Raw genomic sequence first — 57671 nt, 5'->3', positions numbered from 1 at the left:
CATGGTAGCGCGCTTTGTGATCGTTTCATCATGTGTGTAAACATCCATTAATGGAGCAGGCGCCACTCCATCAAACATGGGGATATTCATTCCTAAAAACTTGCGATACCACTTCTGTGAAACTTCCGAGTCTTCTACTCCTACACCAATGTGCTGGATCCCGTTGATGCGCTTATACATTTACGTCTATTGTTTTCTCTAAAAAAAGGCTAAAATACAATGATTGACTAAAAAGACTGCTTTTTACCCCCGATCATCTTCTCGATTTCCTGAAGTTCGTCCCTTAATCGGGCAGCTTCCATAAAATCAAGATCTTTGGCTGCTGTTTCCATCTTCTTACGAGTATCGTTGGCGAGTTTGTTAAGTTGATCCTTTGACATGTAAGCTACCACAGGATCTGCTGCCACGCTCCTCTCCTCTTCGCCGGTATAGTATTTTTGTGTGCCGCGTTTCTTATCTGAAGAAGATCCTCGCTGCAAGACTGATTCCCGGTTTTTAATAATGGTTTTAGGCGTAATGCCATGTTCTTCATTGTATGCCTGCTGAATACTCCTTCTGCGGTTCGTCTCATCGATGGATCGCTGCATGCTGTCCGTGATCTTATCTGCATACATGATGACCATTCCATTCTCATTTCGTGCTGCCCGACCGATGGTCTGAACCAGCGACCGTTCGTTTCGCAGGAAACCCTCCTTGTCCGCATCAAGAATCGTCACCAGAGAGACCTCCGGCAGGTCCAGTCCTTCTCTGAGAAGATTTACTCCGACCAACACATCAAAAATACCTTCACGCAATTCTCTCAAAATTTCCACCCTGTCGAGGGTGTCTACCTCTGAGTGAATGTATTTAGTCTTGACCCCGGCATTCATTAAATATTTGGTCAGTTCTTCTGCCATGCGTTTGGTCAGCGTAGTGACCAAAACACGCTCATGTCGCTCAGCTCTTAAATGTATTTCTTCCAGCAGGTCATCGATCTGATTGGCACTGGGACGTACATCTATGATCGGGTCAAGAAGGCCAGTAGGCCGGATAAGCTGCTCCACCACTACCCCTTCTGATTTTCTAAGCTCATACTCAGAGGGAGTAGCACTGACGAAAATGACCTGGTTAAGCATTTCTTCAAATTCATTAAATGTCAGCGGACGATTATCGAGTGCTGACGGTAACCTGAACCCATAATCCACGAGGTTTACTTTCCTGCTTCGATCACCGCCCCACATGGCCCGTACCTGGGGCACGGTCACATGGCTCTCATCTATGATCATCAGGTAGTCATCCGGAAAATAATCCAGTAAGCAGAAGGGCCGGGCTCCCGGATTTCTGCGATCAAAATACCTCGAATAATTCTCTACACCTGAACAATAACCAATTTCCCTGATCATCTCAAGGTCAAATTCCGTCCGTTCTTTGAGCCGTTTAGCTTCAAGAAATCGTCTTTCCTCCTCAAAGAACTGAACCTGAGCCACCATATCATCCTGTATTTCAGTAATAGCCACATTCAGCTGATCCTTACCCGTCACGAAAAGGTTTGCCGGAAAGATCGTAACAATACGCTCCTCGGATATCTTTTCTCCAGTTTCAGGGTCTATGCGATGAATCGCCTCTACCTCATCTCCCCAGAAAATAAACCGATATGCAAAGTCCGCATAGGCTACAAACACGTCTACAGTGTCCCCTTTCACCCTGAAGTTTCCTCTTTTAAATTCCGCCTCTGTCCGGCTATAAAGGATATCTACCAGCTTAAAAAGAAATTGATTTCTGGGAAGCTCTTCTCCTTCCTGAACTTTAATGACATTTTTACCAAACTCCTCCGGGTTGCCTATACCGTAGATGCACGATACAGAAGCCACAACGATGACATCTCGCCTTCCTGACAACAAAGCAGATGTAGCGCTGAGGCGGAGTTTTTCTATTTCTTCGTTGATAGAAAGGTCTTTCTCAATATAAAGGTTTGTTGTAGGAATAAAAGCTTCCGGCTGGTAGTAATCATAGTAGGAAATAAAGTACTCTACGGCATTCTCCGGGAAAAAGCTTTTAAACTCACCATATAGCTGTGCCGCCAGTGTTTTATTATGACAGAGCACCAATGTAGGGCGTTCTACCTCCTGTACCACATTGGCCATAGTAAAAGTCTTCCCTGAACCTGTCACACCCAGAAGTACCTGTGCGGGTTCTCCATTCTTAATACCTTCTGAAAGCTGAGCGATGGCCTGTGGCTGATCTCCTGTAGGCACATACTCAGAAGTAATTTTAAAATCCATGAATTAATAGGTCCATATTTCCCAGGCGCGATCGGCCTGCAAATACAGCATTTCCAACCCGTTTTTGGTCCGGGCTCCCCGGCTTCTCCCCTCTCTCATAAATGCTGTCTCCTCCGGGTTGTAAACGAGATCATACAGGTATTGTTCCGGTCTTATTAAGTCATACGGGATGTCTGGTTTTCCGTCAATATCAGGATGCATCCCAAGCGGTGTAGTGTTTACGATCATATCCGCCTGCCCCATATGCGAAGGATCGTTTTTCAAATCATCATAGGTCAGATCAGCTTTTCCTGCCTGCCTGGAAACCAGCTTATAATTGACGCCCAGGTCCAGGAAGGCAGCCTCCACTGCTTTGGAAGCACCGCCAGCACCAAGCACCAAGGCATTCCTGATCATTTGTCTATCCTGAAAATAGTTTTGAACAGACAGCTTAAAGCCATAAAAATCACTGTTGTAGCCCACAAGCTTGCCATTTTCTTTCTTGACCACATTTACTGCTTCTACTTTTTGGGCACTGCTGTCAAGACGATCTAAAAACCGCTGGATGTTTTCCTTATGAGGAACAGTAACGTTTACCCCAATCAGATCAGGGTATCTTTCCCAAATGGGTGGGAAGTCTTTCAGGTATTCAATCTCAAAAAGCTGATACTTGTGATTGTTACTCAACCCAAGTTGCTCAAACTTTTCTTTAAAATAAGTCCGGGAAAAAGAGTGCCCGAGCGGGTACCCAACAAGTCCAAATCTTTTCATTTAAGCAATTTTTCTACCTATCCACTCCAGTGCGATTACTATCACAAAACCGAGCAGGAAAAAAAGTATTGCTAAATATAATTCATTTGGCTGACCTGTAATAGCACTATAGGAAACAGGTGAAAGATTTCTAAAGCGCTCGTCAATGGTTTCCTTCCAGGGCCAGATCTTATTCAATGATCCCAACATGAACCCTGACAAGGTAGCTAAAGTAGCTCCCCTGTACTTCTGCAATAACCAGTGGATTAATTTCGAGAAAGAAATAATCCCAACACCGCACCCGGAAGCAAAAACCAAAATAGTCAGGATATCCAGGGTCTTAACGGCATTCAAAACATACTCATACTTACCCAAAAGCAATAGGATAAATGCTCCGGAAATACCCGGGAGGATCATGGCACAAATAGCCACAGCTCCGGAAATAAAAATGTACAGATATCCAGTAGGTGTATTGGTAGGTGTCAGAGAAGTAATCAGAAATGCAACGGCTATACCAATTAGTAAGAAAACATACGAAACTGGTTTCCTTTCTTTAGGAAGCACATAAAATGCCGACACGAGAATGAGTCCGAAGAAAAATGACCACAGAGGAATAGGCTCATTTTCCATAAGGTAAGTGACCAGCTTTGCTAAAGAAAAAATGCTGACCAAAATCCCAAGAAATACATTTACCAAAAAAGCCCCATTGATCTGTTTCCAAAAGGCCTGTAAGTCGAGCCTAAGGATCAGCTTTAATGCTAAAGCATCGATAGATTTAATTGAATTGATAAGCTCTTCATAAATTCCTGTGATCAATGCAATGGTACCGCCTGAAACCCCCGGGATAACGTCAGCACCTCCCATAGCCATGCCTTTCAGGAATAATCTGATCCTTTTCATCAATCCAATGTAGGGTTTAGGCGCATTCTTAGAAAATAGAACCTACGGTTATTTTAATTTATCCAGAAAATGATCGAAGGTATCCCCTCTCAGACCAAGCCTGATGGTTTCTAATGGGATCACTTCATTTGGCGCAATATTTCCAAGGTTTACATTCGCACCGATCAATTTTATAAACCATACCTGCTGAGCTTTTTGCGGAGCTTCCCAAAGGATCTTCTCTTCGGGTATCTTGGTAAGGATCTCCTCCACAAGTCCCTGTCGTACCTCACCGGAATCCCTGAAGAGGCCTACGTTACCACTCTCACGCGCCTCACCTATCACTTTCCACGCACCTGCATCCAGCTCCGTTTGCATTTGCTCTATCCACTTGTATGGAGGGATGATCTTAGCCACATCTTTAGAACCTACCTCACTCAATACAGTTACCTGCTTGGCCAGGGTATGGATCATCTCACACTTTTTATCATGATCGAGCTCTATGGAACCGTCGGATACCTCTGCATACTCCAGCTCCAGATCATCAAGTACTTTTTGATAATCTTCAAACTGGCCACGGACTATAAAAGCTTCAAACAAAGTTCCTCCCAGATATACCGGGACGTTGGCCGCTTTATATACAGCTAGTTTTTCTTTTAGATTTTTTGTCACATAAGAAGTAGCCCAGCCCAGCTTTACAATATCTATGTAATCGCCTGAAATGCTAAGCATATCTTCTGTCTCTCTTATACTAAGTCCTTTATCCATAACCATGGTAAAACCAGTGGTTCTGGGCTTAGATGTCCTTTCCGGAATCTGATTCAAGTAATAGTTCATAGGGATACTTTACTCACCAAAATTTTCAAGCCCCAAAAATCAAAAATTCTGATGAAAATGACCCAAATATTATGAATTGTTTTTGCGATATTGATCTATGATCTTAAAAAGGGCTTTTTGCGTCTGCAGATTGGGAAAATAGTCAAATAACTGAAGGTGTCCTTCATAATCAAGGATCAAAGCGGTCTCAAGTCGATTGATAGCCATCTTGTATCGCCCATTTTCGATAAGGTATACCACACTCCGGTAATAAAGGTTGGCATCATCAGGTATTTCCGCAAGCCCCTCTTCCACAATGTTTTGGGCCTGATCAAAATCACCCTGCTCATAAAATACATTGGACCAGTCCAGCCAGACCTCCGGATTTTCAGGATCCATTTCACTAGCCTCAGCATAGGCTTCTAATGCGGAAACAATGTTGCCGATCTTAGACTCGGCATCAGCTACAGCTTTCCAGTATAAGCCGTTTTCCACATCCAGTTTGAGGGCTTTATTCAGAAAGTGGATGGCTTCATGCCACTTTTCCTGAAGCGACAGACTGACTCCAAGCCCATACCATGCTTCATGGTATAGCTGATCAAGTTTGGTGGCTTTTTGATAGTGTTTTACTGCCAGGTCATAATGCCCCATTTTCTCATAAGCAGCACCTACATGGCAGTAGGTCTCAGCTGTTGGCCCTTCAATCTCCAGGGTCTTAGTGTAGGCATTCAGGGCTTTATCAAACAGCTCCATGTTCATATAAGTGTTCCCTATATTGAAATGAGCGCTGCTGAAATCATCATCAATAGCAATGGCATACTCGTAAGCATCTATGGCCTCCTCATATTTCTCCAGCTTGTTGTAAACGATCCCCAGGTTGTACCAGGCATATTCCGAATACGGATCCTGATCAATAAACTTCTTATAATACGAAAGACTGCTCTCGAGCTCTCCGGTAAGATCCAGGCAATAAGCCAGCTCATACAAGGCATTTTCATTGAGCATGTTGTACTCAATAGCTTTTTTATAGCTTTCAGCAGCTTCCTCAAACCTGTTCATCCCCTGATAGGCCAGGCCTATGCTATAATAAATTTCGTCTTTCTCCTCCATGTAGTCCAGAGTCTGCTCATAGCATACTATAGCAGCCTCATATTGAGACATTAACGAATGGATTGTGCCTTTCTGAAGGAGAATTTCCGGATCGTTGGGGTGAAATGACAAAGCCTCATCAAGCGTATTCAGTGCATCCAGATGCCTGTCCAGCTTCACCAGCAGGTCCGCTTTTTCCATGACAATGTCCAGAGAAAACGGAAACTGCTCCAGCCCAAACTGACATGCCTTTAGCCCAGCTCCGAATTTTTCATGATTTTGGTAGTAGGAAATGACCTGCAGATAAGTATCCTCATCAAAGTAATAGGTCTCCCGATTCTTAAGGAATGCTTCAAACTTTCGTATCAACTCCCTCTCTTCCTTGCGCTTATACTCTTCTTGCATATAAAAAAGTTAAACTACGTGATTGAAGTTTTAACAATATACTTTAAAATCCCATGCCTTTAACCAACCCATGGCAAAAGTTATCCACATAAAACACGCTAAATCAATTCCGCGTTCAGCAACTCCCGGGGTTTTACTTTTTTGTTTAACGCCCGCTTTAATACATTAGTCTGACGAGCCCTGTGAATATCCGAACCAATAAAATCAACAAGTCCTTTATTCCACAGGTTTTCTGCTACTTTTCTGGATTTATCACCATAAACCCCAACGAAAGAGGTGGCGGTGATCTGGAGCCTCACTCCACTTTCACGTATTTCATGCAGCCAGGAGAGATCATCCTCCAGATATAAATAACGCTCCGGATGCGCCAAAACTGGCGTATAACCAGCTGATTTTAGCTTAAATATGGCTTCATTGAAAATAAGGGGTCTGGAATAGAACGCTGTCTCTACCAGTACGTATTTTCCTCCGAAAGAAAGAATCTCTTTCTCAATGAATTTTAGAAAGTGCTCATCAATAAAATACTCTGCGGCCGCCTCCAGATCTATCGTAAGCTCACTATCTTCAATTTTTTCTCTAAGTACTTCACAGCGTTGCAAAATGTTTTGTGGAGTATTTGGGTAATGATCAGTATAGATATGAGGGGTAGTGATCACCTTCTTATAACCCAGGTCCTGAAAGACCCGCAGGATCTCGATGGCTTCATCATAGGATGTGACCCCATCATCAAGTCCTGGGAGTAGATGACTATGAATGTCTACCTTTTGCCTTAAAGACCTTTTCTCTGAAAACCAACCAAGCATAACCTACCTCAATGGGCCGCAAAGGTATCAGCTTTTTTTAGTTTCTTCGTAATATCCATAACCGTATCCATACCCATAGCCATAGCCGTACCCGTAACCACCCCGTCCACCGGGTTTCAGGGAGTTAAAGATTACGGACAGGTTTTTAAATCGGTTTACGGTTTTCAGCCCTTCGATAGATTTCACAAACGATCTTTTGGAATAATCTGCCCGCACCACGTACAGCTGAATATCCGATTTCTTCATTGATAACACAGCGTCTGTAACGAGCCCTACTGGCGGCGTATCCAAAATAACCACATCGTAATGCTTTTTGAGGTTTTCTAAAACCTTGTCGTACTCTTCATTCAGGATCAGCTCAGAAGGGTTGGGCGGATTTGGACCGGCAGGGATGTAATCAAGGTTTTCTATGGAAGAAGTTCGGATGGTCTCCTTCAGCTTACTCTTCCCTATCAGTAATGTACTCATCCCATTGGGTGATGCATCATCTCCAAAGGCAATGTGGACTTTGGGTTTTCGCATATCCAGGTCAACTATACACACCTTTTGTTTGGAGAAAGCTATGATTGCTCCGAGGTTTACCGCAACAAAGGTCTTCCCTTCTCCTGATACTGTTGAGGTAATAGTTATAAGCTTGGTGTCTTTTTTGCCGTTGATAAAGTCCATATTGGTTCTGATGGTCCTCAGGGATTCACTAACAGCCGATTTTGAACCTGGTTTTACAACCAGCCTGGTTAAGGGTAATTTCTCAGATGAATACTCCGGCACAGTGCCAATGACCGGAACACTGATCAACCGTTCAAGCTCTTTCAGGCTACTTATTTTATTATGAAACAGGTACCGGACCAGTATGAACCCCAGGGATATCACCAAACCAACTGTGATGCCAATTCCATAGATCATCAAAGGTTGAGGCTTGATGGGGGTGGATGGCAGAGATGCAGGAGAAAGGATCACAAAGTTGGTTACTGTACCGGCACGGGTAATTTCAAGCTCCATTTTGGACTGACGGAGAGAAAGCAAAAACTCCTCTTGTAAAGAATAAAAGCGCTTGTTTTTATTATACTCAGTCCCCATGGAAGGCAGTTCAACAAAGCTATTCTCCAGATTAGCTCTTCTGACCTGGATACTACTAAGCTGACTTTCTAAACTTTCGATATAGTTTTCTACAGTTTGCAGCAGGTCACTCTCTATGGCGCTGAGTTGTTTATTTATCTGCCGGATCACATGGGTATTTTCGTTGTAAGAGCCAAGCTTAAGCGACCGTTCCGTGAGGATTTTTTCATATTCATCCACATCTTCTCTGACAGAGGGGGGCATTCGGTTAAATATTGCCGGATTGATCATCAGAGGTTCTTCTGATTTAAGCTGCTCCTTCAGCAACTCTGCATCGGAGAGACGCACCCTTAAATTAAACCTGCTGGAATCCAGGTAGTCCAGTTGCCGAATGGTTTTTGCCAGATCACTCTGAAGATTTACCGTACGGTTTTCAATAGTAAAGGTCTCAAAGTAGGTTTCAAATTCTTCCAGCTTTTGCTCCGTGTCACTTATCTGGGCATTGAGAAAGCTGATCTTCTGCTCTATGGTCTTATTTTTAGCTTCCTTCGTGTATTCCAGGTAAATGGTGTCTATAGCCGTCACCAGGTCTCTGGCTTTATATTTATTATAATCCGCTAATGATATACGGATGGTTTTGGCATTAAAGTTTTCAGGCCGGACTTCTACATTATTTTGAAAATACCTGATCAGAGCATCTCGGCTGTTGACTGTAAAAAAGTACCTTCCCTCCACCAGGGGAAGCGAGAAGTCCTGTGTCTTGTCTATCCTGAAATTGAAATGGCTGGTTTGGATATCCTCCCCATACCTATACGACTGCTGAAATTCCTCATCCCCCCAGGTATACTCCAGGGTAAAAGTGTCATTACCTTCTATTATCAGGTCAATGGGTTTATCGTAAAATGAACCATTTTTAATCAGGTAAGAAACCACAAAAGGATTGTTTCGGTAGCGTTCATCCACGAGGTATCTCCCATAGTAATAATAGGAAACATCCAGGTTAACAGCATCAATGACCTGTGAGAAGAAAAGCTTTGATTTCAATATCTCTATCTCTCCTGAAAGCTCGCTTAAATCTATCGCTTCCATATTTGCAAGACCCAGGGTCTTGGCCTCACTCTGAAAGTCCAGCTTCAAAACGGATTCTGACTCGAAAAGGGGCTTGGTATAACGAACATAAAGGTAGGCCAATGCACAAGTGACAGTCATAAACAAGACACACCACAGCATACTCTTTCTGAGAACAAAAAGAAACTTCTCCGGATCAAAAGAATTGATAAAATCATCCTCCGGACGCTCCATTCGTTTATTTTGCAATTCTTCTGTCACCTCGCTAAGTTCTGGACCACAACAATTAATGTAAGCACGCTCGATGCAAGGCTAAGCACAGGCGAGACATCCCGTAAAGACTCAATCCAAGGTCTTCTCCAGGGCACCACATAGATTATATCGCCAGACTCCACTTCTACTATAGAATTTTTCATTCCGCTTACAGTGGCCAGGTCGATTTGGTAAACTTCGGGATTAGCCAGATCTCCCCTGATTAATTTTATGTTTTGCGCCTTGGCACCCAGGTTTAGTCCTCCGTATAGAGCCAGCACTTCTACCAGGGAGGTGTTTTCATTTTGAATGGGAATAACCTTCCCTCCATTTGCTCCCAGCACTATCACTCTCCGATTTAGTACGATGAGTCTCACGAAGCTTCCTTTGTAATACTCATCGAAACTTTCTTCTAACATCGTTTCTGCCTCGTCTACAGTCAATCCGGTTATTTTTTTCTTTCCTACTACCGGAAACTTCACCGTACCTTCAGTCTGAACTAAGTATTGAAATTGTTTTTTTGCCTGTAAGGCTTGATTATTCAGCCCCTGAGAAAGTTCGAAATTTGGGTCTACAATACGCTCACCATCATTGGTAAAAACGTCCAGTTGGATAATGTCATCCACCTGCAGCCTGTAATTTCTTTCAGCCTGGGAAACAGGAGTGGCTAAATCTGAAGCTGTGAAATTTTCATCCAGGCGAAACATGATGTCCTGCTTATATGCTCTGCAGGATGACAGCAACACAACACCACAAAGTAGTACTCCTAAACGGACAGTAAATGATTTTTTCATAAAGAAATGCGGCTGTTTTGTTGCTCGAAGGTAAATATAAAGGTAAAAATATCGTAGCAGCGCAAATTTAGACTGGTTTTGTAAGTTCTTCGATCTTACGCAAATATTGATCGATGACCAGTTTTTGGTCATAGCGGTTTACAATGCTTTCACGGGCTTTCTCGCCCATCTCTGCCCGCTCCTGGCTGGAAAGGGAAAGATAAAGCCGTAGTTTGCCCGCAAGGTCATTAGGTTTTAGCGGTTTACACAAAAAACCTGTCTCACCGTCCCTTACTACTTGTCTGCATCCGGGCACATCAGTGGCAATAAGCGCTTTACCCATTGCACCGGCCTCAAGCAGGGTTTTTGGCGTCCCTTCCCGGTAAGAGGGCAACACCACGGCATCAGCTTCTCGCAGAAAAACCCTTATATCCTCTACATGATCGTGATATTCGATCAAGCCTTCATCCACCCAGGCTTCCAGCTCAGCCCTTTTTATCGACCTGGAGTGTTGCTCATCTAAACTTCCGACCAACATAAACCTGGCCTTCACGCCATGTCTTTTAGCAATTTTAATTGCATCAATGTAGTCGTATACTCCTTTTTCCACCAGCAACCTGGATACCATCAAAAAAGCAGGTGTCTCATTAAGAGTCGAATTAGCAGGTTGGAAATGATCAGTATCTACTCCTGAGCCCGGAAGTAAACTGGTTTTTGCCCGATCTACAGGCACCTGGTCTAAAAAATCATTTTGATCATCCTCGTTTTGGAAGAAAACCCATGAACTAAAACGGAACGCCATGGAGTAGAGCGATACAGCAAGTGTGCGAACATACCCTTTCCAAAGAAAAACGGTTCCAAGACCGCTGACATTGCAAATTACAGGTATCCTTAAAAGCCCACTCAACAATGATGTATAAATATTTGGTTTGATGGTGTAAGTAAGTATGACATCCGGGCGAGCTCTTCTCAGTACACTCATCAAACGAATCATCAAACCCAAATCTTTCACGGGATTCATACCGCTACCACTCATAGCTACCGGGTAAAAGTGACAACCTTCATCGGTCAGCTTTTGAGAATATTCATCCTCCGGCGCTATAGCACAGACTTCATGCCCCTCACTGAGGAGCTGACGGACCAGTCCCAAACGAAAATTATAGATGTTCCAGCTTGTATTTATGATTATAGCTACTTTCACTTTAGCCAGAGAATAAATGCCTGTAGATTTTGGTTAATTTTGAAACTTAGTACTCACAATATATGTACTGTTATCAATAATAGCGCGAAAAATTATATGATTGAAACCAAAAAAGAGGCAGAATACGGTGTATTGGTGGCGGTGGCCCCAAAATCTCAATCAGATGAAAAAACACAGGAGTACCTTGATGAGTTGGAGTTTCTGGCTCAGACATTGAATATAAATATTCTGAAGAGTTATTCACAAAAGCTGGAGCATCCTGACCCGAGAAGCTTTATCGGTAAGGGAAAGCTTGCAGAAGTGAAAGAATACGTAAAAGCCAGGGATGTAAAAAATGTCATTTTTGATGATGATCTGTCTCCATCACAGCTCCGCAACCTGGAGCGGGAGTTTAAAGTGAAGATCTACGACCGCAGCCTCTTGATACTGGATATTTTTCTCAAGCGAGCAAAAACAAACCAGGCAAAAACCCAGGTGGAGCTGGCCAGGTATGAATACCTTTTGCCAAGGCTAACCCGAATGTGGACTCACCTGGAGCGTCAGCGTGGTGGTACCAGTACACGTGGTGGTGCTGGGGAGAAAGAGATTGAGACCGATAGAAGGAACATCCGCAACCAGATTAACATCCTCCGCAAAAAACTGGACAAGATAGAAACCCAGGCGGCCACAAGGCGGAAATCACGAGATGGAATCGTGCGACTAGCCCTGGTAGGTTACACAAATGCCGGGAAATCTACCCTGATGCGCCTGATTAGTAAAGAAAAAGTATATGCAAAGGATGAGTTGTTTGCAACGGTAGACTCTACCGTTCGGAAAGTCGTTATCGACCAAATCCCTTTTTTACTTTCAGACACTGTCGGTTTTATCAGAAAGCTCCCTCACAGCCTGATCGAGTCCTTTAAATCTACTTTGGAAGAAGTAAAAGAAGCTGATATTCTGCTCCATGTAGTTGATGCATCTAATCCGGCGTATGAAGAGCACATCGAGGTAGTGGAACAAACCCTTGATGAGATCGGCGCTGCGGACATCAGGACGATCAAAATCTTCAATAAAGTGGACAAAGTAGAGGACATTTCTTCATTACATAGTGGGGTTAACGGAAAGTCCTATCCGTCTATCTTTGTTTCGGCAAAAACAAAATATCATATCCAGGAGCTTAGGGATTTAATTGGAAAAGAGGCCAAAAAAGAGCATCTGAAGATCTATCCGCATTACCTGCAACCGGAACAATACTGATTAATCAGCATACTAATTGCCTTGACAGATGTATTTTGCTATTTTTGCGCCTCTCGAAAGAGACTGGCCCCGTAGTTCAATGGATAGAATAGAAGTTTCCTAAACTTTTGATACAGGTTCGATTCCTGTCGGGGCTACTTTAATGTTTATTTTCTATCAAAATCCTAAACTCTAGATCCAGTGTGGACGACTAGTCCGCGTCGGCGGTCCGATTCGATTCCTGGAGAGGCTACTTAATTTCCTTTTTCAAAATCCCTGCCTTCGGAAATACATGCCAAAGTGAGTCTTTCTCATTCCAGTCCACTATCACTATCAATTCAAAAATTTTGCTCCATACGATTAAAAAAATTGGATCAAATGCAAAAAAATCTTAATTTTATCGTAAATGGCATTATTATGATAAAAAATATAATTTTTTCAATTATTATCATAACCTCTGCCGCCTTAACTATTTTCCCTTTTCTGGATCTGTCCAGTGTCAATGATAATAATTATGTAGCCCTGATCAATGCAGGGCTTGGGGTTTTCGGAGTGCTTCTTTTTTTAGGGAGATCTGCGCTCTCGAGGTTTGTTTTCTTGTTGTGGATACTTCTGCAACTTGTAGTTGTCCAGCTGCCTGAAAAATTGATGATCAATTTTCCAGGATTGGATTTCGGTCCGTTAGAGCTAACCGTGATAAGTTTCACCCAATATTTCACGTATTTACTTGAAGGACAAACGGTAAGTTTCAATGGCTACCTGATCCAGTTCAATATAGTACCTCTTGCTTACCTACTGATCTTCCTTATACCAGCTAAAACCACTAAGAAGGTGGGAGTAAAGATCAGAGAAGCAGCTGAAGACACTTTTGAACTAAGACTCTTCCGGTGGAATAAGCTTATGGAACACATTACCCCCCAAAGAGTGAAAGTAGTTCAAAAAGTGGATTTCGGAGATAGCCAAAACTGGCTGCTCGTGACACTATCCAAACCCATCAAATTCAAAAGCGGAAAGGTTATATACAATGCACTGATCAAACCCAAAGACGATAAGAATTTCAGGAAAAATCAACCTGGTCAGCTGGGATACTTCAGGCTTCTGAAAAGCCGAAAGCCTCTGAGGAATGGGCAATTAGACCTGAAAAATACCACCTTCGTTGATTGGGTCTTTGTTAAGTAAATCCCTCTTGTTTAGCCATATATGAAAAAAGCGCCGATCTGGCGCTTTTTTCAATTCATCAACTCTCTTCTATTCTTTGTCTTCCTTCTTTTTCATTTTGAATTCATAGTCCCGGATGTAATTAGCAGGATCTACATGTTTGCCATCTTTCATCACTTCATAGTGAAGGTGTGGAGCAGTGGACCTGCCGGAGCTACCCACTAATGCTATGACATCACCTTTTTTCACTGCCTGTCCTTCTGAGACTTTAAATTCAGAAAGCTGAGCATATCTTGTGACAAAGGTTCCATGCTGAATGACAATCCTTTTGCCATAGCCATTGGGATATGTTTCCACCTCAATAACCTTTCCGTCAGCGGTCGCCAATACCGGCGTTCCCAACGGGGCTGAAAAATCCACCCCAAAATGGTACCTCTCCTTCTTGGAAAAAGGGTCTATTCGTTTGCCGAACCCCGAACTCATCCTGACTCTGGACTCCCTATACTCTACAGGCATAATGGATGGTTCCGGGTCAGGTACTTCCAGATCAGGAATCTCCGGCTCTATCATCACGGTGATTTCTCCTTCAATCCAGCTAAAGTTTCTATTCACTTCCCTGGATGAAAAAGCGAAAACTACTGAAAGAATAACCGGCACGGCAATCAAATAATACCATCCGGATTGTTTTTTATGTGATTTGTTCATCATTACAATTCGTTTTTTAATCATTGAAAAATTGAAATGACTCACCAAACCAGAATATGCAAGCGAACTGAGTTGTGCAAATAGAATCTCCTGGTACTCAACTGGGTCCTGAAGTTCTCTAACCACCGCTTCATCTGCCTGAAATTCGTGGATTTCGATGAGTGCTCTTCGGTACAAATAGATGAAGGGATTGAACCAAAACAGAGCAACATAAAAATCCACCAGCAGCCGATCCAACGAATGGAACTGCCGCACATGTGCACGCTCATGGGCCATGATTTTTTCAAATGCTTCAGTCCCAAATATTTTTTCAGGAATGAAAACATTATTCAGAAAACTGAATGGCTTATCATGAGGTATTACATAGAGATTAACTTCTTGCTTTTTTACATACTTACTTTTCTTTTTTAGCTGATTAAGAATAATCAGGTGAAACAACGACTTAAGAAAAAATACACCTCCCAGCAGACAATAAAAGGGCACTAAAAACTCAAACCATGAAAATTGACTTCCGGATACTTTATTGTCCACATTGATTTTTTTAGCAATCCAATCTGATTCTGAAACCCAATGAAATGAACCCGTGTCATCTACAATTGGTACATCTGCAAAAGATGGAAACTCTAATGAAGGAATAGCCAAAGCCAGCAAAAGTGTACCCAGGAGATACGCCCGATTCCAGGCGTGAGTGGTGCGGTTACGCATCAGTAAATAATATACCGAATAAAAAACCACTAGTATCAGCGACCCTTTCAAAAGGTATACTAATGCATCATTTATCTCCATCCTTCTGCTTATTTATCTGCTCATCTATCATAGACCTGATCTCCTTTAGCTCCTCTACAGAAAGCTCATTGTCCCTGGCAAAGAAGGATGCAAACTGCCTGGTAGAGTTACCAAAAAAACTATTAAGCAGGCCTTTGAAGAACTGTTTAGTGTATTTCTCCTTACTCACCTCAGGAAAGTACTCCCGCACTTTTCCGTGAGTTTTATAATCAATAAAACCTTTTTTCACCAACACATTGACCACCGTAGAAATGGTGGTATATGCTGGCCGTGGTTCAGGATACTGCTCTACAATATCTTTCAGGTAGGCGCTTTTTAGCTCCCACAGGTATTGCATCAGTTGTTCCTCTGCTTTGGTCAATTCCTTCATACAGCAATACTATAACTATAATCATAATTATACAACTATTTTTATAGTAATAAATTCAAAAATGTAATCAATACTTTAGAAATGGAGATTTTTTAAATAAATTTCTAGATGAAAATCTCAAAAGAAGCGGAATTTCAAAGCCTTGTATTCTGTTTCTTGTAAAAAACCCCTTAGATGATGGAATCCCTGATTGACTTTTTTGCGGATGTGCCTACCTGGTTTCGATCTATGATCCTTATCGGAGGCATCGTCTTATTCTGGATAGCAGAGGGTGTTTTACCTCTGTTTAGTTTTCAGTACAGGAAAATCCGGCATGCAGGGCTAAACCTCTTCTTCACCCTGACCACTGCGATTATAGGTTTTGGCCTTGCTAGTGTTCTGTTTATGGCATCAAATTTCGTGGCAGAGAACCAAATAGGGCTTTTATATCTGGTTGACCTCCCTCTATGGGCTCAGGTCATTTTAGGCATTATGCTTCTTGACCTGATCGGAGCTTATTTTATCCACTGGCTGGAGCATAAGATCAAATGGATGTGGAAATTTCACCTGATCCATCACAGCGATACCACGGTGGATGTCACTACCGGGCTGAGACATCATCCGGGTGAAACGGTTTTCAGAATATCTTTTACCATTTTAGCGGTAATGGTTGTGGGAGCTCCCATAGGAATAGTCATGCTTTATCAATCATTTTCGGTGTTGTTTGCGCATATCACCCATGCTAACATCAATTTACCCAGAAGATTTGATAAAGCCTTGTCGTACATTTTTGTGACTCCACACATGCATAAGGTCCATCACCACTACACCCAGCCACTTACTGATACCAACTATGGCAATATCCTTTCTATCTGGGATCGAATCTTTGGTACCTATGCAAGCGTAGAAGATACCAGGACACTAAAGTATGGGATCGATACACATATGAAACCTGAAGAAAACGACAGGCTTGGTAAGCTTTTGAGTATCCCTTTCCAAAAATATCGCCCTCCTGTCGGAAAATTTTCTGATATGGACTTTAAAGAAGAACCGAAAAAAGTTTCTACAAGTTGAAAGTGATTTTTAATTTTTTAATTGCCGTCTCAGCCTCCTTTTACAGTTACAGCCAGGATGTAAAGATCATTTCAGAAAGAGGTGAAAGAAATGAAATTTTGATTTATGCGGAAAATCCTGCAGAATTTGAGCAGAGTGTAAAGCTCGATGTGACCCTAAAAGGCATGAAACCATCGGAGGATCTGCCGATTGTAAAAGTAGTTGCTCCAAAAACCAGGATATACTTCTTAACCATCACTCCCGAACCCAACAAAAGCTATTCATATAAGTACGAATACACCTACATAGCTGGCGATGTTACCGGAACACACGATGATGGGCACATTTACTACCTCCCATACCCTAAAGGGCAAGAATATATAGTAGGTCAGGGCTACAACGAACGTCCGACTCATATGGACCAGTATGCCGTAGACTTCAATATGGATGAAGGAACTAAAATAACCGCCGTCCGGGACGGGGTGGTCACCAGAGTAGTGGATGAGCATAATCGTGGATGTCCCCGGGAGGAGTGCTCCCAGTATAACAACTTTGTTCTTGTAAAACACTCAGATGGTTCTATCGCTGACTATTCTCACATCAAAAAACGCGGATCGTTGGTGAAGGTGGGAGATAAAGTGAAAACAGGCGATCCCATAGCACTAAGTGGATACACTGGGTGGGCCAGCGGACCACACCTCCACTTTGAAATTTATGTCATGAGATTTTCCGGGCAAAATTCAATAAAAGCAGAGTACTATCTGGATAAAAATACCGTAGGAATTCCCAAAAGTGGTCAAAGATATAAGCAGGAATATTAACTCATTTGGACAAAAATCCGTATACTTAAGTGAAATTTGTCCGCATTATGAAAGTAGAAGAACCATTAGCGGCTTACGGTTTACCCAAAAACACCCTTCAGACAGACGTAGCTTTAATTAGAGAAGCAAGGAAAGGTATAAAGACTGCAATGCTTTGGGAATTTCTTAAAACGATCGGGAGCAGCAAAGCTGAGTTTGAAGACTTGCTGCCTTATTCACTAAAGACATTTAGCAGAAAAGAAGTTTTGGACGAAGCTATGGGTGAGCGCATCCTCAATATCATACGGGTTTTCAAAAAGGGAGAAGAAGTTTTTGAAGACATTGACCTCTTCAAAAACTGGCTGAAAAAATACCATCCAATACTGGGCGATCAACCCATCCACTTCCTTAAAACTTCAACCGGCTGTCAGGTCGTAATAGATGAGCTGGGAAGAATAGAGCATGGCATACTGGCGTGATCGTCTACCGAATTTCTAAACGAAAGTATGCCAACGACCTGTCTGGTTACGGATCTTACCTTTATGGTGGACGCTGGTCTGAAAAAGGGCAGCATGCCGTATACACAGCCTGCCACAGGTCTTTAGCCTATCTTGAATTTCTTGTGCACCAGCTGGATCGGGATTCGTATCCAGGGGATATTGTGATCTCCGCTATTGAAATCCGAAAACCATCCTTGCTCAAGGTTATCACCGCAAAGGAATTACCAGAAAACTGGAAATCCCTTGAATACAGTCCCGACACCCAAAAGATTGCTGCCAGTCATTTCAGTAAGAATTGCATGGGTCTGATCGTGCCCTCAGTTATCATTCCTGACGAAACCAATGTAATTCTCAATCCCAGGGCCCTTCAATTTGAAACGCATGTTCAAGTAACCGGCTCAGAGTTTATCCAGCTGGACAGACGGTTTTATGGGCTAGCCTAAAACTCGCAGTTTCCCGGAGTACGAGGGAATGGAATCACATCCCTGATATTACCCATTCCTGTTACAAACTGGATCATCCGCTCAAAGCCTAAACCATACCCACTATGAGGAACAGTCCCAAATTTCCTGGTTTCCAGATACCACCACATTTCATCCACAGGTATGTCCATCTCCTTCATTCGTTGAGTGAGATTATCTAATCGCTCTTCCCTTTGAGAGCCCCCTATGATCTCCCCAATCCCCGGAAATAAGACATCCATTGCTGCCACGGTCTTGCCATCATCATTCTGACGCATGTAGAATGCTTTGATGTCTTTAGGGTAGTTGTAGAGAATAACCGGCTTCTTGAAGTGTTTTTCTACCAGGTACCGCTCATGCTCAGACTGCAGATCTGCTCCCCATTCTTCAATCAGATACTGGAATTTTTTCTTCTGGTTGGGTTTGGAACGCTTCAGTATCTCAATGGCGTCTGTGTAAGTAATCCGCTCAAAGTCATTTTCCAGCACGAACCTAAGCTTTTCTGTGAGGGTCATCTCACTACGCTCATGCTGAGGTTTATTTTTTTCCTCCTCCTGCACCCGTTTCTCAAGGAAGGCCAGATCGTCAGGACAGTGGTCCAGGGCATATTTCACGAGGTATTTAAGCATTTCCTCAGCCAGATCCATGTTGTCTGAAATATCATAAAAAGCCATCTCCGGCTCGATCATCCAAAACTCCGCGAGGTGTCGGGTCGTGTTGGAGTTTTCAGCGCGAAAAGTCGGGCCAAAAGTATAGATCTCGGAAAGGGCAAGAGCCGCCAGCTCCCCTTCCAACTGTCCTGAAACGGTCAGGTTGGCCTCCTTTTCAAAGAAGTCTTTTTTATAATCTACCTGACCATCTTCGGTTTTCGGAATGCTATCCAGGTCAAAGTTTGTGACGTGAAAAGTTTCTCCTGCCCCCTCCGCATCAGAAGCTGTAATGATCGGTGTGTTTAGGTAGACAAATCCTTTCTCATGGAAAAACCGATGCACCGCAAACGCCAGCGCATGCCTTACCCGCATGATAGCGCTAAATGTGTTTGTTCTTGGCCGCAGATGAGCTATTTCACGTAAAAATTCAAGGCTGTGCTTCTTAGGCTGCAGCGGATACTTATCCGGATCAGCCTCACCAAAGACCTCTATCGTCTCAGCTACCAACTCACAGCTTTGTCCTTTCCCCATAGATTCTACCAGCTCCCCGGTCACTGCCAGACTGGCACCGGTGGTTATTCTCCTTAATATACTTTCACCAAATTTCTCGGCATCAGCTACAACCTGTAGGTTATTGATCGTGGAGCCATCATTTACTGCAATAAATGCTACATTCTTACTTTCTCGTTTGGTACGAACCCACCCCATGATGGTTAGCTTTTTGCCAATTGGTTCGCTAGCTAAAACACTTTGAATTTTTGTACGTTTTTCTCTCACGATATCAATAACTTAAGTCTTTATAAAACACCGCAAAAAAACGATATTTTACCGTTTTAATCAAAGAATCCTATAATTATGATAATTTTGAATTTGATGTAAAAGTCAAGTATGCAAAAACTTAATTTAACACAGACTCTTTCACAGAAGCTTTCTCCTCAGCAGATTCAATTTATCAAACTGCTGCAGGTCCCTACAGTTGAACTGGAAACGAGGATAGAGGAAGAGCTGGAGGTAAATCCTGCTCTGGAGGAGGGTACTCAGGAAAAAGAGGAGTATGAAACGGATGAAGAATTTGATGAATACGATCAGTCTACGGACAAAGAAAGCATAGAAGAGTATTTGCATGATGATTATTCCGGGTACAAAATGCAGGGGGATGGCAACAGCCCTGATGAAGATGACAAAGAAATGCCCATCTCGGTGGGTTCTACGCTGCACGAAACACTCATTACCCAGCTCGGATATCTCAGACTAGATGACCGGGGAGACATGATTGGCCGCCAGCTCATAGGTAGTGTAGACTCAGACGGATACATCAGAAGAGAGCTGGAGGCTATTGTTAATGACCTGGCCTTCTCTCAAAACATAGAAACGGATGTGGAGGAGCTAGAGAGTATACTTTACAAAATCCAGAATTTTGACCCGCCGGGAATAGCAGCCAGAAACCTTCAGGAATGCCTGATGCTTCAACTGGAGCGAAAGGATCATGAGGTTGAGAACCTGGAACTGGCTAAACTTATAGTGGACAAATGCTTCAATGAATTTTCGAAAAAACACTATGACAAAATAGCTAAGAAACTGGGGGTGGAAGACGAAGAGCAGCTGAAAGAAGCAATCTCGATCATCACTAAGCTAAACCCAAAACCCGGAGGTGGCGCTGGTGAAGAAACAGTCAAAACACAATACCTGATCCCGGATTTTCTGCTTACAAACAATAATGGCAAGCTGGAACTCACGCTAAACTCAAGAAATGCTCCGCAACTGAGAGTAAGCCGCTCATATGCTGACATGCTCCATGCATACGATAAGAGCAACAAAAAGGATAAAAAACTAAAAGAAACGGTTTCGTTTATTAAGCAAAAGCTGGATTCAGCCAAGTGGTTCATTGATGCCATCAAGCAGCGACAAAACACCCTTCTAAACACCATGCAGGCTATCATTGACTTCCAGTATGACTACTTCCTGGAAGGTGACGAAAGCAAGCTTCGCCCCATGATCCTTAAGGATATCGCTGACCGCATCAACATGGATATTTCCACCGTTTCTCGCGTGGCAAACAGCAAGTCTATCCAAACCGAATTCGGAATTTTCCCCTTAAAATACTTCTTTTCGGAAGGTATCGCTACAGAATCAGGAGAGGATGTCAGCAGCAGGGAAGTTAAAAACAAACTCAGGGAAATCATTGAAAAGGAGCATAAGGCCAAGCCACTGTCTGATGATAAGTTAGAAAAACTCCTGAGAGCTGAAGGTTACAATATTGCACGAAGGACGGTAGCCAAATACAGGGAGCAGCTGAACATTCCCGTTGCACGGCTAAGAAAACAGCTTTGATTATGTTAAAATATTTAATGCAAGGAGTGTCGGTACTATTTCACCCACTCCTGATGGCTACCTACAGCTGCTTGTTATTCTACCTGATCATACCGGAGATTTTTAGCCCCATTCCTCCTGAGGCCATTCCGTATTTCATTCTTTCGGTATTTGTTCTGACATTTCTCATACCGGTAATTAGCATTCTGTTTTTACGGTTTACTCAAAGGCTTTCTAATCTGGAAATGACCAGGCGGGAGGAACGAACGTTACCCTTTTTCTTCATCACAGCTTTCTACATCATCACCACTTACCTGTTTTATACCAGAATGACCCTCCCACATTCATTGCTTGTGCTCATGATCCTGGTTTCAGCTTTAGTAACTCTGATTTTTTTAATCAGCATCAAATTCAAGGTAAGTGTACACTCTGCCGGAGTATGGGGAACAGCTGGAATATTTTCTGCCCTGGCGCTTAAATACCTGGACACAAGTACAATATTCCCATTAGCCATTATTTTTATTCTTGCCGGTCTCACCACCTCCTCCAGACTTTACCTAAACAGACATACTCCTTCAGAAAGCTGGTCAGGCGCACTTATAGGTTTTGTGATTTGTTTCTTTGGTTTCCTGGCATTTGGGTAATGATCAGAACCCGCTGAAGTTGATACCAAAAGTCATCACTTTTGGGTTTACTGAAGTCTCGGGATAGACAGGGTTGTTGAACTGCTCACTGAAGTACATTTTGTAAAACAGGTGAATGGTCTTAAATCCAAACCGGGCCTGAACACCATATCTAAAGCGATTTTGTCCAAACCCATCATATAGCTTTTCTTTTATCGTATCATCTCCCACATCATATTTGATTTTGGTGTGTGAATCTATCCTTACGCCACCCACGGCGCCAAGACCTATAAACCAACCTTCACCATTTACTGTCCCTAAAGGGTGAATTCGGAATTCGATAGGAACCTCAAAGTAGCTTGTCACCAATTTGTTTTTCCTGATTCCTACATTCTCCAGTGAATCCATTATAACCGTTCCGTCATTTTGCCGACCCCAGGTCCAACGGCCATCAAAAGCTACTTTTTCAAAAGTAAAGCCTGCAGCAGGGTGAAATGAAAAATGGTCACTGAAACGAAATCGCTTGTTATAATAAATACCAAATGAATTAGAGGCTATGATTTTCGTAGGCAGGCGATCAGGCGATTCTGACCAACGATTAAAACCAAAATCCAATAACAAATCCCCGGGTAGATCAGGTTGCTTTGGACGGTTAGAATCTTGTGCTATCGCGTGAAATGTAAGTGAAAAAAGAATCGCTATTCCTAGAAGTCGCTTCATGTCGTGTTGTAATTTCGGGCAAAGATAGAATCTATTTTAAAACCTTGGGGGACTAACGTTGATATATACGGTAAATTATTAACTTTGCCTTCGATTTTGAAGGGGAGCGCACATAATTGCCTCCTATTTAAGATTCTTTAACATAATGGACCCGTAGCATAACTGAATAGTGCACCAGATTACGGCTCTGGAGGTTGCAGGTTTGAATCCTGCCGGGTTCACTAAGAAAAGGAAAGCTTGTTGCTCCGCAGCAAGCTTTTTTTAGTTTGAAGAAACTGAGCTTGCTCAGAGTTTTGAACAAACTGAAAAAACAGAGTCGTAGACTCATGCTTTCCTTTTCGGAATTCGGAAGCCAAAGTGATCACCGAAGGTAATCCATGCCCTATCAAACCCACTACAATGTTTATCCTGGCTTGAATCCTTCTTCCTACGGTAAACCTTCGGAAGACAATGGCCGGGTTCACTAAGAAAAGGAAAGCTTGTTGCTCCGCAGCAAGCTTTTTTTAGTTTGAAGAAACTGAGCTTGCTCAGAGTTTTGAACAAACTGAAAAAACAGAGTCGTAGACTCGTGCTTTCCTTTTCGGAATTCGGAAGCCAAAGTGATCACCGAAGGTAATCCATGGCCCTATCAAACCCACTACCAATGTTTATCCTGGCTTGAATCCTTCTTCCTACGGTAAACCTTCGGAAGGCAATGGCCGGGTTCACTAAGAGAGCAAAACCTATAAATGAACAAATCGTCTGCCTTTCAGAATTAGCAGCACCGGATAATCACGTAATCCTATACATCAAACCAATGGATTCTTGTTAACTTTCTGATAACGAAAACTATACACACTATGATCATTCCCAGGCTAGCAGTCCTAACAGTTGTGTTACTACTGGTGGGATGTCGTTATCAAAACAAACCTTCAGTCATCACTGTAGATGGACCTATTCACACTGATGTCATGGGTATGAGTCTAATCCATGAACATTTGTTGGTTGATTTTATAGGTGCTGATAGTACGGGCTATCATAGGTGGGATAGAAAAAAAGTAATCACAAAGGTGCTCCCCTTTCTTAAAGAAGTGAGGGAGGCGGGCATCTCCACCTTTATTTCCTGTACTCCGGCTTATCTGGGTCGTGATCCTGTCTTGCTAAAAGCATTGTCAGATTCATCGAGTTTAAATATACTGACCAATACGGGCTATTACGGCGCACGTTCCAATAAATTTTTGCCGCCACATGCTTATACAGAATCCGCAGATGAACTCGCAAATCGATGGGTATCAGAATTTACTCATGGAATCGAGGGTACTGGAATAAAACCAGGGTTTATTAAAATAAGTGTTGACCCGGACAGCCTGTCCCCACTTCATCAAAAACTGGTAATTGCTGCTGCCAGGACACACCGGCAAACAGGCCTCACCATAGCTTCTCACACCGGCCCTGCAACGCCAGCATTTCAGCAACTAGCGATCCTGGAAAGAGAAGGTGTTTCGCCACATGCTTTTATCTGGGTACATGCCCAGTCTGAAAAAGACGAATCCAGTCACATAAAAGCAGCCCATAAAGGAGCCTGGATAAGCCTGGACGGCCTCAATGACAACAATGTAGAGGAATATCTTCGTATGATCAATAATCTCAGAGATCACAATCTCCTGGAGAGAACCCTCGTGTCACATGATGCCGGATGGTATGACCCTGATTTACCAAATGGAGGAAAATTCAGGGGATTTCTGACGCTTACAGAAAAGCTCATACCCAGGTTAAAAGCCGAAGGATATACTCAAGATGAAATTGACCAGCTATTGATAAATAACCCCGCTAATGCTTTTTCGATCAAGATCAAAAAAGCTGCCAATTGATTTTATCACAGGTTTTCGAACATGGAATCATCCAACCCCGGGATAATCCTCAAAGCGTTTTTATAATAGACTTTTTTGAGGATTTCATCAGGAAGCCCTAACCCATACATTCTCCAAAATGCATGATACTTTTTATAGTAAGGGAAATACTCATCTTCTGTTTCCAGTACTCTGAAATAAGTATAAAACTCCTCGGGGTTATAAGCGTCTTTAGCAAACAGAATACGATCCTGGTATTTTTCAATAAAAGCTTTTGCAAAACGGGGCTGACGTCCCAGCTCTGCGATCACTGCACCAATGCCTACATTCACATTTGGGAATTTATCCAGGTGTTCGCTCAACGCTTCAAGATCATTGGCCATCCAGCCCATATGTGCATTAATGAATGTAGTATTGGGGTGCTTTTCAAAGACATGATGCTGCTCAGCTATGATCTGTTCCCATGGAGCCGGATCGGTTGCACTTCGTTTACGGCCCGGCCGTAGTTTTAATTCCAGCCATCGTTCATTTTTTTCATCATGAGGATCCCAAAATGACCGGGGGTCAGCAGAATGGATCAACACGGGAATACCCAACTCCCCGCATTTAGCCCATACGGGGTCTATTCTGGGATCATCTACCGGCACCCTATTTCCATCTACATCATTGATGCCCATACCCAGACTCTTGTAGATCTTAAGCCCTACAGCTCCATTATTCACATCTTCTTCCAGTTGGCGTACAGCTTCCCCGGCCCATCCGTCCTTGCCTATTTCTTTAAAAGAAACATTTGTGAATAAGGCTATGCGGCCTGTAGCCTCACCTTCTATTCTCCGAGCCATTGACGCAAGGTATTCCTGGCTGCCAATGTCTCCAGCCTCCCGGTCAAAACCTCTCCCACTCAGGTTAACCATAATGGCCATATTTAGCTCATCCATTTCCAGCTCTAGCTTCTCCAGCCGGTCTTTAGTGAGGTTCCACTGGTGACTATGCACATCGATGAAAGGAAACATGGCCCTGGTCACAGGGTTTTCAGGTACCACCAATGTAGAAACAGGATCATAGGACTCAAAGTCCATTGATTTTTCAGTTTCCTCTTGTGCAAAAGCACGTAATGAAAGGGTTAAAAGGATGAGGAGTAAGATCTTTTTCATAAACTATCTTAAAGGTCAAATTTATGTATACGCATTTGCAGAAAAATATTTTTAAAAATAGCAATAAATAAATGTATCTTTCCCGAACGTTTTTCGTTAAGCGATTATCTGATTTACAGGAATGCAACAGTTCTACCTAAAAAGCTTGCTGTTCTTTATCTCAATAGCTGGGCTGGCTTACTCATCCACTGGGTCAGGTAGTGGCCTGGACCAATTCTTCACTAATCAATATGAGCAACTACAACCACTGGAAGGAGTAAAACCTCCCTACGACCTGTATAAGAAAGGTATGGTTGGCTACTACAACCTGAAAGCTGCCAGTAAAAAAATCAATAACGAGAAACTTACACTCATCGATTTTCGGCTCTCTTCAAAAAAGAAACGGATGTGGGTGATCGATCTAAAAACCAATAAGGTATTATACTACAGACTGGTCGCTCATGGAAAAAACACGGGAGAAGAATATGCCAGGACTTTTTCCAATACGCGAAACAGCAATCAAAGCAGCCTGGGTTTTTACCTCACGGGCGAAAATTACATTGGTAAACACGGACTGTCACTTCGGCTGGACGGGTTGGAGCCTGGTTTTAACGATGAGGCCAGAGCCAGGGCAATAGTTATGCATAGCGCTAACTATGTGAGTCGTGAATTTATAAACAGGTATGGCAGACTGGGAAGAAGCTTTGGCTGCCCGGCTATAGCACCCAACAAGCACAAAGAGATCATCAAAGGGTTATCCAACAGGTCGGTGGTGTTTATCTATGCAGAAAATGAGCGATACAAAAACAGTAGCCTTTGGCTGGATGAGCGCAGAGCACTAACTTATTTACAAAGGATCAATAAGATCCAGGGCCTGGAGGCGGCGCTTTAAGGGCAATCGCAAGTTTTTCATCCCGATTATAAATATCCTTTCGGAAATTTAATACACCCATCTCGTCTATGAAGGAAGTCCAGTATTGTAAGTGAATTTCAAGGGGTTTTTTGACCACTACGGAGTAGTTCTGTTTCGATTTTACGATTTCTTTTATCCTATCCTCAGTCCACCCTCCCTCTCCTTTCAGCAGATAATTTGCCAACTCCATAGGCCTTGAAAGCCTGATACACCCTGAGCTCAGAGCCCTTTCCGGCTTAGCAAACAGCTCCGGATGATTCGTATCATGCATATAAATATTATAGGGATTTGGAAAGATGAATTTCACTTTTCCTAAAGCATTTTTAGGGCCAGGTTCCTGTCTCAGGGAATAAGGAAAAACTTTGGGGTTGGCCGTAGACCAGTCAATAGAAGATGGGGCTACTTCCGATCCATCCTGAGCTATTATTTTAATGTCCAGGTTAGTGAGATAATTTGAATTCTTTCGCTGAGCAGGCAAGATATCCTGGGCAAGAATGGTCGGTGGAACTACCCAGTATGGATTAAATACAAGATAGCTCATTTTAGCAGAAAAGACTGGTGTCTGACGGTAAGGTTTCCCTACAGCTACCACCATTTCAAGCTCAACCTCGTTTTGATTAATTAGCTCAAGTTCAAAGGCAGGCAGATTTACCATTATGTATCTTTCACCTAAATCCTGTGGAAGCCACCTGCACCTCTCCATATTCAGTTTAATTTGCTCCAGGCGCTTTTCGATAGAAATATTTAAAGCTGCAAGAGTTTCCTTTCCAAGATTTCCATCTGCTTCCAATCCATGTCTTTTCTGAAATTTCATGACGCCTTCCTGAACCACCTCATCATAGATTTCAGGCTGATCTACCGTGTAGGACTGAAGGTCGCCGGTTAGTTTAAGACGTTTTCTTAAAGATTCTACTCTTTCACTTTCCATCCCCGGCTTCAGTGTTCCCCCTACAGGTACCGGAGGAAAACCTCCATCCTGTTGGATCTTTTTGTAAGACAGTAAATGTTCTTTTAGCCTTCTGTAAGCTTTGAATGTAGGTTTTATTCTTCCCAAAGTACTCCTTATATTCCGGGCTATAAGAGCTTCATCAAGTACGGCTAACGGATCACCTTCACGCCGAATCACCTTCCACTGCGGGTCTATCAACTGTGGATCAACTTTTCCTGACATTAGGTGAGTTGCCAGCAACAAAAATGCATCGGTTAATAACAGTTCAAAATCAGCTTTCTCAAAAAGGCTTAAATCATCTTTTTCATGGAGCATCCTTAGTTTATCAAAATGGTAATCCGAGGGGTTCAGTCCTTCGTTTTCACTATCCTCAATAGCTGATATTAGCTCGCCTGCCAGAAAATCATCCCAGGCAGCCTGAAAAAACCTTGATCTGTAAAACTGAGGAACAGCAGCCCGGCAGCAAACTTCTTCTCCCTGCAGTCTTGTGCTGAGCGGTTCATTTAGTGACTCTATCTTGAGCCGGAGTTCAGTACTAACGGATCCCATTATTTCCTGACCAGGGGCTGCGATCGACATCAGACAGGTAAAACAGAGGATAGCTATGTTGTTTTTCATATCAGATACTCAATGATGTGTCAAAGCTACCTTAATATAAAAAAGAAAAGGCTGCCAATCACATGACAGCCCTCCAAAACTCAAACCAGTGCCTAATGGCACAAATAATCAATAGAAACAACGAACTGGTAATCAACTATTTGCGACACATTTTAAATGTAGTTTAATTCTGAAACTTAACACTAGTTGCCTGATCAATGACTAGGAATCACTGAGCAGTTCCTTTACATCTTTACCAAACTTATCGAGAGAGGCTTTAACATCTTCTGAAGTTTTTTCTGCAAACTCCTTAGTATCATTCCAGGCTTGTTTAGTAGAATTTTCTACTTTATCTAACGCCCGGTCAACATCATCACCCTTCTCATCAAGCTTGGTTTTTAGCTCTTGAAGCTCCGATTTGGAATCTTCAGAAGCGGATTTAAGTTTTTCATCTATCTCATCTATTTTGGTCTGAACCTCCAACTTAAGCTCCTCTAGCTCGTATTTCAAATCTTTCTTTTCTTCACTAAGGGTCTCCTTTGCCTCATCCGCCTGCTCTTTAGCATTCTCTTGAGATTGCTGAGAGCAACTCAGTAGTAAACCAATTACAAAAACTGAAAGCGATAATTTCAATACGTTATTCATTGCTTTGTTCGTTTTCATATTTCACAAATTTTATAATACTAATGAAAAAATCATGCAATAAGTACAACATACTGAAAATCAAAATGTTATAATATATTCCTTGTAAGGTTCTTTTCATTTTGAAAGAAAAGTTCTCTAATCTGGAAAGCCATGACAAAGCGTACGATCCTGAGATTGATATGTTCAAAAACGAACACTTATAGCATTCAGGTTTCTAAAAAATATCATAAGTGTCTGATTATTAGCTTTTTATTTTTTTTGGCATACCTATTGTCCGATAATAATCATCATGCTTGACCGAAAGACCCGTATAAAAAGAAGTTATACAAAAACCGTACTGATCATTATTGGTGTAATCATCGCATTTCTTATGACGATGAGTAGCCCGCTGTTTACAGCAGATAGTGGTCTATCCGTCGACGCTGACCAAACCAACCCTGTGGCAGAAGTTCAAAAAGATGGCTCATCTTCCCCCAGGCCAAATTATAATTCAGGTACGCGGTTATTGCATATTTTTACCAGAAATCTTCCATATTTAAACAACAAATAAGAAAAGCAACATGACTAAGAGATTATATCGATCGCGAACCGATTCGATGCTTGCCGGAGTATGTGGGGGCATTGCAGAGTACTTTGAGCTTGATCCTACACTAGTGCGTATCGCTTACATCGTCTTATCCCTTCTTAGTGCCGCCTTCCCGGGGATATTGGTCTACCTTATTCTTTGGATTGTCATCCCCGAACACCCCTAAACTTAGGTGAATCGAGAAAGGGCGCTAATCCAGCGAGTAGGCACTTCGCCTTCCAGGGCTTTTTCATAGTCCGAATAGTTACATGGGATCATTCTGCTTCGCATAAAAATGCCGCTAACGTCATCGGGGTGAGGCACTTCCATCCACCACTTTTCTGAAATTTTGCTCTTAAAAAAGCGAATGGAATCCGGGTCTCCACCTAGCGAAACCTCATATACGAGGTAGTCATTTGATCGGAAATTTTTCTCGCCACGCCGGTTGTAAAACCCTTCGATAAAATACCAGATCATGGTAGCCATAACAAAGGCTGTCTTGCGATCCTCAGAGTCCCTTTCCACATCATATTCGTAAAACCCAATGGAGCTAAGCTTATCATTGAGACCTGCATACCAACAAATCTGACATGCTTCTTCTCCGGTGAGACCGTAAACTTTGGAATCCGTAGCGCCCGGACAGTAATGAGCCTGAATAGCAGAAAGGTCAAATGTTACCATATCCGCATCACGTATAATAGGCTCCAGATCCTTGATGTTCTCCTTAACTACACCCAGGCGAACTGCTTCAAAATATAGCTTCTCAAGTAATTCGGCATCTTTACTTTCTACCAAATAAGACTGGTGTGCCAGGTGGTAGTAATTGAACAAAAAATTAGGATCATGCTTGAACATCCTGTGAATATGAGATCGATGAGGAATGCCTGTTTTTGGGTCCTCCAGATCGAACTTATTATCAATGCTAAGAAGAGTGATGAGCTTCTCCTGATTCTCATAGGCCATAAACTGTCCCAGATCCAGGTTATGACTACCTCCAAATATCACCGGAAGCACACCCTTTTCCATTAAGTGACCACATACTTCTTGCAACCGCTGGTAAGTATCTTCCAGCTCCGGACCGTTTCGGAAATCACCCAGGTCCACAATCTTCAGTGTTCCCGAACCCTTTTTTAGCTGATAGAAACTCTTGCGGATCTCTGTTGACGACCGTGTTATACCTTTTTGAAACTCTTCAGAGGCACCTCGAGCTTCCTTCAGTCCAATCAGAGCAATATCCAAATCGTCATAATCAGGCATCTTATCCTGATTGATGTATATACTATGGGCTATGGAAGAAGATGGAAGCTTATCAAGCTTAATTTCCTTGTCGATCGGGTCGAAGAATAGTTTCAGATCCATGAGCCTAAATTAAATTAGGAAAACTTACCATTAAAGAAAGCCGCAAATAAAAAAAGGGAAGCGATTGCTTCCCTCAATTTTCTTTTGTCCAGGATTACCCACCAAAATCATCAAATCTGATATTTTCAGGTGGCACACCCATGTCGTCCAGCATCTTTAGCACTGCGGCATTCATCAATGGAGGTCCACACAGATAAAACTCCACTTCTTCCGGTTCAGGGTGATCTTTCAGGTAATTATCATAAAGACAGTTGTGGATAAATCCTACATAGCCGTCACCATCATCATCCAGCGATTTTTTTACTTTCCAGTCGTCTTCAGGAAGCGGCTCAGACAATCCTATGTGGAACTGGAAGTTTGGAAACTCTTTTTCAATTTTTTCAAAATGATCCAGGTAGAAAAGCTCTCGCTTGGATCGCCCACCATACCAGTACGAGACCTTCCGATTGGTTTTCTCTGTGTGAAACAGATGGAAGATGTGCGATCTCAAAGGAGCCATACCAGCTCCACCACCGATGTAGATCATTTCACGATCAGTAGGGTTAATGAAGAACTCTCCGTATGGCCCTGAGATGGTTACTTTGTCCCCAGGCTTTCTGCTGAAAACATAAGAAGAACAAATACCGGGATTTACATCCATCCATTGATTCTTAGCTCGATCCCAAGGTGGTGTAGCTATTCGGATATTCAGCATGACGATGTTCCCTTCAGCTGGATGGTTTGCCATCGAGTAAGCACGGAAGATCGGCTCATCATTCTTCATCTTAAGGTCCCAAAGACCAAACTTGTCCCAGTCACTTTGATACACATCCTGCGGGTGCCCCAACTCAGGATGAGGAGTGATGTCCATATCTTTAAAATCAACCTCAATCGGAGGTACATCAATCTGAATATACCCTCCTGACTGAAAATCCAGATTTTCTCCTTCAGGCAGCCTTACTTTAAATTCTTTTATGAAAGTAGAAACGTTGTAGTTAGAAACTACCTCGCAATCCCACTTCTTGATACCAAAGATCTCCTCCGGTATCTCTATGCGCATATCCTGCTTTACTTTTACCTGACAGGAAAGACGTACATTTTCCTTCTGCTCACTTCGGCTCAGATGACCAACCTCTGTAGGTAGTACATCTCCACCGCCTTCTTCCACTTTACACTTACACATGGCGCAGGTACCACCGCCACCACAGGCTGATGGTAAAAAGATCTTCTCGCCTGATAGAGTAGAAAGCAGCGAAGACCCTGCAGTAGTAGTTATAGGATTTTTTTCATCTCCGTTTACGATAATATTTACCGGTCCACTCTGTACCAGTTTGGACTGGGCAAAGAGCAGGATAAGTACCAGCAGGAGAATAACTACAGTAAATGCAATAATGGATATTATAATGACTGATGACATAGGTCTGAAACCTTTTATTTAAGAAATTGTGGCAAATATAAATGATAAACCTTTCTGAATAAAGGTCAAAAAGGTCTATTTAATTATTACTTTCAAACACACAATGTTTACGGAAATGTTCCCTGCTACTGAAGTAATTTAAGGAGGCTTGTCAACTTGTTTTTAAGCTGTCTTCGGTCCACGATAAAGTCCAGAAAGCCATGCTCCAAAACAAACTCAGAACTTTGAAATCCTTTAGGCAGGTCTTTACCGATCGTCTCCCTGATAACACGCGGGCCGGCAAACCCTATCAGTGCTCCGGGCTCCGCTATATTGAAGTCTCCAAGCATAGCAAAAGAGGCTGTAACTCCTCCGGTAGTAGGGTCTGTCAAAAGTGATATGTAAGGAATTTTTGCTTCGGACAACAGAGCAAGCCTTGCAGAAGTTTTAGCCATCTGCATAAGCGAAAACCCCGCCTCCATCATTCGTGCTCCACCTGACTTGGATATCATTAAAAAGGGGATCTTTTTCTTCAATGAATAATCTATCCCCCTGGCAATCTTTTCTCCTACTACTGACCCCATAGAGCCGCCGATAAATGAAAAGTCCATGCAACAGATGGTGATCTCCTTTCCGTTCATCTTTCCATGAGCCGTACGTACAGCATCTTTTAATCCGGTCTTTTGCTGTGAAGCAGCTATCCGGTCCGGATATTTTTTACTATCTGTAAACTTCAATGGATCACCTGATGTAAGGTTCTCATCAAGTTCGGTAAACTTGTTGTTGTCAAATAATATTTCAAAGTACTCCTTGGACCCTATGCGTACGTGATAATCATCGTCTGGGCAAACGTAAGCGTTATTCTTAAGCTCACGCATGTGAATGATGTTACCGCTGGGTGTTTTGTACCATAGTCCGTCAGGAGCTTCTTTCTTCTTTGCTGTTGGGGTTTGTATCCCTTTGTCTTGTCTTCTAAACCAAGCCATATCCTGATTTTGGGTGAGGTGCAAAACTAAATCAAAACTGCTTGAAACACCTATACATTTTTAATCCATTCGTAGATTACTCTTCAGTAAACGAGCTAAAATGATTGTCGGTCGCCCGGGAAGGTTTTTAGAATATTTCTTTCAGGTCAAATTGCAGTTGGGTAAGGACGCCCGACCTCACTTCACCATCCCCTGCCAGGTAGTGTTGTGGTTTTATCCAGGTTTTGCCAGCATATATTTCCAGTGTACGATTGGCCGGATCCACTATCCAGTACTCCTTTACACCAAATTTTTGATAGGCATCTTTTTTCTCATAACGATCAGTATAGCTGTTGGAAGGGGAAATGATCTCCACGATGATATCCGGAGGTCCTTCTACACCTTTGTCTGTCAGAAATTTGGTCTTTGACTTTGAAAGGTAAAGTAAATCCGGCTGAAAGACATTTTTAAGGTCAATGTAAAGGTCAATGGGCGCATAAAACAGCTCTCCTCCTTTATCTTCTGCGCATTTGTCAAAAAACCTGAATAAGTTTCTTGAAACGATTTGATGAAATGGATTGGGTGCAGGGCTCATAATAAGTTCACCGCCAATCAACTGACAGGGGCAATTGGTCTCCCCCAGAAGCGCATAGTCTTCGGCAGTCCAATTTTTTGTCCGGTCGATCGTAAGAGTTTGCATGGTATCTCTGTAACCAACTTAAATATACTAAATCCGGGTTACTCCGCTATTTAACCTCTTCAAAATCCACATACTGTCCGCCTTTGAAGTTTTCCCTGGATTGCCGCTCCTTTTTGGGCACATAATCCACATTTACATTGCTGTTGGGCGGGGAGTGAGACTGACGCTGCTGACTTTGGTATTGCTGCTGTCGCTGCTGATGTTGCTGTGACCCCATAAACAACAGCTTGAAGAAAAAGCCCCCAACCCTGTAGATCAGATAGATAATTAATATGAGTATTAATAAAAACTTCAGCATCTTATCTCTTTAACTTATCTACTTAGGTAGAGGTTTCGTTCTGAATAGATTTCCAGAAAATAATCGTCCATCAGGTCATCAATAAAGTAGATGGCCTCTCCCGTAGATTTCATCTCCGGTCCAAGTTCCTTATTTACGTTAGGGAACTTATGAAATGAAAATACCGGCTCCTTAATCGCATAACCATGTTTGTAAGGCTTAAAGTCAAAGTCTTTTACTTTCTTTTCACCTAACATCACTTTGGTTGCATAGTTCACATAAGGCTCCCGGTAAGCTTTACAGATAAACGGCACTGTACGTGAGGCCCTGGGGTTTGCCTCAATGATGTAGACCCGATCGTCCTTAATCGCAAACTGGATATTGATCAATCCCACGGTTTCAAGCGCGAGGGCAATTTTCTTTGTGTAATCTTCGATCTGACGCATCACAAAGTCTCCCAAATTGTACGGAGGGAGCACCGCATAGGAATCTCCGGAGTGAATCCCTGCTGGTTCGATGTGCTGCATGATGCCTATAATATACACCTCCTCACCATCACAAATAGCATCGGCCTCTGCTTCTATGGCTCCTTCCAGGAAGTGATCCAGAAGGATCTTTCCGTCGGGCTTATCTTTTAAGAGATTAACGACATGCTGCTCCAGCTCCTTCTCGTTAATGACAATCTTCATGCTTTGCCCTCCAAGTACATAGCTTGGGCGGACAAGCAGCGGAAAGCCAATGTCTTTTGAAAGCTCTACGGCACCCTCCGCATCATCAATAGTTCCGTATTTAGGGTATGGGATTTTTTGCTCCTTTAGCAGGTCAGAAAAGCGTCCGCGATCCTCTGCCAGGTCCAGCGCCTCATAGCTTGTACCTATGATCTTGATACCGTACCTGCTCATCTTTTCTGCCAACTTAAGGGCGGTCTGACCACCCAGCTGCACAATCACTCCTTCCGGTTTTTCGTGAAGGATGATGTCATAAATATGCTCCCAAAATACCGGTTCGAAATACAGCTTATCCGCCACATCAAAATCCGTCGAGACCGTTTCAGGGTTACAGTTTATCATGATGGTTTCATAACCGCACTCTTTAGCAGCCAAAACACCATGCACGCAAGAGTAATCAAATTCAATACCCTGTCCGATCCTGTTAGGCCCGGAACCAAGTACGATGATCTTTTTCTTATCTGAAACCGGGGACTCATTCTCCTCGTCAAATGCTGAATAATAATAGGGCGTTTGCGCTTCAAATTCCGCAGCACAGGTATCCACCAGCTTATAAACCCTTTTTATGCCAAGCTCATTACGTTTAGCATATATTTCGCTTTCAAGGCATCTGAGCAGGTGCGCAACCTGACGGTCGGCATATCCTTTTTCCTTGGCTTCCCGAAGCAGGTCTTTCGGAATGGTATCCAGGGAATAGGTTTCGATTTCTTTCTCTAAGTGGATCAGCTCCTCGATCTGGTGCAAAAACCACGGATCGATCTTCGTGAGGTTATAGATGGTCTTAAAAGGGATACCCAGCTTAAAAGCATCGTAGATATGAAAAAGGCGGTTCCAGCTAGGGTGCTCCAGGCTATAAAGGATAGCTGCCTGATCCTTAAGCTCGCGACCATCTGCTCCCAGTCCATTTCTTTTGATCTCCAGAGACTGACAGGCTTTCTGGAGTGCTTCCTGAAAATTTCTCCCGATGCCCATGGCCTCACCTACTGATTTCATTTGCAAGCCAAGCTTCCGGTCTGAGCCCTGGAATTTATCGAAGTTCCATCGGGGTATTTTCACAATCACATAATCAAGGGCCGGCTCGAAAAATGCTGACGTAGTTTTTGTGATCTGGTTTTTAAGCTCGTCCAGGTTATACCCGATTGCCAGCTTCGCGGCGATCTTCGCAATTGGATATCCAGTGGCCTTGGAAGCAAGTGCGGAAGAGCGGGAAACCCTTGGATTGATCTCAATCCCGATGATCTTATCAGTGTCAGGGTCTACCGCAAACTGCACATTACACCCTCCGGCAAACTGACCAATAGCATTCATCATGGTTTTGGCCATGTCACGCATTCTCTGATAGATCGTATCCGGAAGTGTCATGGCCGGAGCTACTGTGATGGAATCACCAGTATGCACTCCCATAGGATCGAAGTTCTCGATAGAACAGATTATGATAATGTTCCCGATATTATCTCTCAGCAGCTCAAGCTCATATTCTTTCCAGCCAAGGATACTTTGCTCTACTAAAACCTCGTGGATCGGCGAGGCTTGCAATCCTGCATTCAGCGCTTTATCAAACTCTTCAGGCTTGTCCACAAACCCTCCTCCATATCCACCAAGGGTGTATGAAGGACGAATAACCAAAGGGAACCCTATTTCCTGGGCAATTTCTTTTCCTTTAAGAAAGGAAGTGGCAGTTTCTCCGCGACAAACACCCACTCCGATCTCGTTCATTTTGTTTCGGAATTTTTCACGATCTTCGGTAGTTTCTATAGCTCCGATATCTACCCCGATCATTTTTACTCCGTACTTTTCCCATATTCCCGCCTTTTCACAGTCTATGGCCAGATTCAGGGCCGTTTGCCCACCCTGAGTAGGTAATACAGCATCGATTTTATGCTTCTCCAGGATTTCTTTTATAGACTGCTTGGTCAGTGGCTTCAAGTATATATTATCAGCCGTAACCGGATCGGTCATGATTGTGGCCGGGTTGCTATTGATCAGCGTAACTTCTATCCCCTCTTCTCTCAGGGATTTTGAAGCCTGTGAACCTGAATAGTCAAATTCGCAAGCCTGACCAATGATGATTGGGCCACTTCCGATGATTAAAACTGATTTTATACTGGGATCTTTTGGCATAAGTGTATGGTATGGTGGTTACATATGGACAAATTGTGGCAAATTTAAATCAGCCGACCAGAAAGCAAAACGAATCGGAATAAGAATTAAAAGTTTGTGCAAATGAATTTCAAATCTTCGTTACTTTTTGCCGTCAACCTTGCTTAAATTAGAAGGACATTTTGTGCTATTTTTTGAAATCAATGCAAGATCCAAAATATATTTTTATATGACTGACCAATTGCAAGCTGTTTTTTCAAAAATTGAAAAAAACCAAAAAGAAGATCCGAACACCGTGCAAATAGACGGTGAGCAGTTGCCCAAAGAGTATTGCTATGGCCAACGGATGATGGAAATGCTCAGGGAGTATGAACCAAACCCATCCGAAGCTTTGCAGATCGCAGCAAAGGGTCAGCATATACGGAGGTGGGAAATACCCAGGGATACCTACCCAAAAGACCGTAAAGGGTACCTCCAATGGCGAACTGTAGAAAAATTAGCTCACGGAAAACTTCTCAGTCAAATTATGGAAGAAGAAGGCTATGATGAAGAAGTATCACTGAGGGTGAATGAACTTGTCACCAAGAAAAAACTAAAAAATGATGAAGAAACCCAGCAACTGGAAGATGTGGTCTGCCTGGTCTTTCTTAAATACTATTTTGGGGAGTTTGCGCAGGAGCATCCAAAGGACAAAGTGATCAGTATTTTGCAAAAAACCTGGAATAAAATGACTGAAAAAGGGCACAAGATGGCTCTGGACCTTCCACTCGACTCGTTAGAAAAAGACCTCATTAGTGAAGCGCTGGCATAAAATCAGAAGTAGTGAACCGAATTGATCGACTTACGGCTATTCTTATCCACCTGCAGAGCAAGCCGCACGTCCCGCTGCAGGAGCTTGAAGACCGCTTTGAGGTAAGCAGAAGGACCATTTTCAGAGATATCAGATCACTGATGGAAGCTGGTGTGCCAATCGGTGGGGATGCCGGGGAAGGCTATTTTATTGTGGACGGCTACCACCTGCCTCCGGTTGTTTTCAATAAAGAAGAAGCGGGCGCCATCCTTATCGGTGCAAAGTTGATCGAAAAAAATGCCGACTCAGAGATCAGTAAAAACTTTGAAGAAGCGCTTTATAAGATCAAAGCGGTTTTGAGGTATCGGGATAAAGAATTTCTGGATAATCTTGATAGCAGCATTTCTGTAATCGGCTCTCCAATGACCGCCCGGGTGGGATTTCCCGATTCGCATATTTCAGACATTCAGGTAGCTCTTGCTTCGCGGAAGGTGCTGAAAATAAAATACCACTCTAACTATAATGACACTACTACGGAGCGGGAAATAGAACCACTCGGCCTGGTGCACTATTCCAGCAGATGGCATGTGATCGGCTATTGCAGATTGAGAAAGGACTTTCGTGACTTTCGTACAGATCGCATAAAGCAAATTCGTATAACAGCAGAATCATATGACCCCTCCGGATACCCCAGTTACCTGGACTTTGTCCATGGCATGACCGAGGGCACGGATGCCAAAGAGGCCATCGTGGTCTTTTCGAAAAAAGTCAGCAGGTTTATCCAGGAACAGAAGTTCTACTATGGCTTTATCGAAGAGCACACCAGGAATGAAAATGAAGTAGAAATGAAATTCCTCACTCATCATTATAACTACTTTGCCAGGTGGCTGCTGATGTTTGGTGATGAGGTGTCGGTAGTGGCTCCGTCAAAGCTCCAGGGTATAGTGGCTACCCTGTCAAAAGAGCTTTTCGAACACCATCAGAAATATTTTGAACTAGTGCCTAATGGCACAAATAATCAGTAGAAACAACGAGCTGGCATGAACTATTTGCGACAAAATTTTAAATGTAGTTTAATTCTGCAACTTAACACTAATTAAGCCCTAGTTTTCGCTCGATCCGCTTGATCCTTCGATCCAGATCAGAAATATTTTCATCTTTTTTTACATCACGAACTGTGTAAGTTTCCACAAAATCCGTCCACAGACTCGTTAATTTTGAAACGGCTGAAGCATTCTTTTTTATAGCAACGGCATTCTTCTCAATAGCAGCGGCATTCTTCTCAATTTTATTCTCCAGCCTATCAAGTTTTTTATCAAGCTTTTCCATTCTTCTGTCCTGTTCATGGAAAATCCCGGCTATCTCTGCTCTGAATTCATTTTCATCCATAGTTCAAAAATAAAAATAATTATGATATGCCAGCTTTCTTACCTAACAAAACGAAATCCGGAAAAATTTTTTTAGTCTTTCAAACCAAGTGACATAGGGCTGTCACTTACTCGGTTTTCTTTGTTCTAAACAAACTTTTCAAACACCATGGAACTGACGAAAATCGATCTCGCAAAAACCGACCCGAATTATTATAAAGTGGGTAAAGCCCCGGATATCAGAGACATACCTGAATGTAACTACCTAACCATCAAGGGGCAGTCTGCGCCCGAACATGAATCTTTTCTCAATGCTATTGAAGCAATTTATGCAATCGCTTACGGCATTAAATTCATCAGTAAAGGAGAGGACCTGGACTTTACCGTGCCAAAGATGGAGTGCTTTTGGTACATAGAGGGCGGACTTGAAAAGCAACACTTATTTACACAGACACCAAGAGACCAATGGATCTGGAAAATAATGATCAGAATGCCTGAGTTCATTGACTCTTCATACCTGAAACGAGCCATTCAGAACGCTCAGGCTAAACAAAAAGGAAGTGGCTACCTGGAACAGGTTTCTTTTGAAACCATACCGGCAGGAAAATTTGCCCAAATACTCCACATTGGTTCTTACGAAGAAGAAACAGGATCACTGCACACGCTTTTCGAACACGTTTCGAAAAATGAATACCGTGTAAACGGCTACCACAGAGAGATCTACCTCAGCGATCCCAGACGGGTAGCTCCTGAAAAGCTTCGAACCATACTACGCTATTCAATCTCATAACAAAATCATGCAATGGAACTTTTCAAATTTTGGTTAGCGACCATCATTTTTATCGGTCCGCACTTCAAAGCACACTCACAAAACCAGATCTCCATGAAATCAATTGATGCAAAAGGATTAAGAACCACCATCTACAAGGTAGATGACTTGCAGGAAGCCAAATCCTGGTATGCCAAAGCTTTTGGTAAAGAGCCCTATTTTGACGAGTCTTTTTATGTTGGCTTTGATATTGGCGGATATGAGCTGGGTCTATTACCTGAGGAAACCGCTCGTCCAAAGACTACGAATGTATTATCCTACTGGGGAGTAGAGGACATTACAGATGCGTATGACAAGATGATTACAAATGGCGCCAAAGAGTTGGAAACTCCCAATGACGTTGGGGATGGAATCAAAGTAGCATTGGTCAAAGATCCGTGGGATAATGTCATCGGGTTAATCTATAATCCCTATTTTAAGCCAAATGAGGAACTGGAACAGTCTGTGGTGGAGTGGGCTCCATTCACTTTGAAAAACGGTGTTTCAGAATCTGATCTGTTAATACTTTCCAAAAAGCTTCAGGTAGAATTTTTAGTGAAGCAGGAAGGGTTTATCCGTCGCGAACTAATACGAAAAAGTGAAAATGAATGGGTAGACCTGGTATACTGGAAAAATAAAATCCTTGCAGAAAAGGCCATGAAGGCAGCTGAGCAAAATGAGGTTTGTGGAGAGTACTTTAACCTGATGGATATGGAACAGGCTACAGGCTCGCTGGAACACTTCGATGTAGTCAATATTTATTAGACCTGCTTTTGTCAAGTTGCGATTAAGCGGTAATGGAGTATAACTTGCACCTTACCCTTTCTTTATGGCAATGCGTAGGCTATATATGAATCGCCGGAGTTTGTTCCCATTTTGCCTCCTCCGCAGGCGATAACTACATATTGCCTGCCTTTTAGTTCATAGATAGCCGGTGTAGCAAATCCGGGAGCCGGAAGCTCAGTTTCCCAGAGCAGCTCTCCGGTTTGCTTATTGAAAGCACGAAACCTGCTATCCTTAGTCGCCGCTATAAACACCAACCCCCCAGCCGTCACCACCGGTCCTCCATAATTCTCTGTCCCGGTCCTAATCCCTTTTTCTTCAAACTCCGGTGTCTCACCCAGAGGTATTCTCCATGCTATCTTTCCTGTATTCAGGTTAACAGCATTGAGCGTGCCCCAGGGTGGAGCAATAGCGGGATAACCTTCCTGCGTCTGGAACTTGTGATAGCCGGTGATGGTGTAAGGTAACTGTCTCGGATTGTCAGTACTTATCTCCGGAATGTATTCTTTGTTTCTACCCTCCTCCATGTTGATTACAAAAGAAATAATTGCTTCCCGATCCTGGTCGGAGAGGTATGAAAATGCCGGCATCATACGGCGACCTGATTGGATCAGCTCATCTATTTCTTCTGCCGAATACCTGGAAGCAATGTCCAGAAGTGAAGGATAGTGATCTGTTCCTGCCTTATCTGAGCTATGACAACTCATACAATGCTGATTATACAATCTACTGCCAGCTTCATACAATGTCTCTTGCCCCATACTCCGATCTACATCAGTAATTGTAATAACCCATGGGACCTCATTGGCATTTAGATACATCAGCCCGGTAGTGGGATCAAAGGCAGGTCCACCCCATTCAGCGCCCCCATCCAGCCCTGGATAAATAATAGTTCCCTTTTTTGAAAGTGGTGTGAACATACCTTCATAGTCGTAGCTTCTATACCGGGCCAATAACTCTTGATAAGACTCTTCTCCAACCAGTGAATTCAGCTCTGTTTCGGGAAAATCCAGCCGCATGATGGGTTCCGGGAAGGTGGAAACAGGTTGTGTTTCAGAGAGTTTCTCTCCCGCCAGCCTGGTATTTGTCGGGACCTCCACCTCCTCTATCGGGTAAAGGGGCTCTCCTGTTTTTCTATTAAACAAGTAGATAAACCCCGACTTGGTGGGCTGAGCTACAGCCTCAACTTCTTCTCCATTCGTTTCAACCTCCACCAAAGCAGGCGGTGTAGGAAGGTCACGGTCCCAAATGTCATGGTGAATAAACTGAAAATGCCAGACATATTTTCCAGTCAAAGCGTCAAGGGCAATCAAACTATTAGCAAAAAGGTTATCTCCTCTCCGTGCTCCTCCATAAAAATCAAATGAAGCAGATCCGGTCGGCACGAAAACCAACCGGTTTTTCCTGTCGATGGTAAACCCGGACCATGCATTTGCTCCACCGATAAACTTCCAGGCATTCGGGTCTTCCCACGAATCGTGTCCATATTCCAGTCCATTTGGAATGGTATTAAAAGTCCAGGCCAATTCTCCTGTAATGACATTGAATGCGCGAATTGTGCCAGGAGCTGCGTCACTGTTTTCAGAAACCCTCGAACCCAAAATGATCAGGTCATGGTAGATCACTCCCGGTGAAGTGGCGGTCACAAATAAATTTTCAAATGCAGGATACAGACCGGTGTGCAAGTCCACCACTCCATTATTACCGAAAGATTGTATCAACTCTCCGGAATGTGCATCCAGAGCATGAAGATATGAACCTGCAGTGTAGAGAATTCGTGGTTGACCTTCTTCACGCCTCCAGTACGTAACTCCCCGGTTATTATTTAAGATAAAATCCGCTAAAGTCGTTGCAGCGTAGGCTTCAGGGTTAAAGTTCCAAAGCTCTTCGCCAGTTGCCGCGTCTATTGCAAAGGCATTTAATTTTGGTGAGGTCCCATATAGTACTCCATCAATTATTATGGGATTACACTGGATTTGAGAATGGTTGACCGTATCCGCATCTCCGGTATGATACTCCCATATTTTGGTTAGCTGACTTACATTAGAGGTGTCTATCTGAGAAAGGGAAGAATAGCGTATCCCATCTCCTTTCCCTCCTCCGGTTACTTGCCATGAGGTGTATGGGTGGGTCTGCTGTTTACAGGAACAGAGCATACCAAATAGCAACAGAAACAGTAATTGGTGGCGATTCATATTCTAAAGTTGAAGTAAACTAAAGATATCGACAATATTTTGTAAGTTGAAGTCAAAACAAATAACCTGACATGAAAAACGGCGGACTGATACGTGGCATTCTGTTTATTGCCATTGGAATATTCCTGATATACTGGGCGCAATCTCACTCACCCAAAGACCTTGGAAAGGTAATAGGTAGTAAGTTTACCGATTCTTACACACTTTCGGAACCCTGGTATTATGTGTGCCTTGGAGCAGGTATAGTGGTAGGTATTATCGGAGTGCTCAGGACCTTTAAGTCAATGAAATGAGCATGATGCCGGACAGGCTAATTTCTACAACATTTGAAAAACATGCTGAAAAGTGTCCCTAAGAGCCAAAGGCTAAGTGCTAAAAGCTAATTTTTAAACACATGAATGAATTGTCGGTACACAGTGATGAGCATTTCATGAAACAAGCCCTGAAGGAGGCAGAAAAAGCGCTGGAAGAAAAAGAAATTCCTGTGGGCGCTGTTGTGGTCTGCAAAAACCGGATCATTGCCCGCGCCTATAACCAGGTGGAACGGCTGAATGACGTAACTGCCCATGCTGAAATGCTTGCCATCACAGCAGCACAAAACCATCTGGGCTCCCGATACCTGGATCAGTGTGCACTTTATGTGACGCTGGAGCCATGCACTATGTGTGGCGGCGCAATGTACTGGGCGCAGCTTCAGAAAGTGGTATATGCCACCGCGGATGAAAAGCGTGGTTACCGTACTGCCAATCCAAAAATCTTACACCCTCAGACCGAAATAAAACACGGTCTGCTAGAGAAAGAATCTCAGGATTTATTAAAATCATTTTTTACACGGTTACGAAAGAACAATTAATAGTCCCGTGTGTTTTATATTCGAATTTGAAATCATTTTTTAAAACCTAAAATCATAAATCATGGCATTCGAATTACCAGATTTACCCTATGCTCATGCAGACCTTGAGCCACACATTGACAAAACCACAATGGAAATACATCATGGTAAGCACCATGCAGGATACGTTTCAAAACTAAATGGAGTCATCGAAGGAACCGACATGGCTAACCTTTCCCTGGAGGAGCTCATCAAAAAACATAGTGATAATAATGCTGTAAGAAATAACGGTGGAGGTCACTGGAACCACTCCCTCTTCTGGACAGTAATGAGCCCGGATGGCGGAGGAAACCCGAGCGGACCTGTTTTGGATGCTATTCACGAGTCGTTTGGAGACTTTGATAAATTCAAAGATGAGTTTAGTAAAGCGGCCGCTACCCGATTTGGTTCCGGCTGGGCATGGCTATGCGCACATCCCGGAGGAAAGCTTGAGATCTGCTCTACGCCGAATCAGGACAACCCGCTAATGCCGGGGACCGGATGTGATGGAACTCCAATACTGGGTCTGGATGTATGGGAGCATGCTTACTATCTGAAATATCAAAATAAGCGTCCTGAATACATCGAAGCATTCTTCAATGTGATCAACTGGGAAGAAGTGAACCGACGATACAAAGAAGCTAAATAAGCATTGATTCATATTGACCAGTACAGAGCCACCTCCTTTGGTGGCTTTTTTTATTTCTAGAAAAACAATGAAGCTTTCCTCTTTTTCGTAATTTTCTGTAATGAAGCTAAAGGAAATCATAGATCAACTCAACGAAGTGTATGACGGGAGTCCGTGGTACGGCAACTCCATCTCCACGTTCTTCAAAGGCCTGAACCAGAAAGACCTTGACAATAGTGCCAATGAGATCCATTCGATCGGGCAGATCCTTGAGCATATGATTGCCTGGCGTCAATTGGTCATTGACAAGCTACATGGAAAAGAAAAAAACCTTCAGATAAATAGTCCCGAAGACTGGAAACCTAAACATAATCAGGAAGTAAAAAAGCTTATCGAAGTATTTCAGGAAACCCAGGAGGAGCTACTCCGTATCCTCTCTTCTCAATCTGATGACCTTCTGACTGAGCAGGTTCCCGGAAAAGAAATTTCATTCAAAGAGCTGCTGGTTGGCATCATCCAGCATGACATCTACCACCTTGGTCAACTCTATCTCTTAAAGAAATCTTCCTGAAACTTGAAACTGATCACACAGGTCCTCCACAAATACCGGGATCATCTCGGGGCAGATTTTGATCGTTACCATCATCACGCTCAGCGGGTATACCAGTATGCCATCACCCTGCTGCTGATGCGAGAAAGCAAAAAAGTAGCCATTGCTGCTGCATTCCATGACCTGGATATCTGGGTAAACGATACAATGAACTACCTGCCCGGATCTGCAGGACTGGCAAGGACCTATCTGGATGAAAGTGATTTTGAGATCTTACCGGATGAAATGGATTTTATCATCCGTAACCATCACAAACTCACTAAAATAAAAGGCAATTTAGAGGCTGAGGCTTTCAGAAAAGCGGACCTGATAGACCTGACAGCCGGAAAGATCAGATTTAACCTGCCCGGAAGTATCATTTTTGAAACTGAGCAAAAGTATCCAAGGCTTCATTTTACCGGAAGGATTATGAAAAAGGGGCTGAATTATGCCCTGAAGCATCCACTCAGCCCTTTCCCCATGATCAAATGGTGAGTGCCTAATGGCACAAATATTCATAATTCCTTGAATCTGGTTATCAACCTTTTAGAGCCTATTTCAATATACGTCAAATTTTGCAATCAAATACTAGTGTTAAGTTAACGATATAATGTCTCAGCATAGTGTAGCGATACACTCTCTTTATTTCCCGCAGATTACGCTGATTTTCAATGCATCTCTGCGTTTATCTGCGACACCTGGCCGCCGTACTACTCTGGCAGGCGGGTCTGCGGGAACCTATACCGACAATTTATGCTTAACGCGGCGCTAGCTACTCATACCTTAAAGAATCCACCGGATTGTTTGCAGCGATCCTACCGGTTTGAAAAAGGACCGTAACGAGGCAAATAGAAAACAGGATGAAGCCAGCCAACAGCAATACGGCTATTTCAACTCCACGGGTGTATGAATAATTCTGCAAAAAATCCCGGATCAGGAAGTAACTCACGGGCATGCCGATCAGCACGGCAACTCCCACGAGGGTCAGAAAGCTTTTCCCATAAAGCCTTAATAGAGAAACCAGGTCTGCACCCAGTACTTTTCTCACCCCGATCTCCTTCGTCTTCTTCATTAGTGTAATCAAAACCAGACCATACAGTCCCATAACGGCCAGAATAATAGCCAGCACCGTAAAAACAGATGATAACAACCCAATCCGCTCATCTGCTTTGTACTGTTTCTCAAAATGATCCTCCAGAAAATAATAATCGAAATAATTCCCCGGATAAAATTCGGCGAACTTTGTCCGTGCCAGCTGTACTGCCCGTTCTTCCATTCCAGCATCATACTTTACCGTGATATACTGTGAGTTGTCATAAAAAGGAAGCAGCATGATGGGCTGAATGGATTTCTTCAATGACTGCTGGTGAAAATTTTCTGCCACGCCAACAATTCTGAAGAATGGCTGTCCGCGCCCTTCGATCTCTATGGTTTGTCCTATAGCCTGCCCGGGTGAATCAAAGTTGAAAAAATCAACGGCAGCCTCATTGAGGATCATCGTGTTGACTTCATCGCCGTTTGTATGATGATCGCTCCTATCAAATGACCTGCCAGCCAGCAACTGAATATCGAAATGATCGAGGAATCCATAATCAATGGCCATCCAGTTACACCCCAGATCGTTTCGCTCCGGGTCCATCGGTGAATGGATCTTAAAACCTTTCGGCAGCCGGTCGCCAAGCATATGTCGCGTAGCTGTTACAGAAACAACCCCTGATTGTGCCATCAGCTCATTTTTGAATTTCTCAAAGTCCCCAATAAAATTGGAATCAAAAGGTCGCAGGTCGGGTCCGTAAATAACCAGATTGTTGTCAATATTCATACCCAGATCCTGTGAGCGCATGTAATCAATCTGACGATACACAGCCACTGATCCGGAAATCAGGACCAGCGCAGCAACAAAAAAGGTTTCAAATTTTACGCTTTTGTTATCCACCGGCATTTAAAACCTGATCACAGAAAGTTTAGCAGATGTTTAGTGATGATTTCATGAAGATCCTTAGTAAGTTTAATTAACAAAAACCGGCCTGGTATGAAGCTTTTTTCTATCACTGCATTTCTGTTTTTTGGTTGGGCAGCCTTCCAGGCAAGCATCGATTCACTACTCCGCGAATCCGACCAGGTAAAGCAGGCTAGTGATAAAGCGGACATTTTCATTCAGCTTGCTGACGAATATCGCCAGTTAAATCCCGATTCATCCCTTTTTTTTGCACGGGAAGCCCTTGCGATTATTGAGACTGACAGCATCTCCGGACTGTTTTGCCGGGCATACAATGCGATATCAACTGCCTATAGTTTTAAAGGCTTGTATGATACCTCTATTGTTTTCCGTCTGAAAGCTATCGAATACGGGGAATTGGAAACTGATAAAAAACCACTCATACAGGCTTTTAATGGCCTGGCCATCGACTATTTCTATCAAAACGATCTGGATCAGGCAGCTAAATATTTTGAAAAAAGTTATGAACTGTCCAGACAAACGAATTACCCTATAGAGGAAGCTAATGCACTGCAAAATATAGGGCTGGTCAAGGGAATTCAGGGATCTGTGGACGAGGAAATTGCTAATTACAAGAAAGCTCGACAGGTGTTTGTTGAAGAGGGATTTTGGGAAGGTGTCGCCAACATAGACATGAATCTTGGGACGGCATTTGTCCCACTTGGAAAATATGACTCAGGACTATATTATTTTGAAAACGCCAGGAAGATCTTTGACTCATTGAATCATCAGGCAGCCCTATGCGTAATCTATACAAACCTTGCAGAAACATACTATCACCTCGGTGAGTTGGAAAGAGCTGAGGAAAATGCGCTGATCTCCGTATCCATCAGTCAGCGACTGAAGCTAAAAAATGAAGAGCGGTATATCCAGGAAATTCTTAGCAGACTATACCGAGATAAGGGAAATTACCAAAAAGCTTATGAAACCCTGCTTAGGTATCAGGCATTAAATGATACCATCTTTAATGAGGAGAAGATCGCTCAGATAGAAAAACTCAAGGTAGAGTTTGAGACCGAACAGCAGGAGAATGAAATCGCGCTTCTCAACACAGAAAATGCATTAAAAGACCAGCAGATCTCGCAGCAAAACATCATGATCACTGCCACCACGATCAGTGGAGCGCTTATTTTTATGCTGTCACTAGTACTTTACAGTCGCTACAAAATCAAAAACCGCCTCTCCCGGCAGCTGGAAGAAAAAAACGGGATCATCTCCACATCGCTTCATGAAAAAGAAACCCTGCTGAAAGAAATCCACCATCGGGTAAAAAATAACCTTCAGATCATCGAAAGCCTGCTGAACCTACAGAATGAGACACGTGGAAATAAAAAGCCCGAGGAGCTACTGAAAATAAGTCAGGACCGGATCCATGCCATTTCAGCCATTCACGAAAAGCTTTACCAGTCTGAAAGCCTCAGACAAATTGATTTTAAGAGCTATGTAGAAGACCTGACGAATCATTTTGCTCAAAGCTACAGAGAACAAGATGTGGCCTTTGATATCAAACTGGACCCACTTGAACTGGACCTGGATCAGCTGATCCCCTGCGGACTCATCATCAATGAGCTGGTGACCAACAGCCTGAAGTATGCTTTCGATGGCATGCCTTCCGGTAAAGTCCGGATCACTGGTAAAAAAAGCAACTTCAAATACCAGCTGACCATTGAGGATAATGGAAAAGGATTTGACGCTTCGGAACGATCCGGAGCCATTGGTTTGCGACTAGTCTACAGTTTAGTAGACCAACTTGAAGGTTCCATTGAAAAACTTCCCGGCGAGGGGACTAAATTTGTCATAACACTCAACTCCCTGACCAATGGATCCGCGTAAATCTGTTTTGATCGTAGAAGATGAAGCCACGATCGCTTTGGACATCCAGGTGAGAGTGGAAAAAATGGGCTTCTACGTGCCTAAGATAGTTTCAAAAGCGCATTTGGTTATCAGCTCAGTAGAAAAATACAAGCCCCATATCGTGCTGATGGACATCAACCTGAATGGTGAAGAAAATGGGATAGAGCTGGCTGAAGAGATCATTCTCAATCATGATATTCCTGTCATTTACCTGACCGCTTTTTCGGACCAAAAGACTTTTTCCAAAGCTATTCAGACCAGCCCGTTCGGTTATGTGACCAAGCCATTCAAAGACGCTGACCTGCGAAATGCAATAGAGATTGCGCTAAATCAGCACCGCATCATAAACAGAACCAAAGCAGCCAGTGAAAGGACCTATGATCTGAACCCTAACCCCGACAATCAGCGGAAGTCTATTTTCTTAAAGGATGGTTCCGGGTATTTAAATATTCACTTTGATGATATACTCTGGATCAGGGCGGATGATAATTACTGCCGTATCGTAACCCGGGAACAGGAAACCATGGTCAATATTTTGCTGGGTGACCTGGAGGCCAAACTCCCGAACTCTGATTTCATCCGCATCCATCGTTCTTACATTGTATCCTTAAACAAGGTAGATAAAGTCTCCGGTGATGTGATAACCATTGGTCAGCAAGAACTTCCACTAAGTAAATCCTACAAGAAAGCCTTAATTGAAAAAATCAGCTGACTTGGTTTTTCCGGTATTTCACTTCTTAAACCGTTGCATTCACTGATTCGATGACCTCATGCGTTGTTCAGGTCTTTAAATTGATCTGACAAAAACCTGATCACTCATGAAATGAGCATGATGCCGGGGCGCGTAGCCTCAACCCAATTATTGATCGGACCGCACGCTGACGCTGAAGCTTTAGCGTAAGAGTCCGAAGCGACCACATCAACCGCAGATGATCAAAAGTTGGGCAGCAAACCGCTTATTTCGGGAACTTCTAAACACATGAAAAAGCTAATCTTTACGTTATTCGTAAGCGTGACATTTACTATTCACGCTCAAAATGTCAGTTACCCCAGTAATGCCGGAAACGGAAATAGTGGAACACAGAATACTTCAGTTGGATGGACAGCTGGCAATAGCCTGAGTTCTTCATCCGGATTTAATGTCTTTGTAGGCTATGAGGCTGGAAAAAACCTTTCAGGGGGGAATCAAAATGTATTTATTGGCTACAATGCTGGAAATCAGAATGTAAGTGGCAGTTTTAATGCCGTAGTAGGAATGAGAGCTGGCGAGAAAAGTACAGCAAGTGATAACTCCTTTTTCGGAGCTTATGCAGGATCGCAGAATACTATCGGGACGCTCAATACCTTTCTGGGTAGAGGAGCCGGGACACAGAATACGACCGGCTCCCAAAACACCTATTCAGGCTATCAAGCAGGAGCCAGCAATCAAGTTGGTAGTGGAAATACCTTTACGGGAATCCTGTCAGGCGGTCTAGGAACTAGTGGAAACTACAACACTTTCTTTGGGGCTAATTCAGGAGAAGACAACCTGGCTAGTTACAACACTTTTATCGGGGCATCATCTGGTCGAAATAATACCGTGGGAACGAATAACGTATTCGTAGGATCATCTTCAGGCTATGCAAGCCAGGCTGGATCTGCTAACATTATCATTGGTAAGGAGGCAGGCAGGTATAGCTTCAATGCCAATAACAATATCATTTTGGGATATAGAGCTGGCTTCAAGAATGAGAGTTCGTCCTCAAATATCTTTATTGGAACGCAAGCCGGATACAACAGCAAAGAAGGCCTCAATACCTTTATTGGCTTTGAATCCGGACAGTCAAATTCAACTGGTACCGAAAATACCCTTGTAGGGTTCCAATCCGGAACCAAGGTCACAGGAGATGGAAACACAATGCTTGGTCATACTGCAGGCGTTAAAACAACCACAGGAACACAAAACACCTTTGTCGGACTTTATGCAGGTAGGGACAATACAATAGGAAGCGCTAATGTATTCATTGGTACCTGGTCAGGTATCAGCAACACCACTGCGAATGATAATACTTTTGTAGGGGGATACGCCGGAGCTTTCACTCAGAGTGGGGAGCAAAATACGTTTCTTGGGAAGAACGCCGGGTATTATAACATCAAAGGAAAACAGAATCTATATTCCGGTGCTAACTCGGGGTTTCATAATGTCTACGGAAATGAAAATGTTTACCTGGGTTTTCAGGCCGGATATAAAAGTGAAAGAGCTTCTCGAAATGTATTCATCGGATATGAGGCCGGATACAATGAAGAGGCTTCAAACAAACTTTATATCGCCAATGATCGGGAGTCGAACCTGATCTATGGTGACTTCTCAAAGAACCATGTAGCTATTGGCACCATCCCTCCTATTGCTTATCAGGATAAGTTTACGCTGTATGTGGACGGTGATGCCTATGCCACAGGTTATTGGCAGACTTCTGATGCCCGATTCAAAAAGAATAAGAAAACACTTGAGAACGCGCTTGAAAGAGTACAGCAAATAGAAGGGGTCAACTATGAATACAAAGAAGACACTCAGCTAAACCTTCCAACAGGTAAGCAAATCGGATTTCTGGCTCAGAACCTTCGGGAAGTCCTTCCAGAAGCAGTTGCAGAACATACCGATGGGATGCTCTCCGTTGACTACACCAAAGTAGTACCCCTGCTTGTAGAAGCCATAAAGGAATTGAGTGCAGAGCTAGAAGATGTAAAAACTCAGCTAGCTGATAACCTGACTGGACAGAACCTCATTGAACCGAACGAAGGGGATGAATCCGGAATACTACTTGAACAAAACTTTCCAAATCCTTCAGACAATAAGACGAGCATTGTCTACAGCCTGCCGGAAAACACAACTAGTGCCCGAATTGTCATATTCGACCTGCAAGGAAAAAAAGTAAAAGAAATCAGCAACCTCAAAACAGGCAAAAACCAGATCAACCTCTTCAAAAGCGAAGTTGGGACCGGGATATTCCACTATGCCCTGGTTATCAATGGCAAAATCAGGGCCACCAGAAAAATGCTGATTGAATAACCGCCGATCATTCACTCTAACTAATTAAAATCAAACTACAATGCCATGAGACTACTGCCTAATTATCTCTTTTCAATAGCCTTTCTTTCTGTAATATTTGGCCTCCATGCCCAAATAACCGTCACAAACACTGATGAAAATGGCGCCGGGTCATTACGACAGGCGGTCGCAGATGCCAATGCAAATACTGGTGCAGATGAAATAGTATTTGACGCCTCCCTGGATGGATCTACCATTACATTGGACAGTGCTCTTTTCCTTAGAGGAGAAACTACTATAGACGGGGACATTGATAATGACGGTACTCCGGATGTCATTTTAGAAGCCGGGGATACTGGTTACAGTGGTATTGAAATAAAAGCTGATAACTGTCTTATTGAAGGCTTAAATATCTATGGGTTCTCCAGTGCCAGTCAGGCTGCCATTCTTATAGATGGCGCAGACGGGACTACCATTCTTAGCTGCTATCTCGGTACAGACCTGACTGGAAACTCAATAGGTTCCGTCGCAGATAATCATTCAGGCATCTACATCAAGGAAGGCTCACTAAACACCCAGATAGGTGATGGTACATCCGCCGGGATGAATGTGATCGGTGGCAATACTTTCGGTATTCGCATAGCGGGATCATCAAATAACACCATCATTTCAGGCAATCGTATAGGACTTGGCGAGGACGGAGGGACAGAAATCAGCAACGTACGAGGTGTCGATATTTTCTCCAGCTCAGGTACCCAAATAGGAGTCATTGGGGAGTTAGAAAATTTCATTTCCGGAAACACCTCTGAGGGGATACGAATTAATGCCTCGCCTAATACGACTATCGTCAACAACCGCATCGGAGTAGACGAAACAAGCTCTCTTGAAAAAGGTAATGGTGCTCAGGGCATTTACTTCCTAAACGGAAGTGATGACGGACAGGTGGGCGGAACTGATCCGGATAGCAGAAATATCATTTGCGGAAATTCAGGCTCTGGTATTGACATTGATGATAGCGATAACGTCACCGTACTCAACAATTACATTGGGCTGGGTATAGATGGTACCACAGCCATAGGAAATGGAACAAGCGGCCCGGCTGGGATCAGAGTCCAGGGGACCTCTGCAAACACCCAAATCGGGGACGGAACGTCAGCCGGAAGAAACATCATTTCAGCTGGGGCAGGAGTCGGAAGCGCAGGTATACTCATCAATAGTGGCCCTACCAATGTTTATGGAAACTACATTGGCACCAATGCAGCGGGTGATGCTGCATTAGGAAATGCCAACGCGGGTATTGTTTTAGCCACCAATGGCTCAGGGCAGATCGGCGGGACAACTGCAGGTCAAGGTAACGTAATCTCAGGGAATAGTTTCGGTATAGGAGTTAGTGTTGGTGGATTTCAGATCCTCGGAAATTATATAGGAACCAATGCCGATGGAACAGCTGCTCTGGCTAACCTAAATGAAGGCATCCGGCTAAGCGTTGGCAGCTCTACTCAGATCGGTGATGGAACTCTTGCCGGAGCAAACATCATCTCAGGCAATACCACAGACGGTATCCTGATCGAAAATGCTTCTACTACCAGCAACACTATCAACTACAACCTGATCGGAGTTGGATCTGATGAAGAAACCGCCATTCCAAACGGAGCAAACGGCATCCTCATCGAGAGTGACGCTAATGGTAACACGATCTTTCAAAATCAGATTGCAAACAATGCGGAGAATGGCATTGAGCTTGGAGAGGCCTTTTCCGACGGAATTGAGCACAATACGATCACGGAAAACTCAATCCACTCCAATGGCGGAGCGGGCATCCTTATAACCAACAGTGCCCAGGAAGAAATTATTCCACCTGTGATAACGTCTACCCTCAATGGCTTAATTACCGGAACATCGGGAGCGAATGCAACCATTGAGATCTTTGCGGATGCTGAGGATGAGGGCGAACAATACCTGGCAACTACTACCGCTGATGGCTCTGGTAACTGGTCCCATCAAGTGACTATTTCTGCGATCAATTCCGGCTTATCGAATATTTCCGCCACACAAACAGATGCAAATGGGAATACCTCTGAATTTGATTCTGAAGAACTGGAGATCACTCCATTCATCACCACCTGGAAAACTGACAATACGGGAGATTCCGGAAATGATCAGATCACAATCCCTACTACAGGTACAGGATATGATTACACAGTTTACTGGGAAGATGTAAATGATCCAGGCACAAATAATGAAGGAGCAGAAATTGAATTTGATGACACCAATACCCCCCACACCATTACCTTCCCGGCTGCCGGAACTTATCGGGTTGAGATAACCGGTGATTTTCCCCGTATCTACTTCAACCACTCAGGAGATCGGGAAAAAATTCTCACAGTAGAACAATGGGGACATATTGCCTGGTCTTCTATGGTGGGCGCCTTCCACGGATGTAGCAATCTGACTGCCCCGGCCACAGATGTGCCGGATCTTTCCAGTGTGGCAAATACAGCTCGAATGTTTCAAAACGCAACTTCCTTCAATACTGATATTGGCAACTGGGATGTGAGTAATGTGACACTCATGGCCTATATGTTCGCCGGAGCTACTTCATTTAACCAGAACCTGAGCACCTGGACAGTAGATCAGGTGACAGGCATGGCCTTTATGTTCAGTAGTGCCGCAGCTTTCAACGGGGATATCAGCACCTGGAACGTGGGTAATGTGGATGATATGCGGCAGATGTTTCGGGGGGCCACTTCCTTCAACCAGAACCTGAATAGCTGGAACGTAATTAAAGTAACCAATATGTTCGCCATGTTTTACGAGGCTACCTCTTTCAACGGCGATATCAGTGGATGGAACGTTGGGGCGGTTACGGATATGCGCAATATGTTTTATAACGCATCCGTCTTTAATCAGGACATTAGCAGCTGGGACGTAAGTTCAGCAGATAAGATGACGGAGATGTTTTACAACACTCCTGCTTTCGACCAAAACCTCGGTGGTTGGGACATTAGCAACGTGACGGACATGACGACTATGTTAAGCTATAGCGGGCTATCCACATCCAACTACGACAATACCCTCATTGGATGGCAAACATTGGATGAAAATGCCGGGGAAACACAAATTCCCACAAACATAACCCTGGGTGCTCATGAGTTGACTTATTCTTGCGGAGATGCCGCAAATGCTCGTGCCCTGCTTATAGCCGAATTCGATTGGACCATATCAGGCGATGCCAGCATAGATCTGGAAGACCCGGTCCCCAATGCCGAAACGCTGGAAACGGCAACTTTTCAATGTCAGGTTAACTCCCTTTCCTTTCTGGCTCCTTATCCCACGGCTTCTGACGATTGTGACATCACTATCACAGGCACTACCGATGCAGACTTTCCCATTACCGAATCCACTACCATCACCTGGACCTACACAGACAATGCCGGACATTTCGTTACCCAGGATCAAGACATAGTCATCGATGATACTACAGGCCCAAACCCGGATACAGAGACGCTCTCAGATATAAACGGAGAATGTCAGGTTGAGCTGGCTGACCTTACGGCTCCCACCGCCACCGACAACTGTGACAATGGTACGATCACCGGTACAGTAAATGAAGAACAGTTTCCCATCACCGAATCCACTTCCATCACCTGGACCTTCACGGACTCGCAGGGGAATGCCACTGAACAAACACAGAATATTGTAATTGAAGACAGTGCCGTTCCAGTCGCAGATGTTGTCACTCTCGAAAATATCACAGCGCAATGTTCCGTAAATCTCTCGGATTTAACCATTCCAACGGCGACAGATGATTGTTCAGGTTCAGTTGAGGGTACCACTGAAACAACCTTTCCAATAACCAACTCTCAGATAATCACCTGGACGTATACCGATAATGAAGGTAACATTACAACTCAGGACCAGGAGGTTATTATTGATGATACTACGTCACCTGAAGCTGATACTGAAACCCTGGAAACTCTGACTGATGAATGCGAAGTTATGTCACTCACTGCCCCTACCGCCACTGATGAATGTGATGGACAAATCACGGGTACACACAACATCAGTTTACCAATCACAACAAGTACAACGATCACCTGGACTTTTACGGATGGATCCGGAAATGAGACCACTCAAAATCAAAATGTGGTAATTGAGGATACAACAGCGCCTGTAGCTGACCTGGAAACATTAGAAGATATAAATAGTGAATGCCCGGTAACAGAACTCACTGCTCCTACAGCCACCGATAATTGTGACGGGCAGGTCACAGGCATCCATGATGCAAGTCTTCCTATTGCGGAATCTCAAACCGTCACCTGGACATTTACCGATGAGTCAGGAAACTCCTCCTCTCAGGTTCAAACAATAACAATCGAGGATGTTTCTGAACCCATCCCGGATATAGAAACGCTGGAAAATATTACTGCAGAGTGTCAGGTCCCTGCATTAATACCCCCAACAGCCACTGACAATTGTACGGGCACAGTAACTGGTGTACACAATACAACTTTACCTGTCACAGAAAGCACTACAATCACATGGACCTATACAGATGAAGCAGGTAACGTCACTTCACAATCCCAAACAGTGACGATTGAAGACATAACCGCTCCGGTTCCGGATGTAGAAAATCTGGAAGAGCTATCAGATCAATGCCAGGTAACATCTCTGCCCGCTCCAACGGCAACTGATAACTGCTCAGGAGCAATCACTGCCACTACCGATACGGAATTTCCCATTACAACGTCACAAACAGTAGTCTGGACCTTTATTGATAATGCGGACAACATCACCACACAGTCGCAAACAGTCACCATTCTGGATACCACTGCACCGGTACCTGATGCAAATCACCCAGGCAATATCATCGCCAATTGCGAGGTAACCTCTTTAGATCCTCCTACAGCTACGGATAATTGCTCCGGTATGATCACGGGGACAACTGATACTCAATTTCCGATTATTGAAAGTATGACGATCACGTGGACCTTTTCTGACGATGCTGGCAATTCAAGCACCCAGACCCAGGATATAGTAGTAGAGGATACCATACCTCCGGTGCCAGATACTGAATTTCTGGATGAAGTAATGGCTAAGTGTGCCAGTGTAACCCTGCTTGCCCCTACGGCCACTGATAACTGCGGTGGCAGGACCATCACAGGAACCACTGACACAGAATTTCCTCTAATAAGGTCCGAAACCGTAACCTGGACCTATACGGATGAATCAGGCAATGAAGCTACTCAAACGCAGGAGGTGATCATAGACTGCAAGAATGTGCTCAGCATAGCTAATCAAAAAACTGAATGGATCATCTACCCCAATCCGGTCGAGAATGTATTCATGATTACAGGAAAGGAAGTCAGCAAAATCATCATTCGGAACGTCAGTGGTCAGTTGGTAAAACAGTTTTCCGGCTACAGAACCAGTTATGATATAAGCAGTCTGCCTCCAGGCATTTACACCGTATTGATCCAGTCATCTGCAAGCAAAACCATTCATCGATTGATAAAAAAATGAGGACATGATGAAAAAGAAGGTCCTGAATATTTCACATGCCATAATAAAAACAAGGTGGGTACGAGCCACCAAAAGATGCTGATTGAGTGATCGGCTTATAAACTAAGGCAGGGACCACTTCAGACGGAAGTGGCCCTTTTTTTATGTTCATGGGTGAAACTCTTCTGATCGGAAATGGTAATTTTAGCCTATGATCTATCAGGAAGATCTCAAAAAGGCTCAGGATCAACAAAAAGCCAATAAAGCATTTCTCAAAAAGTTAAAGCGATTGCGTCCCAAAGACCTGGACGACCAGTTTCATATGCTGCATGAAGAAGTCTTTGAGGATGTGGATTGCCTGAAATGTGCAAATTGCTGCAAAACCACCTCTCCAATATTTCAGCCTTCGGATGTAGAGCGACTTGCCAAAGTTTTAAAGATGAAAGTTCCTGAATTCATT

Annotated in this window: 51 protein-coding genes and 2 tRNA genes (2 of these 53 running past the window's edge); 27 read left to right on the top strand and 26 right to left on the bottom strand. The window is 43.4% G+C overall.

Annotation, left to right across the window (positions count from 1 at the left end):
* From AC3E9V_RS04380 to AC3E9V_RS04335, 10 genes are all read right to left on the bottom strand, one after another.
* Positions 1-180 carry the beginning of a VOC family protein gene (locus tag AC3E9V_RS04380; protein WP_488751971.1) on the bottom strand. Its footprint begins 882 nt before the window's first position, so the window shows 180 of its 1062 coding nt (coding positions 1-180); the start codon lies at positions 178-180; the stop codon falls past the left edge of the window.
* Between the two features lie 47 nt (positions 181-227).
* On the bottom strand, positions 228-2261 hold the full coding sequence (uvrB, locus tag AC3E9V_RS04375) for an excinuclease ABC subunit UvrB (RefSeq protein ID WP_488751970.1): 2034 nt from the start codon (positions 2259-2261) through the stop codon (positions 228-230).
* Positions 2262-2264: 3 nt separating this feature from the next.
* Positions 2265-3011, bottom strand: coding sequence for a shikimate dehydrogenase family protein (locus AC3E9V_RS04370; RefSeq protein WP_488751969.1), 747 nt, complete (start codon positions 3009-3011; stop codon positions 2265-2267).
* Entirely contained in the window at positions 3012-3890 is an 879-nt protein-coding gene (locus AC3E9V_RS04365) for a DUF368 domain-containing protein (protein WP_488751968.1), read from the bottom strand. It lies immediately after the preceding gene.
* Positions 3891-3938: 48 nt separating this feature from the next.
* Positions 3939-4706, bottom strand: coding sequence for a phosphosulfolactate synthase (locus AC3E9V_RS04360; RefSeq protein WP_488751967.1), 768 nt, complete (start codon positions 4704-4706; stop codon positions 3939-3941).
* A gap of 69 nt (positions 4707-4775) precedes the next feature.
* The gene (locus AC3E9V_RS04355; protein ID WP_488751966.1) at positions 4776-6179 is read right to left on the bottom strand and encodes a tetratricopeptide repeat protein; all 1404 of its coding nucleotides are present in this window, start codon (positions 6177-6179) and stop codon (positions 4776-4778) included.
* A 98-nt stretch (positions 6180-6277) separates the two neighbouring features.
* The gene (locus AC3E9V_RS04350) at positions 6278-6982 is read right to left on the bottom strand and encodes a tyrosine-protein phosphatase (RefSeq protein ID WP_488751965.1); all 705 of its coding nucleotides are present in this window, start codon (positions 6980-6982) and stop codon (positions 6278-6280) included.
* A 27-nt stretch (positions 6983-7009) separates the two neighbouring features.
* The gene (locus AC3E9V_RS04345) at positions 7010-9367 is read right to left on the bottom strand and encodes a GumC family protein (protein WP_488751964.1); all 2358 of its coding nucleotides are present in this window, start codon (positions 9365-9367) and stop codon (positions 7010-7012) included.
* Positions 9364-10152, bottom strand: coding sequence for a polysaccharide biosynthesis/export family protein (locus AC3E9V_RS04340; RefSeq protein WP_488751963.1), 789 nt, complete (start codon positions 10150-10152; stop codon positions 9364-9366). The genes AC3E9V_RS04345 and AC3E9V_RS04340 overlap by 4 nt, the downstream gene beginning before the upstream one ends.
* Before the next feature lie 67 nt (positions 10153-10219).
* Entirely contained in the window at positions 10220-11332 is a 1113-nt protein-coding gene (locus AC3E9V_RS04335) for a glycosyltransferase family 4 protein (protein ID WP_488751962.1), read from the bottom strand.
* Between the two features lie 96 nt (positions 11333-11428).
* On the opposite strand from AC3E9V_RS04335, the gene hflX reads away from it, so the two are divergent.
* The 3 genes from hflX (at position 11429) to AC3E9V_RS04320 (ending at position 13726) form a co-directional block, all read left to right on the top strand.
* Entirely contained in the window at positions 11429-12568 is a 1140-nt protein-coding gene (hflX, locus tag AC3E9V_RS04330) for a GTPase HflX (protein WP_488751961.1), read from the top strand.
* 65 nt (positions 12569-12633) lie between these two features.
* Positions 12634-12705 (top strand) — tRNA-Arg (locus AC3E9V_RS04325).
* A 259-nt stretch (positions 12706-12964) separates the two neighbouring features.
* The gene (locus tag AC3E9V_RS04320) at positions 12965-13726 is read left to right on the top strand and encodes a hypothetical protein (RefSeq protein WP_488751960.1); all 762 of its coding nucleotides are present in this window, start codon (positions 12965-12967) and stop codon (positions 13724-13726) included.
* A gap of 69 nt (positions 13727-13795) precedes the next feature.
* Here AC3E9V_RS04320 and AC3E9V_RS04315 read toward each other — a convergent pair whose 3' ends face one another.
* Together AC3E9V_RS04315 and AC3E9V_RS04310 are read right to left on the bottom strand one after the other, a co-directional pair.
* Positions 13796-15196, bottom strand: coding sequence for a peptidoglycan DD-metalloendopeptidase family protein (locus tag AC3E9V_RS04315; protein ID WP_488751959.1), 1401 nt, complete (start codon positions 15194-15196; stop codon positions 13796-13798).
* Positions 15183-15566, bottom strand: a complete 384-nt coding sequence (locus AC3E9V_RS04310; RefSeq protein WP_488751958.1) for a BlaI/MecI/CopY family transcriptional regulator — start codon at positions 15564-15566, stop codon at positions 15183-15185. Before AC3E9V_RS04310 ends, AC3E9V_RS04315 begins: the two co-directional genes overlap by 14 nt.
* Before the next feature lie 174 nt (positions 15567-15740).
* Between AC3E9V_RS04310 and AC3E9V_RS04305 the strand changes: the two genes are divergently transcribed.
* From AC3E9V_RS04305 to AC3E9V_RS04290, 4 genes are read left to right on the top strand one after another with little or no spacing between them, the layout of a single operon-like run.
* Positions 15741-16619 carry a sterol desaturase family protein gene (locus AC3E9V_RS04305; protein ID WP_488751957.1) on the top strand — a complete coding sequence of 293 codons (879 nt, stop codon included), beginning with the start codon at positions 15741-15743 and terminating at the stop codon, positions 16617-16619.
* Positions 16620-16621: 2 nt separating this feature from the next.
* Entirely contained in the window at positions 16622-17419 is a 798-nt protein-coding gene (locus AC3E9V_RS04300) for a M23 family metallopeptidase (RefSeq protein WP_488753652.1), read from the top strand.
* Positions 17420-17466: 47 nt separating this feature from the next.
* On the top strand, positions 17467-17877 hold the full coding sequence (locus tag AC3E9V_RS04295) for an Xre family toxin-antitoxin system antitoxin (RefSeq protein WP_488751956.1): 411 nt from the start codon (positions 17467-17469) through the stop codon (positions 17875-17877).
* Positions 17874-18341: an RES family NAD+ phosphorylase gene (locus AC3E9V_RS04290; RefSeq protein WP_488751955.1), complete on the top strand. Its 468-nt coding sequence runs from the start codon at positions 17874-17876 to the stop codon at positions 18339-18341. Before AC3E9V_RS04295 ends, AC3E9V_RS04290 begins: the two co-directional genes overlap by 4 nt.
* On the opposite strand, the gene asnS is transcribed toward AC3E9V_RS04290, so the two are convergent.
* A complete protein-coding gene (gene asnS / locus AC3E9V_RS04285; protein WP_488753651.1) occupies positions 18338-19789 on the bottom strand; it encodes an asparagine--tRNA ligase in 1452 nt (483 codons plus the stop codon). The genes AC3E9V_RS04290 and asnS overlap by 4 nt on opposite strands.
* Before the next feature lie 108 nt (positions 19790-19897).
* Here asnS and rpoN point away from each other — a divergent pair, with 108 nt between their 5' ends.
* Entirely contained in the window at positions 19898-21340 is a 1443-nt protein-coding gene (rpoN, locus tag AC3E9V_RS04280) for an RNA polymerase factor sigma-54 (protein ID WP_488751954.1), read from the top strand.
* 2 nt (positions 21341-21342) lie between these two features.
* Entirely contained in the window at positions 21343-21963 is a 621-nt protein-coding gene (locus AC3E9V_RS04275) for a hypothetical protein (RefSeq protein WP_488751953.1), read from the top strand.
* Positions 21964-21966: 3 nt separating this feature from the next.
* On the opposite strand, the gene AC3E9V_RS04270 is transcribed toward AC3E9V_RS04275, so the two are convergent.
* A complete protein-coding gene (locus AC3E9V_RS04270) occupies positions 21967-22662 on the bottom strand; it encodes a porin family protein (RefSeq protein WP_488751952.1) in 696 nt (231 codons plus the stop codon).
* A gap of 147 nt (positions 22663-22809) precedes the next feature.
* Between AC3E9V_RS04270 and AC3E9V_RS04265 the strand changes: the two genes are divergently transcribed.
* Positions 22810-22883 (top strand) — tRNA-Arg (locus AC3E9V_RS04265).
* 618 nt (positions 22884-23501) lie between these two features.
* On the top strand, positions 23502-24512 hold the full coding sequence (locus AC3E9V_RS04260; protein ID WP_488751951.1) for a phosphotriesterase family protein: 1011 nt from the start codon (positions 23502-23504) through the stop codon (positions 24510-24512).
* 5 nt (positions 24513-24517) lie between these two features.
* On the opposite strand, the gene AC3E9V_RS04255 is transcribed toward AC3E9V_RS04260, so the two are convergent.
* Complete coding sequence (locus AC3E9V_RS04255; protein WP_488751950.1) at positions 24518-25645, bottom strand: amidohydrolase family protein; 1128 nt, start codon at positions 25643-25645, stop codon at positions 24518-24520.
* A 121-nt stretch (positions 25646-25766) separates the two neighbouring features.
* Between AC3E9V_RS04255 and AC3E9V_RS04250 the strand changes: the two genes are divergently transcribed.
* Complete coding sequence (locus AC3E9V_RS04250; protein ID WP_488751949.1) at positions 25767-26516, top strand: murein L,D-transpeptidase catalytic domain family protein; 750 nt, start codon at positions 25767-25769, stop codon at positions 26514-26516.
* Here AC3E9V_RS04250 and AC3E9V_RS04245 read toward each other — a convergent pair.
* Together AC3E9V_RS04245 and AC3E9V_RS04240 are read right to left on the bottom strand one after the other, a co-directional pair.
* Complete coding sequence (locus tag AC3E9V_RS04245; RefSeq protein WP_488751948.1) at positions 26482-28104, bottom strand: L,D-transpeptidase family protein; 1623 nt, start codon at positions 28102-28104, stop codon at positions 26482-26484. The genes AC3E9V_RS04250 and AC3E9V_RS04245 overlap by 35 nt on opposite strands.
* A gap of 201 nt (positions 28105-28305) precedes the next feature.
* Positions 28306-28746: a sll1863 family stress response protein gene (locus AC3E9V_RS04240; RefSeq protein ID WP_488751947.1), complete on the bottom strand. Its 441-nt coding sequence runs from the start codon at positions 28744-28746 to the stop codon at positions 28306-28308.
* Positions 28747-29288: 542 nt separating this feature from the next.
* On the opposite strand from AC3E9V_RS04240, the gene AC3E9V_RS04235 reads away from it, so the two are divergent.
* On the top strand, positions 29289-29480 hold the full coding sequence (locus tag AC3E9V_RS04235) for a PspC domain-containing protein (RefSeq protein WP_488751946.1): 192 nt from the start codon (positions 29289-29291) through the stop codon (positions 29478-29480).
* 2 nt (positions 29481-29482) lie between these two features.
* Here AC3E9V_RS04235 and AC3E9V_RS04230 read toward each other — a convergent pair whose 3' ends face one another.
* The 6 genes from AC3E9V_RS04230 to carB all read right to left on the bottom strand — a co-directional run bounded on the left by AC3E9V_RS04230 (position 29483) and on the right by carB (position 36818).
* On the bottom strand, positions 29483-30652 hold the full coding sequence (locus AC3E9V_RS04230; protein ID WP_488751945.1) for a formimidoylglutamase: 1170 nt from the start codon (positions 30650-30652) through the stop codon (positions 29483-29485).
* Between the two features lie 94 nt (positions 30653-30746).
* Positions 30747-32048, bottom strand: a complete 1302-nt coding sequence (gene nqrF, locus AC3E9V_RS04225) for an NADH:ubiquinone reductase (Na(+)-transporting) subunit F (protein WP_488751944.1) — start codon at positions 32046-32048, stop codon at positions 30747-30749.
* A 125-nt stretch (positions 32049-32173) separates the two neighbouring features.
* Positions 32174-33013: an acetyl-CoA carboxylase, carboxyltransferase subunit beta gene (accD, locus tag AC3E9V_RS04220; protein ID WP_488751943.1), complete on the bottom strand. Its 840-nt coding sequence runs from the start codon at positions 33011-33013 to the stop codon at positions 32174-32176.
* 127 nt (positions 33014-33140) lie between these two features.
* Complete coding sequence (locus AC3E9V_RS04215; protein ID WP_488751942.1) at positions 33141-33692, bottom strand: Uma2 family endonuclease; 552 nt, start codon at positions 33690-33692, stop codon at positions 33141-33143.
* 46 nt (positions 33693-33738) lie between these two features.
* A complete protein-coding gene (locus tag AC3E9V_RS04210) occupies positions 33739-33990 on the bottom strand; it encodes a DUF4834 family protein (RefSeq protein WP_488751941.1) in 252 nt (83 codons plus the stop codon).
* 14 nt (positions 33991-34004) lie between these two features.
* Positions 34005-36818 (bottom strand): carbamoyl-phosphate synthase large subunit, encoded by a 2814-nt coding sequence (gene carB, locus AC3E9V_RS04205; RefSeq protein ID WP_488751940.1) that lies wholly within the window; start codon positions 36816-36818, stop codon positions 34005-34007.
* A gap of 208 nt (positions 36819-37026) precedes the next feature.
* Here carB and AC3E9V_RS04200 point away from each other — a divergent pair, with 208 nt between their 5' ends.
* Both AC3E9V_RS04200 and AC3E9V_RS04195 read left to right on the top strand, forming a co-directional pair.
* A complete protein-coding gene (locus AC3E9V_RS04200; protein ID WP_488751939.1) occupies positions 37027-37608 on the top strand; it encodes a DUF4202 domain-containing protein in 582 nt (193 codons plus the stop codon).
* A gap of 11 nt (positions 37609-37619) precedes the next feature.
* A complete protein-coding gene (locus AC3E9V_RS04195; protein WP_488751938.1) occupies positions 37620-38612 on the top strand; it encodes a helix-turn-helix transcriptional regulator in 993 nt (330 codons plus the stop codon).
* A 67-nt stretch (positions 38613-38679) separates the two neighbouring features.
* On the opposite strand, the gene AC3E9V_RS04190 is transcribed toward AC3E9V_RS04195, so the two are convergent.
* Complete coding sequence (locus AC3E9V_RS04190; RefSeq protein ID WP_488751937.1) at positions 38680-38976, bottom strand: hypothetical protein; 297 nt, start codon at positions 38974-38976, stop codon at positions 38680-38682.
* A 147-nt stretch (positions 38977-39123) separates the two neighbouring features.
* Here AC3E9V_RS04190 and AC3E9V_RS04185 point away from each other — a divergent pair, with 147 nt between their 5' ends.
* Both AC3E9V_RS04185 and AC3E9V_RS04180 read left to right on the top strand, forming a co-directional pair.
* Positions 39124-39744, top strand: a complete 621-nt coding sequence (locus tag AC3E9V_RS04185; protein WP_488751936.1) for a GyrI-like domain-containing protein — start codon at positions 39124-39126, stop codon at positions 39742-39744.
* A 12-nt stretch (positions 39745-39756) separates the two neighbouring features.
* On the top strand, positions 39757-40527 hold the full coding sequence (locus AC3E9V_RS04180) for a VOC family protein (RefSeq protein WP_488751935.1): 771 nt from the start codon (positions 39757-39759) through the stop codon (positions 40525-40527).
* 62 nt (positions 40528-40589) lie between these two features.
* Here AC3E9V_RS04180 and AC3E9V_RS04175 read toward each other — a convergent pair whose 3' ends face one another.
* Complete coding sequence (locus AC3E9V_RS04175) at positions 40590-42740, bottom strand: outer membrane protein assembly factor BamB family protein (protein WP_488751934.1); 2151 nt, start codon at positions 42738-42740, stop codon at positions 40590-40592.
* Between the two features lie 71 nt (positions 42741-42811).
* Between AC3E9V_RS04175 and AC3E9V_RS04170 the strand changes: the two genes are divergently transcribed.
* The 5 genes from AC3E9V_RS04170 (at position 42812) to AC3E9V_RS04150 (ending at position 45323) form a co-directional block, all read left to right on the top strand.
* Positions 42812-43033: a hypothetical protein gene (locus tag AC3E9V_RS04170; RefSeq protein WP_488751933.1), complete on the top strand. Its 222-nt coding sequence runs from the start codon at positions 42812-42814 to the stop codon at positions 43031-43033.
* 101 nt (positions 43034-43134) lie between these two features.
* A complete protein-coding gene (locus tag AC3E9V_RS04165; RefSeq protein WP_488751932.1) occupies positions 43135-43593 on the top strand; it encodes a nucleoside deaminase in 459 nt (152 codons plus the stop codon).
* A 61-nt stretch (positions 43594-43654) separates the two neighbouring features.
* Complete coding sequence (locus AC3E9V_RS04160; RefSeq protein ID WP_488751931.1) at positions 43655-44260, top strand: superoxide dismutase; 606 nt, start codon at positions 43655-43657, stop codon at positions 44258-44260.
* Positions 44261-44360: 100 nt separating this feature from the next.
* Positions 44361-44810 (top strand): DinB family protein, encoded by a 450-nt coding sequence (locus AC3E9V_RS04155; protein WP_488751930.1) that lies wholly within the window; start codon positions 44361-44363, stop codon positions 44808-44810.
* A 3-nt stretch (positions 44811-44813) separates the two neighbouring features.
* The gene (locus AC3E9V_RS04150) at positions 44814-45323 is read left to right on the top strand and encodes a hypothetical protein (RefSeq protein ID WP_488751929.1); all 510 of its coding nucleotides are present in this window, start codon (positions 44814-44816) and stop codon (positions 45321-45323) included.
* 277 nt (positions 45324-45600) lie between these two features.
* Here AC3E9V_RS04150 and AC3E9V_RS04145 read toward each other — a convergent pair whose 3' ends face one another.
* On the bottom strand, positions 45601-46764 hold the full coding sequence (locus AC3E9V_RS04145) for an ABC transporter permease (protein WP_488751928.1): 1164 nt from the start codon (positions 46762-46764) through the stop codon (positions 45601-45603).
* Positions 46765-46860: 96 nt separating this feature from the next.
* On the opposite strand from AC3E9V_RS04145, the gene AC3E9V_RS04140 reads away from it, so the two are divergent.
* From AC3E9V_RS04140 to AC3E9V_RS04120, 5 genes are all read left to right on the top strand, one after another.
* Complete coding sequence (locus tag AC3E9V_RS04140) at positions 46861-48660, top strand: histidine kinase dimerization/phosphoacceptor domain -containing protein (RefSeq protein WP_488751927.1); 1800 nt, start codon at positions 46861-46863, stop codon at positions 48658-48660.
* Positions 48647-49393, top strand: a complete 747-nt coding sequence (locus tag AC3E9V_RS04135; protein ID WP_488751926.1) for a LytR/AlgR family response regulator transcription factor — start codon at positions 48647-48649, stop codon at positions 49391-49393. The genes AC3E9V_RS04140 and AC3E9V_RS04135 overlap by 14 nt, the downstream gene beginning before the upstream one ends.
* A 267-nt stretch (positions 49394-49660) precedes the next feature.
* Positions 49661-51730, top strand: coding sequence for a tail fiber domain-containing protein (locus tag AC3E9V_RS04130; RefSeq protein WP_488751925.1), 2070 nt, complete (start codon positions 49661-49663; stop codon positions 51728-51730).
* Positions 51731-51775: 45 nt separating this feature from the next.
* Complete coding sequence (locus AC3E9V_RS04125; RefSeq protein WP_488751924.1) at positions 51776-57232, top strand: BspA family leucine-rich repeat surface protein; 5457 nt, start codon at positions 51776-51778, stop codon at positions 57230-57232.
* 190 nt (positions 57233-57422) lie between these two features.
* A protein-coding gene (locus tag AC3E9V_RS04120) for a YkgJ family cysteine cluster protein (protein WP_488751923.1) crosses the window boundary here: on the top strand, positions 57423-57671 show its 5' portion. It continues 237 nt past the right edge of the window; only the first 249 of its 486 coding nucleotides appear in the window; it begins with the start codon at positions 57423-57425; its stop codon lies off the right edge, out of view.

This window comes from Marinoscillum sp. HNIBRBA16962 (assembly GCF_057801515.1).
The sequence above is the reverse complement of the archived record's forward strand: the minus strand, read 5'-3'. Positions and strand labels throughout refer to the sequence as shown.

Coding starts and splice junctions, on each gene's coding strand:
- rpoN (WP_488751954.1), top strand. CDS start 19,898: ATGCAAAAACTTAATTTAACACAGACTCTTTCACAGAAGCTTTCTCCT.
- AC3E9V_RS04340 (WP_488751963.1), bottom strand. CDS start 10,152: ATGAAAAAATCATTTACTGTCCGTTTAGGAGTACTACTTTGTGGTGTT.
- AC3E9V_RS04365 (WP_488751968.1), bottom strand. CDS start 3,890: ATGAAAAGGATCAGATTATTCCTGAAAGGCATGGCTATGGGAGGTGCT.
- AC3E9V_RS04240 (WP_488751947.1), bottom strand. CDS start 28,746: ATGAAAACGAACAAAGCAATGAATAACGTATTGAAATTATCGCTTTCA.
- AC3E9V_RS04350 (WP_488751965.1), bottom strand. CDS start 6,982: ATGCTTGGTTGGTTTTCAGAGAAAAGGTCTTTAAGGCAAAAGGTAGAC.
- AC3E9V_RS04125 (WP_488751924.1), top strand. CDS start 51,776: ATGAGACTACTGCCTAATTATCTCTTTTCAATAGCCTTTCTTTCTGTA.
- nqrF (WP_488751944.1), bottom strand. CDS start 32,048: ATGTCATCAGTCATTATAATATCCATTATTGCATTTACTGTAGTTATT.
- AC3E9V_RS04130 (WP_488751925.1), top strand. CDS start 49,661: ATGAAAAAGCTAATCTTTACGTTATTCGTAAGCGTGACATTTACTATT.
- AC3E9V_RS04175 (WP_488751934.1), bottom strand. CDS start 42,740: ATGAATCGCCACCAATTACTGTTTCTGTTGCTATTTGGTATGCTCTGT.
- AC3E9V_RS04200 (WP_488751939.1), top strand. CDS start 37,027: ATGACTGACCAATTGCAAGCTGTTTTTTCAAAAATTGAAAAAAACCAA.
- AC3E9V_RS04295 (WP_488751956.1), top strand. CDS start 17,467: ATGAAAGTAGAAGAACCATTAGCGGCTTACGGTTTACCCAAAAACACC.
- AC3E9V_RS04305 (WP_488751957.1), top strand. CDS start 15,741: ATGATGGAATCCCTGATTGACTTTTTTGCGGATGTGCCTACCTGGTTT.
- hflX (WP_488751961.1), top strand. CDS start 11,429: ATGATTGAAACCAAAAAAGAGGCAGAATACGGTGTATTGGTGGCGGTG.
- AC3E9V_RS04170 (WP_488751933.1), top strand. CDS start 42,812: ATGAAAAACGGCGGACTGATACGTGGCATTCTGTTTATTGCCATTGGA.
- AC3E9V_RS04270 (WP_488751952.1), bottom strand. CDS start 22,662: ATGAAGCGACTTCTAGGAATAGCGATTCTTTTTTCACTTACATTTCAC.
- AC3E9V_RS04185 (WP_488751936.1), top strand. CDS start 39,124: ATGGAACTGACGAAAATCGATCTCGCAAAAACCGACCCGAATTATTAT.
- AC3E9V_RS04315 (WP_488751959.1), bottom strand. CDS start 15,196: ATGGAGATAAATGATGCATTAGTATACCTTTTGAAAGGGTCGCTGATA.
- AC3E9V_RS04235 (WP_488751946.1), top strand. CDS start 29,289: ATGACTAAGAGATTATATCGATCGCGAACCGATTCGATGCTTGCCGGA.
- AC3E9V_RS04370 (WP_488751969.1), bottom strand. CDS start 3,011: ATGAAAAGATTTGGACTTGTTGGGTACCCGCTCGGGCACTCTTTTTCC.
- AC3E9V_RS04155 (WP_488751930.1), top strand. CDS start 44,361: ATGAAGCTAAAGGAAATCATAGATCAACTCAACGAAGTGTATGACGGG.
- AC3E9V_RS04310 (WP_488751958.1), bottom strand. CDS start 15,566: ATGAAGGAATTGACCAAAGCAGAGGAACAACTGATGCAATACCTGTGG.
- AC3E9V_RS04190 (WP_488751937.1), bottom strand. CDS start 38,976: ATGGATGAAAATGAATTCAGAGCAGAGATAGCCGGGATTTTCCATGAA.
- carB (WP_488751940.1), bottom strand. CDS start 36,818: ATGCCAAAAGATCCCAGTATAAAATCAGTTTTAATCATCGGAAGTGGC.
- AC3E9V_RS04275 (WP_488751953.1), top strand. CDS start 21,343: ATGTTAAAATATTTAATGCAAGGAGTGTCGGTACTATTTCACCCACTC.
- accD (WP_488751943.1), bottom strand. CDS start 33,013: ATGGCTTGGTTTAGAAGACAAGACAAAGGGATACAAACCCCAACAGCA.
- AC3E9V_RS04230 (WP_488751945.1), bottom strand. CDS start 30,652: ATGGATCTGAAACTATTCTTCGACCCGATCGACAAGGAAATTAAGCTT.
- AC3E9V_RS04320 (WP_488751960.1), top strand. CDS start 12,965: ATGATAAAAAATATAATTTTTTCAATTATTATCATAACCTCTGCCGCC.
- AC3E9V_RS04210 (WP_488751941.1), bottom strand. CDS start 33,990: ATGCTGAAGTTTTTATTAATACTCATATTAATTATCTATCTGATCTAC.
- AC3E9V_RS04165 (WP_488751932.1), top strand. CDS start 43,135: ATGAATGAATTGTCGGTACACAGTGATGAGCATTTCATGAAACAAGCC.
- uvrB (WP_488751970.1), bottom strand. CDS start 2,261: ATGGATTTTAAAATTACTTCTGAGTATGTGCCTACAGGAGATCAGCCA.
- AC3E9V_RS04160 (WP_488751931.1), top strand. CDS start 43,655: ATGGCATTCGAATTACCAGATTTACCCTATGCTCATGCAGACCTTGAG.
- AC3E9V_RS04360 (WP_488751967.1), bottom strand. CDS start 4,706: ATGAACTATTACTTGAATCAGATTCCGGAAAGGACATCTAAGCCCAGA.
- AC3E9V_RS04245 (WP_488751948.1), bottom strand. CDS start 28,104: ATGAAAAACAACATAGCTATCCTCTGTTTTACCTGTCTGATGTCGATC.
- AC3E9V_RS04180 (WP_488751935.1), top strand. CDS start 39,757: ATGGAACTTTTCAAATTTTGGTTAGCGACCATCATTTTTATCGGTCCG.
- AC3E9V_RS04250 (WP_488751949.1), top strand. CDS start 25,767: ATGCAACAGTTCTACCTAAAAAGCTTGCTGTTCTTTATCTCAATAGCT.
- AC3E9V_RS04135 (WP_488751926.1), top strand. CDS start 48,647: ATGGATCCGCGTAAATCTGTTTTGATCGTAGAAGATGAAGCCACGATC.
- AC3E9V_RS04255 (WP_488751950.1), bottom strand. CDS start 25,645: ATGAAAAAGATCTTACTCCTCATCCTTTTAACCCTTTCATTACGTGCT.
- AC3E9V_RS04355 (WP_488751966.1), bottom strand. CDS start 6,179: ATGCAAGAAGAGTATAAGCGCAAGGAAGAGAGGGAGTTGATACGAAAG.
- AC3E9V_RS04260 (WP_488751951.1), top strand. CDS start 23,502: ATGATCATTCCCAGGCTAGCAGTCCTAACAGTTGTGTTACTACTGGTG.
- AC3E9V_RS04140 (WP_488751927.1), top strand. CDS start 46,861: ATGAAGCTTTTTTCTATCACTGCATTTCTGTTTTTTGGTTGGGCAGCC.
- AC3E9V_RS04215 (WP_488751942.1), bottom strand. CDS start 33,692: ATGCAAACTCTTACGATCGACCGGACAAAAAATTGGACTGCCGAAGAC.